54 protein-coding genes and 2 riboswitches (1 of these 56 running past the window's edge) are annotated in these 57,671 nt (G+C 39.4%); of the genes, 15 read left to right on the top strand and 39 right to left on the bottom strand.

Going from position 1 to position 57,671, the window contains the following annotated elements; genetic code table 11:
* Positions 1–44, bottom strand: partial view of a M14 family zinc carboxypeptidase gene (locus M3610_RS18680; RefSeq protein ID WP_251461324.1) — the beginning only. Its footprint begins 2,335 nt before the window's first position; 44 of the gene's 2,379 nt are visible here — the first part of the coding sequence; it begins with the start codon at positions 42–44; the stop codon falls past the left edge of the window.
* Between the two features lie 896 nt (positions 45–940).
* Here M3610_RS18680 and M3610_RS18675 point away from each other — a divergent pair.
* Positions 941–1,477, top strand: a complete 537-nt coding sequence (locus M3610_RS18675; RefSeq protein ID WP_251461322.1) for a ribonuclease H-like YkuK family protein — start codon at positions 941–943, stop codon at positions 1,475–1,477.
* Positions 1,478–1,533: 56 nt separating this feature from the next.
* On the opposite strand, the gene M3610_RS18670 is transcribed toward M3610_RS18675, so the two are convergent.
* From M3610_RS18670 to M3610_RS18650, 5 genes are all read right to left on the bottom strand, one after another.
* Positions 1,534–2,994, bottom strand: coding sequence for a PAS domain-containing sensor histidine kinase (locus M3610_RS18670; protein WP_098571014.1), 1,461 nt, complete (start codon positions 2,992–2,994; stop codon positions 1,534–1,536).
* 487 nt (positions 2,995–3,481) lie between these two features.
* Positions 3,482–4,432: a siderophore ABC transporter substrate-binding protein gene (locus tag M3610_RS18665; protein ID WP_251461320.1), complete on the bottom strand. Its 951-nt coding sequence runs from the start codon at positions 4,430–4,432 to the stop codon at positions 3,482–3,484.
* A gap of 16 nt (positions 4,433–4,448) precedes the next feature.
* A complete protein-coding gene (locus M3610_RS18660) occupies positions 4,449–5,210 on the bottom strand; it encodes an iron ABC transporter ATP-binding protein (protein WP_251461318.1) in 762 nt (253 codons plus the stop codon).
* A complete protein-coding gene (locus M3610_RS18655) occupies positions 5,207–6,157 on the bottom strand; it encodes an iron chelate uptake ABC transporter family permease subunit (protein ID WP_251461316.1) in 951 nt (316 codons plus the stop codon). Before M3610_RS18655 ends, M3610_RS18660 begins: the two co-directional genes overlap by 4 nt.
* A complete protein-coding gene (locus M3610_RS18650) occupies positions 6,150–7,100 on the bottom strand; it encodes an ABC transporter permease (protein WP_098571101.1) in 951 nt (316 codons plus the stop codon). Before M3610_RS18650 ends, M3610_RS18655 begins: the two co-directional genes overlap by 8 nt.
* Before the next feature lie 273 nt (positions 7,101–7,373).
* On the opposite strand from M3610_RS18650, the gene M3610_RS18645 reads away from it, so the two are divergent.
* Positions 7,374–7,856 carry a hypothetical protein gene (locus tag M3610_RS18645; protein ID WP_098571017.1) on the top strand — a complete coding sequence of 161 codons (483 nt, stop codon included), beginning with the start codon at positions 7,374–7,376 and terminating at the stop codon, positions 7,854–7,856.
* Positions 7,857–7,931: 75 nt separating this feature from the next.
* Here M3610_RS18645 and M3610_RS18640 read toward each other — a convergent pair whose 3' ends face one another.
* Positions 7,932–8,948 (bottom strand): DUF418 domain-containing protein, encoded by a 1,017-nt coding sequence (locus M3610_RS18640; protein WP_098571018.1) that lies wholly within the window; start codon positions 8,946–8,948, stop codon positions 7,932–7,934.
* A gap of 221 nt (positions 8,949–9,169) precedes the next feature.
* Here M3610_RS18640 and M3610_RS18635 point away from each other — a divergent pair, with 221 nt between their 5' ends.
* From M3610_RS18635 to M3610_RS18620, 4 genes are all read left to right on the top strand, one after another.
* Positions 9,170–9,538, top strand: a complete 369-nt coding sequence (locus M3610_RS18635) for an SET domain-containing protein (RefSeq protein WP_098571019.1) — start codon at positions 9,170–9,172, stop codon at positions 9,536–9,538.
* A gap of 171 nt (positions 9,539–9,709) precedes the next feature.
* Entirely contained in the window at positions 9,710–10,510 is an 801-nt protein-coding gene (locus tag M3610_RS18630; RefSeq protein WP_251461314.1) for an amino acid ABC transporter substrate-binding protein, read from the top strand.
* Between the two features lie 14 nt (positions 10,511–10,524).
* On the top strand, positions 10,525–11,211 hold the full coding sequence (locus M3610_RS18625; RefSeq protein ID WP_098571021.1) for an amino acid ABC transporter permease: 687 nt from the start codon (positions 10,525–10,527) through the stop codon (positions 11,209–11,211).
* 13 nt (positions 11,212–11,224) lie between these two features.
* Positions 11,225–11,974, top strand: coding sequence for an amino acid ABC transporter ATP-binding protein (locus M3610_RS18620; protein ID WP_251461312.1), 750 nt, complete (start codon positions 11,225–11,227; stop codon positions 11,972–11,974).
* A gap of 79 nt (positions 11,975–12,053) precedes the next feature.
* Here the strand turns inward: M3610_RS18620 and M3610_RS18615 are convergent, their stop codons facing one another.
* The 12 genes from M3610_RS18615 to M3610_RS18560 all read right to left on the bottom strand — a co-directional run bounded on the left by M3610_RS18615 (position 12,054) and on the right by M3610_RS18560 (position 28,036).
* The gene (locus M3610_RS18615; RefSeq protein WP_251461310.1) at positions 12,054–12,734 is read right to left on the bottom strand and encodes a Na-translocating system protein MpsC family protein; all 681 of its coding nucleotides are present in this window, start codon (positions 12,732–12,734) and stop codon (positions 12,054–12,056) included.
* Positions 12,735–12,852: 118 nt separating this feature from the next.
* Positions 12,853–13,548: a Na-translocating system protein MpsC family protein gene (locus tag M3610_RS18610; RefSeq protein WP_251461308.1), complete on the bottom strand. Its 696-nt coding sequence runs from the start codon at positions 13,546–13,548 to the stop codon at positions 12,853–12,855.
* A 214-nt stretch (positions 13,549–13,762) separates the two neighbouring features.
* A complete protein-coding gene (locus M3610_RS18605; RefSeq protein ID WP_180229933.1) occupies positions 13,763–14,839 on the bottom strand; it encodes an ATP-binding protein in 1,077 nt (358 codons plus the stop codon).
* Positions 14,840–15,094: 255 nt separating this feature from the next.
* Positions 15,095–16,114 carry a thiazole biosynthesis adenylyltransferase ThiF gene (locus M3610_RS18600; protein WP_251461305.1) on the bottom strand — a complete coding sequence of 340 codons (1,020 nt, stop codon included), beginning with the start codon at positions 16,112–16,114 and terminating at the stop codon, positions 15,095–15,097.
* On the bottom strand, positions 16,111–16,878 hold the full coding sequence (locus tag M3610_RS18595) for a thiazole synthase (protein ID WP_251461303.1): 768 nt from the start codon (positions 16,876–16,878) through the stop codon (positions 16,111–16,113). Before M3610_RS18595 ends, M3610_RS18600 begins: the two co-directional genes overlap by 4 nt.
* A 1-nt stretch (position 16,879) precedes the next feature.
* Positions 16,880–17,083, bottom strand: coding sequence for a sulfur carrier protein ThiS (gene thiS, locus M3610_RS18590; protein WP_098571028.1), 204 nt, complete (start codon positions 17,081–17,083; stop codon positions 16,880–16,882).
* 10 nt (positions 17,084–17,093) lie between these two features.
* Positions 17,094–18,224, bottom strand: a complete 1,131-nt coding sequence (gene thiO, locus M3610_RS18585) for a glycine oxidase ThiO (RefSeq protein WP_251461301.1) — start codon at positions 18,222–18,224, stop codon at positions 17,094–17,096.
* Positions 18,208–18,852 (bottom strand): thiazole tautomerase TenI, encoded by a 645-nt coding sequence (gene tenI / locus M3610_RS18580; protein WP_257148359.1) that lies wholly within the window; start codon positions 18,850–18,852, stop codon positions 18,208–18,210. Before tenI ends, thiO begins: the two co-directional genes overlap by 17 nt.
* A 110-nt stretch (positions 18,853–18,962) precedes the next feature.
* A riboswitch (TPP riboswitch) is annotated at positions 18,963–19,071 on the bottom strand.
* 122 nt (positions 19,072–19,193) lie between these two features.
* Positions 19,194–21,371, bottom strand: coding sequence for an outer membrane protein assembly factor BamB family protein (locus M3610_RS18575; protein ID WP_251461300.1), 2,178 nt, complete (start codon positions 21,369–21,371; stop codon positions 19,194–19,196).
* 120 nt (positions 21,372–21,491) lie between these two features.
* The gene (gene metE / locus M3610_RS18570; protein WP_251461299.1) at positions 21,492–23,783 is read right to left on the bottom strand and encodes a 5-methyltetrahydropteroyltriglutamate--homocysteine S-methyltransferase; all 2,292 of its coding nucleotides are present in this window, start codon (positions 23,781–23,783) and stop codon (positions 21,492–21,494) included.
* Positions 23,784–23,962: 179 nt separating this feature from the next.
* A riboswitch (cobalamin riboswitch) is annotated at positions 23,963–24,144 on the bottom strand.
* Between the two features lie 79 nt (positions 24,145–24,223).
* Positions 24,224–27,394: an ATP-binding cassette domain-containing protein gene (locus tag M3610_RS18565; protein WP_098571033.1), complete on the bottom strand. Its 3,171-nt coding sequence runs from the start codon at positions 27,392–27,394 to the stop codon at positions 24,224–24,226.
* A 324-nt stretch (positions 27,395–27,718) separates the two neighbouring features.
* Positions 27,719–28,036, bottom strand: coding sequence for a hypothetical protein (locus M3610_RS18560; protein WP_251461298.1), 318 nt, complete (start codon positions 28,034–28,036; stop codon positions 27,719–27,721).
* Between the two features lie 863 nt (positions 28,037–28,899).
* On the opposite strand from M3610_RS18560, the gene M3610_RS18555 reads away from it, so the two are divergent.
* Positions 28,900–29,442, top strand: coding sequence for an RNA polymerase sigma factor (locus M3610_RS18555; protein ID WP_098571034.1), 543 nt, complete (start codon positions 28,900–28,902; stop codon positions 29,440–29,442).
* Between the two features lie 70 nt (positions 29,443–29,512).
* Here the strand turns inward: M3610_RS18555 and M3610_RS18550 are convergent, their stop codons facing one another.
* The 4 genes from M3610_RS18550 to rlmD form a co-directional block, all read right to left on the bottom strand.
* Positions 29,513–29,776, bottom strand: a complete 264-nt coding sequence (locus M3610_RS18550) for a hypothetical protein (protein ID WP_098571035.1) — start codon at positions 29,774–29,776, stop codon at positions 29,513–29,515.
* 106 nt (positions 29,777–29,882) lie between these two features.
* Positions 29,883–31,301: a DUF4179 domain-containing protein gene (locus tag M3610_RS18545; protein ID WP_098571036.1), complete on the bottom strand. Its 1,419-nt coding sequence runs from the start codon at positions 31,299–31,301 to the stop codon at positions 29,883–29,885.
* Positions 31,294–31,833: a sigma-70 family RNA polymerase sigma factor gene (locus M3610_RS18540; RefSeq protein WP_098571037.1), complete on the bottom strand. Its 540-nt coding sequence runs from the start codon at positions 31,831–31,833 to the stop codon at positions 31,294–31,296. Before M3610_RS18540 ends, M3610_RS18545 begins: the two co-directional genes overlap by 8 nt.
* 181 nt (positions 31,834–32,014) lie before the next feature.
* Positions 32,015–33,394 (bottom strand): 23S rRNA (uracil(1939)-C(5))-methyltransferase RlmD, encoded by a 1,380-nt coding sequence (rlmD, locus tag M3610_RS18535; RefSeq protein WP_098571038.1) that lies wholly within the window; start codon positions 33,392–33,394, stop codon positions 32,015–32,017.
* 188 nt (positions 33,395–33,582) lie between these two features.
* Between rlmD and M3610_RS18530 the strand changes: the two genes are divergently transcribed.
* Complete coding sequence (locus M3610_RS18530) at positions 33,583–33,906, top strand: hypothetical protein (RefSeq protein WP_098571039.1); 324 nt, start codon at positions 33,583–33,585, stop codon at positions 33,904–33,906.
* A 203-nt stretch (positions 33,907–34,109) separates the two neighbouring features.
* Here the strand turns inward: M3610_RS18530 and M3610_RS18525 are convergent, their stop codons facing one another.
* The 7 genes from M3610_RS18525 to M3610_RS18495 form a co-directional block, all read right to left on the bottom strand.
* Positions 34,110–35,591 (bottom strand): nicotinate phosphoribosyltransferase, encoded by a 1,482-nt coding sequence (locus M3610_RS18525; RefSeq protein ID WP_098571040.1) that lies wholly within the window; start codon positions 35,589–35,591, stop codon positions 34,110–34,112.
* Positions 35,592–35,810: 219 nt separating this feature from the next.
* Complete coding sequence (locus M3610_RS18520; protein WP_098571041.1) at positions 35,811–37,313, bottom strand: alanine/glycine:cation symporter family protein; 1,503 nt, start codon at positions 37,311–37,313, stop codon at positions 35,811–35,813.
* A gap of 156 nt (positions 37,314–37,469) precedes the next feature.
* Positions 37,470–38,972, bottom strand: coding sequence for an aldehyde dehydrogenase family protein (locus tag M3610_RS18515; protein WP_098571042.1), 1,503 nt, complete (start codon positions 38,970–38,972; stop codon positions 37,470–37,472).
* A 24-nt stretch (positions 38,973–38,996) separates the two neighbouring features.
* Complete coding sequence (dapA, locus tag M3610_RS18510) at positions 38,997–39,890, bottom strand: 4-hydroxy-tetrahydrodipicolinate synthase (protein ID WP_098571043.1); 894 nt, start codon at positions 39,888–39,890, stop codon at positions 38,997–38,999.
* A 31-nt stretch (positions 39,891–39,921) separates the two neighbouring features.
* Positions 39,922–40,875: a proline racemase family protein gene (locus tag M3610_RS18505; protein ID WP_098571044.1), complete on the bottom strand. Its 954-nt coding sequence runs from the start codon at positions 40,873–40,875 to the stop codon at positions 39,922–39,924.
* A complete protein-coding gene (locus M3610_RS18500; protein ID WP_251461297.1) occupies positions 40,872–41,909 on the bottom strand; it encodes a proline racemase family protein in 1,038 nt (345 codons plus the stop codon). The genes M3610_RS18505 and M3610_RS18500 overlap by 4 nt, the downstream gene beginning before the upstream one ends.
* Positions 41,909–43,084 (bottom strand): NAD(P)/FAD-dependent oxidoreductase, encoded by a 1,176-nt coding sequence (locus M3610_RS18495; RefSeq protein WP_251461296.1) that lies wholly within the window; start codon positions 43,082–43,084, stop codon positions 41,909–41,911. Before M3610_RS18495 ends, M3610_RS18500 begins: the two co-directional genes overlap by 1 nt.
* A 214-nt stretch (positions 43,085–43,298) precedes the next feature.
* On the opposite strand from M3610_RS18495, the gene M3610_RS18490 reads away from it, so the two are divergent.
* From M3610_RS18490 to M3610_RS18475, 4 genes are all read left to right on the top strand, one after another.
* The gene (locus M3610_RS18490; protein WP_251461295.1) at positions 43,299–44,912 is read left to right on the top strand and encodes a sigma-54 interaction domain-containing protein; all 1,614 of its coding nucleotides are present in this window, start codon (positions 43,299–43,301) and stop codon (positions 44,910–44,912) included.
* A 77-nt stretch (positions 44,913–44,989) separates the two neighbouring features.
* A complete protein-coding gene (locus M3610_RS18485; protein ID WP_251461294.1) occupies positions 44,990–45,265 on the top strand; it encodes a (2Fe-2S)-binding protein in 276 nt (91 codons plus the stop codon).
* Positions 45,258–45,590, top strand: a complete 333-nt coding sequence (locus M3610_RS18480; RefSeq protein ID WP_251461293.1) for a (2Fe-2S)-binding protein — start codon at positions 45,258–45,260, stop codon at positions 45,588–45,590. Before M3610_RS18485 ends, M3610_RS18480 begins: the two co-directional genes overlap by 8 nt.
* Complete coding sequence (locus M3610_RS18475) at positions 45,587–46,825, top strand: NAD(P)/FAD-dependent oxidoreductase (RefSeq protein WP_251461292.1); 1,239 nt, start codon at positions 45,587–45,589, stop codon at positions 46,823–46,825. The genes M3610_RS18480 and M3610_RS18475 overlap by 4 nt, the downstream gene beginning before the upstream one ends.
* A 173-nt stretch (positions 46,826–46,998) precedes the next feature.
* Here M3610_RS18475 and M3610_RS18470 read toward each other — a convergent pair whose 3' ends face one another.
* The 7 genes from M3610_RS18470 to M3610_RS18440 all read right to left on the bottom strand — a co-directional run bounded on the left by M3610_RS18470 (position 46,999) and on the right by M3610_RS18440 (position 53,180).
* Entirely contained in the window at positions 46,999–47,886 is an 888-nt protein-coding gene (locus tag M3610_RS18470; protein ID WP_098571051.1) for a cysteine hydrolase family protein, read from the bottom strand.
* Positions 47,887–48,090: 204 nt separating this feature from the next.
* Positions 48,091–49,032 carry a diacylglycerol kinase gene (locus M3610_RS18465; protein WP_098571052.1) on the bottom strand — a complete coding sequence of 314 codons (942 nt, stop codon included), beginning with the start codon at positions 49,030–49,032 and terminating at the stop codon, positions 48,091–48,093.
* 183 nt (positions 49,033–49,215) lie between these two features.
* Complete coding sequence (locus M3610_RS18460; protein WP_251461291.1) at positions 49,216–50,136, bottom strand: hypothetical protein; 921 nt, start codon at positions 50,134–50,136, stop codon at positions 49,216–49,218.
* A gap of 84 nt (positions 50,137–50,220) precedes the next feature.
* Positions 50,221–51,300: a DUF6677 family protein gene (locus M3610_RS18455; RefSeq protein WP_098571054.1), complete on the bottom strand. Its 1,080-nt coding sequence runs from the start codon at positions 51,298–51,300 to the stop codon at positions 50,221–50,223.
* Positions 51,297–51,818 (bottom strand): anti-sigma factor, encoded by a 522-nt coding sequence (locus M3610_RS18450; RefSeq protein ID WP_251461290.1) that lies wholly within the window; start codon positions 51,816–51,818, stop codon positions 51,297–51,299. Before M3610_RS18450 ends, M3610_RS18455 begins: the two co-directional genes overlap by 4 nt.
* Entirely contained in the window at positions 51,815–52,465 is a 651-nt protein-coding gene (locus M3610_RS18445) for an RNA polymerase sigma factor (protein ID WP_257148360.1), read from the bottom strand. Before M3610_RS18445 ends, M3610_RS18450 begins: the two co-directional genes overlap by 4 nt.
* A 67-nt stretch (positions 52,466–52,532) precedes the next feature.
* A complete protein-coding gene (locus M3610_RS18440; protein ID WP_098571104.1) occupies positions 52,533–53,180 on the bottom strand; it encodes a pentapeptide repeat-containing protein in 648 nt (215 codons plus the stop codon).
* A 248-nt stretch (positions 53,181–53,428) separates the two neighbouring features.
* Between M3610_RS18440 and plsY the strand changes: the two genes are divergently transcribed.
* Positions 53,429–54,055, top strand: a complete 627-nt coding sequence (gene plsY, locus M3610_RS18435) for a glycerol-3-phosphate 1-O-acyltransferase PlsY (RefSeq protein ID WP_251461289.1) — start codon at positions 53,429–53,431, stop codon at positions 54,053–54,055.
* 50 nt (positions 54,056–54,105) lie between these two features.
* On the opposite strand, the gene M3610_RS18430 is transcribed toward plsY, so the two are convergent.
* A complete protein-coding gene (locus M3610_RS18430) occupies positions 54,106–54,660 on the bottom strand; it encodes a thioredoxin family protein (RefSeq protein WP_098571057.1) in 555 nt (184 codons plus the stop codon).
* Positions 54,661–54,886: 226 nt separating this feature from the next.
* Here M3610_RS18430 and putP point away from each other — a divergent pair, with 226 nt between their 5' ends.
* Entirely contained in the window at positions 54,887–56,368 is a 1,482-nt protein-coding gene (gene putP, locus M3610_RS18425; RefSeq protein ID WP_251461288.1) for a sodium/proline symporter PutP, read from the top strand.
* 224 nt (positions 56,369–56,592) lie between these two features.
* Positions 56,593–57,024 (top strand): VOC family protein, encoded by a 432-nt coding sequence (locus M3610_RS18420; RefSeq protein WP_098571059.1) that lies wholly within the window; start codon positions 56,593–56,595, stop codon positions 57,022–57,024.
* A gap of 513 nt (positions 57,025–57,537) precedes the next feature.
* On the opposite strand, the gene M3610_RS18415 is transcribed toward M3610_RS18420, so the two are convergent.
* Positions 57,538–57,671, bottom strand: a 134-nt coding sequence (locus M3610_RS18415; RefSeq protein ID WP_251461406.1) for a transposase, incomplete at its 5' end; no start/stop codon positions are given.

Raw genomic sequence — 57,671 nt, 5'->3', positions numbered from 1 at the left:
AAGCCTAACGCCAATAGGCCAGCAACTGTTTTCTTCTTCTTCATTTGTAAACCTCCGCTTATGTATTATTATTAGTTTTTGTGTATTTTTATTATGTAGCATTAATTTTATTACGAAAACTGAAATAATTCTATCCTACCAACCTACTAAACAGAAGGAACCATACATTACCAATTATGGGTAAAAAGCCCTGTTTTGGTGTCAGGCACCGCAAAAAGACACTCTCGATAATTTGTCCATTCCACGCGGACTCGGTTTGTCAGTTTAAGGAACAAAAGGCACCTCTATTTTATAAGGGTGCCTTTGTTTTCTCATTATAAATTTGTGTTTAACGCTCCACTTGAAAAAGACAAATGTCCACGAGTGGTGCCTGACACCATTAGTTTATTAATATTTTTTATCACGGCAAAATTTGCAAACTTTGATGGTTTGGTTTGTTTCTGTTTGATGTGGATATAGTAGTTTGATTCTAGTTCTTTCACATATCGGGCATGTTCCGCGCCCATTTGAAGGCAGGTAGCTTATTGTTTTTCCTCTGTTTCTCTTTGCCATCTCCATCCATCCCTATTCTTAATAGATTCTTTTCTTTATCTAATGATGGACTGGCATAAATATTGTTAGGCATATAATTGTTTTTAGAAAAAAGATTGTTCGAATATTCTTTTTGGTAAAAGTAAGGCTTTTGTCCACGAGCGATGCCTGACACCCTTACATGACACCCCTACATCACTAAAAGGAACCACCAAATTGAGTCATTCTATATCATTGCTCACTGACGCCTTAGACAACCATTAGGCATTTTTACTTGCCTTTCTACATACATTTCTAAGAAGATCATTTATTTCAATGGCTGCACGACTATGTAACACTTTCCATAAGATAGGAATAAGAGGCGGGACTAAACTTTTTCAAATGGAAAGGAAAGATGTGGTGCTTCAATATGAAAAAAAACGGAGCTTATCACGATTCGTTTCAAAATCTCCAAGAAAATGGGATGTCATTCGAGCAGGTTTTTGAACGAATTGTATCATTCATGAAGGTAGATCCTAATGGAAACTATAAACTAATGGTCGGCACAGATTCTCAAGTCCATAGATCTACGACTGTCTTTATTACCGGGATTGTCATTCAGAATAAGGGGAAAGGTGTTTGGGCGTGCATAAGGAAGGTAGTCATCCCAAGAAAAATGACACACTTGCATGAGCGAATATCTCTTGAACTATCGTTAACCGAGGAAATTGTTACAATGTTTACCGATGAAAGGAAAAATGAGTTAATCAATCTTGTCCTTCCCTATATATACCAAGGAGCAACCTTCACCATGGAGGGGCATATTGATATTGGTGAAGGAAAGCGGAACAAGACGAGTGAGTTTGTGAAAGAAATGGTCACCAGAATCGAATCGATGGGCGTTGAACCAAAAATCAAACCAAACGCCTTTGTTGCTTCCAGCTACGCAAATCGATACACAAAATAAGGGTATCAGACATCACAAAACAATGTGGTGCCTGACACCCTTTTTTATTTGTATTTTTAATAACACTCCAGTTCTACTTTCACTGTCGTGCCTTTGCCTATTTTACTTTCGATATTCATGGTACCATTATGTTCCTGGATGATTTTATTGCTAACGGTTAGGCCCAGTCCGATTCCCTTGTCCTTTGTGGTATAGAACGGTGTTCCCAAAAAGCGCATAAGTTCGTTATCAATTCCAATCCCTTCATCTGAAAAGCGTATCTGCACACGATTGTCTGCAACTCTTTGGACTTGGATATTAACATTGCCTCCAAATGGCATCGATTCAATCGCATTCTTTAAAAAATTAACAAAAACCTGTTTTAATTGATTGGGATTACAATTTAAAAAAATATCCTTTTTCAGGTAATGGTTTTTTATCTGAACATTATGCAACAATGCTTGTGGATGTAAAATATTTACGGTACTCTCTAAGATCGTATGTAGACATTCTTTTTCAAACTGAATCGCCTGTGGCTTCGCCAACGACATAAATTCATTAACGATGATATCAATACGATCTAGTTCGTTCATGATGATTGATAAATATTCATCTTGTTTAGTTTTTGTGATGGTCTCTTTCAACAGCTTTGAAAATCCCTTTAATGAAGTCAAAGGATTCCGGATCTCATGAGCAACTCCTGCAGCTAATTGGCCGATAATTGAAAGCCGATCTAAATTTCGAAGGGCATCATCATTTTTAACTCGGTCCGTAATATTTCTTCCAACCGTGACATACGAGTCAACTTCTCCTTCTTCATTAAAGATGGGAGAAATCATTGTCTCTGAATAGATCACGTCATTATCACCAGTTCGGACCTGCGTTTGGAGCAATTGAGGTTCCTTTGTTTCTATCAGGCGCTGACACACTTTTGCAAAATGGTCAATTTCCTCTGGTACGATAAGGTCATAGACGTTTTTACCTAATAATTGGTCAGGAGTGTACCCAATCCCTTTTTCATGGGATGGAGAGGCATATATGACCTTTCCTTCTATTGTATACACCTTTATCATATCCGTAGTATTTTCAGTAATTAACTTGTACAACTCACGTGTTCTTTTTAATTGTCTTTCAATATTAATATGCTCCGTAATATCCCGAAAGATTGCCAGGACGGCAATAATTTCCCCACAACGATTTCGAAAGGGAGAATACGAAACGGCGATATCAAGAATGGTTCCGTCTTTATGGTATTGTTGAGTAACCATATCGGAAAATGCTTCACCACGCTTAACTAGCTCTATCGTTTCATTCACTATGTCCGGATTAGGAAATTCATCAATTTTCCTACCTATTACGTCATCCTCTGTATAGCCAAATATTTTCGTATATACATGGTTCACACGAATAAACCGATTCTCCATATCAACCATACAAATCCCGTCTGCCGTACACTCTAAAAATAAGTCAATTAAATCATCCGGATTATACACCACAGAATCCTTCTCATTCCTAAAAATCGGGAAAAACTTTGACATAGAGATCTCTCCAAACACATCAATTATACTCTTAATCTCCATTTTACAGAGTTTTTCAATAAAGAAAAGAAGAATTTTTTGGTGTCATTTATGGTGTCAGGCACCATCAAAAGACACTTTGTTCATTTCGTCCTCCAGACATGGACAACTACAAGGAGGTGGTGATACACAAAAGAACGCTTGGCCCACTGGGGGGTGGTAGTGTCTTTTTCTTTTTATGAAAGACTGTTTTGAATTGGATTAATCGACTGGGCGGTCCCCAAATTCATAGTCAAATACTTAAACAACCTGGTCTTGCATGCCGACAATTCGCTTATTTCCGAGGAAACTATACATATTTCGCATTACTCTTTCCAAAGATCGGATAAATCCTCATTATTTTACGTAAAATGACAAAATCCTAACAAAGAATAAGCACACAGTTTAGACAGATTTTTCTATCTATCAAACTGCGTGCTTACATTCTATTAGCTTTCTTTCAAAACAATTATAAGGCACTCTCGATTTCTTTAGCCATAGATTTGATAGATTTTAAGCCTCCACCGCTTAGGTACCAGGTGTCTGCATCAAGATAGACAATCTTATCATTCTTAAAGGCCGTTGTTTTTTTAACTAATTCATTTTCAATAATTTGTTTTGCACCAATTTCACCGCCAACTGCTGTCGCACGGTCGATCACAAATAATACGTCAGGATTCTTCTCCATAATGTACTCAAATGTAATGCTCTGTCCATGTGTGGATACTTCGATATCTTTATCGGCTGCTCCAAACCCAAAGACGTCGTGGACTACGCCGAAACGGGAACTTGGTCCGTATGCACTGACTTTTCCTTCATTTGCTAGCAGAATAAGACCTTTCTTATTAGAAGCCGAAGCTTGTTGATTTAACTTCTCAATACTAGCATTAATATCTTTTAATTCGCTTGCTACCTTGTCTTCTTTCCCAAATAGCCCACCAATAAGATTCATGTTTTTCTCAAAGGATTCCATGTAATTTGCATAATCGATGCCAACATAGACTGTTGGTGCAATCTCAGCAAACTGATCGTATAATTCTGCTTGGCGTCCTGAAATAAAAATGACATCTGGCTGCGTCTCATGAATAGCTTCGAAGTCCGGCTCTTTTAAACTGCCGACATTCGTATATTTCTTATCCTCATATTTTTTCAAATACCCTGGAATCGCAGTTTGTGGTACTCCTGTGACATCGATACCTAACTCATCTAGAGTATCTAGGACACCAAAATCAAACACGACTACTTTTTCAGGGTTCTTCTTCACTTCTGCCTCTCCATATTGATGCTTAATCGTGATTTTCTCTGCTGGTCCCTTGCTGGCAGATGCCGTTTCAGTTTGCCCCTTTTCCTTTGAACCACCACATGCTGCTAACACAAGAATCATTGCAAACACTAGCGTAAATAAACTCCATTTGTTCATTTAAAACTCTCCTTTATTATGAATTAAAATAAACACAGATTCTGCAGTTATTCATTTCCTGGATTGGAATTTCCATATCGTAAATCTCACTTAATGCCTGTGATTGAATAATCTCCTCGGTTGGCCCATCCTTCACGACCATACCATCCTTCATGGCGACAATCCGGTCAGAATAGACCGATGCAAAGTTTATATCATGGAGAACAATAACGACGGTCTTGCCAAGTTCATCGACCAATCTCCGTAAGATTTTCATTATCTGAACAGAGTGCTTCATATCCAAATTATTTAACGGCTCATCGAGAAGAATATACTCTGTATCTTGGGCAATCACCATCGCAATAAAAGCACGCTGGCGCTGACCACCAGATAATTCATCTAAAAAGCTATCCTGCATTTCAGTTAAATGCATATACTCAAGCGATTGGTTGACAATTCGTTCATCGTCCTCCGTTAACCTCCCCTTTGAATAAGGGAACCTCCCAAAGGAAACAAGTTCTCGGATCGTGAGGCGGACGTTCATGTAATTCGACTGCTTTAAAATTGAGACCCGCTTGGCAAAATCACTCGATTTCATCCGGCGAACATCCGATTGATCAATCAGCACTTCACCCGTATCGGCATCGAGCAAACGGCTGACCATTGACAAGAGTGTGGATTTCCCCGCGCCATTAGGACCAATAAAGGATGTTATTTTTCCAGGTTGAATATGGATCGTGACATCTTTTACCACCGGTTTCTTGCCGTAAAACTTTGACAATGACCTCACTGTTATCATGCAGTTTTCCTCTCCTTTAGCAGTAAATAGATAAAATAGACACCACCGATAAAGTTGATAATGACACTTAACGTCGTCGAAAAAGTAAAGACCCGTTCAACAAACCACTGTCCCCCGACAAGTGCGATGATACTCATGAGAACCGCACCGCTTATCAAAGTTTTGTGCTTGTATGTATGAAAAAGTTGATAGGACAAGTTGGCAACAATTAATCCAAAAAATGTTATCGGTCCCACTAATGCGGTCGAGATTGAAATAAAGATGGCAACAATCACAAGCATTTGTTTCACAAGGGAATCATAGGGAACCCCTAGATTAATTGCCGTCTCCCGCCCCAGTGATAAAACATCGAGATACTTCATATACCGCCATGCATAAATCAGCACAAGTACTACGATAACAATCGCCAGCCACACTAAGTCTGAGTTGATATTATTGAAACTAGCAAACATCCGATCTTGGACAATCTGAAACTCATTCGGATCAATCAGCACTTGTAAAAATGTGGAGATACTCGAAAAGAATGTCCCAACAATAATTCCAATCAGCAATAAAAAGTAGATTGGCTGGCTGCCCTTTTTAAACAAGAAACGATATAAGAAAAGGGCAAACACAATCATCACGGCAACGGAAAGTAAAAAGTTTATTTGTTTATTGACGACAATCAGATGGGATGAACCAAGGAAGAAAATAATCACCGTTTGTAATAATAGGTACAAGGCATCTAGTCCCATGATGCTCGGTGTTAAAATTCGGTTATGTGTAATTGTTTGAAAAACCACGGTGGCATAGGCGATGGTAAAGCCCGTTAACAGCATTGCAAGAACTTTTGTTACCCTCCTTGGCAGCGCATAATCAAAACTTCCATTTAAATCATGAATTAGGTATATGGCACAGCATCCCGCAGCAATCAATACGAGACAGGCCATTCTCAACGGATTACGCATAGGCCTTCCTCCGAGATAGCAGATATAAGAATGTGCCGCTGCCGATCACACCAACCATGAGACTGATTGAAATCTCATATGGATAAATGAGCAACCGGCCTAAAATATCACAAACTAGAAGGAAAATCGCCCCTAGAATGGCTGTATGCGGCAGCGTTTTTTGTAAATGGTCTCCTTTAAAAATAGAGATGATATTAGGAATAATTAAGCCGAGAAATGGAATGATCCCAACGGTCAGGACAACGGAAGTTGTAATTAGAGCAACGAGTATCAGCCCGATATTTACTACACTTCGGTAGGCAAGGCCTAGATTTTTCGAAAAGTCTTCACCCATACCGGCCACGGTAAAGCGGTTGGCATAAAAATAGGCAATGACTAAAATTGGGATACTTATGTAGAGGAGCTCATATCGACCTTTCATAATCATTGAAAAATCCCCTTGGAGCCAGGCCGACATATTTTGAATAACGTCTGCTCGGTAAGCAAAAAATGTGGTAACCGAAGACAAAATATTACCGAACATTAAGCCAATCAGCGGAATATAAATCGCATCTTTAAACTTGATTCGGTCGAGAATCTGCATAAATAAAAAGGTTCCCCCAAGTGCAAAGACAAAGGCTACTGCCATTTTTTCCAGCATAGTAGCATTTGCAAATAACAACATAGAGACAAGAATTCCAAGTCGAGTTGCATCCAAGGTTCCAGCTGTGGTCGGTGAAACAAATTTGTTTCGACTCAACTGGTGCATAATTAATCCAGCTATACTCATTCCTGCCCCCGCGAGTAGGATTGCAGCGAGTCTCGGCACCCTGCTCACCAAGAAAATTTGCGTCTCCTCTGTTTGAAAGTCCAGCAGGTCTAATGGCGATAGACTGCTCACACCAACAAATAGCGAGATTGCGGATAAGATTATTAATGCTAATAATAAATATCGTTTCTTCATAACTATCCCCATCATTTCTATCATTCTAGCGATCTCTCGTTAACTACAATGATAATGAAAATCATTATCACCTATTTTTGAAGTTGATTATAACATTCAGAAATTTTAAGTCAATACTAATTGAGAACTTTTTTCAATTAAAATGCCAAAATCATACATTGTCCCAGATTTTAATTCCTAAACCTTCATACCTACCGAATAATAAAATTATCGGTTCCATACTCATATTGGACTTCCTGACCCTCATAAATTGGGCATTAGGAGGTGAGTGAAGTGAAAAAATGGCTGGTGGCAATATTTTTGCCCATTTTGATTCTTTTGTCTGGATGTTCCAGCGATCCTGTTCAGGATGATTTACTTAATTATGTAAATAAAGAAATGAAGGAAGCGGCGAAATTAGAAAAAACTGCCGTTTCGGCCTATGAAGGGGTTTCGGGTACAAACTATCAGGATGACCAGACCATGTACGATGTCTTAAATCGTGATGTCATTCCCAATTACAACGAATTTATTAAAGAATTAGAGTCTGTTAAGATTGAGACCGATGAGGTAAGAGAAATTCATGAAATATATATTGAAGGGGCAGATATACAATTTAATGCCTTTGCTATCATTAAACAGGCGATAGAAGAACAGGATGCTAACCTGATTCAAAAAGCTAATGACATGTTGGCGGATGCACGAAAACATCTTCGAGAATATCAAACTAAATTGAATAAATTAGCTAAGGAGCATGATGTAGAAATTGGAAAATAACCATCCTCTCCGATATATTCCATAAACAAAAATAAGGGCAGTCCTTTAGCTTTTATTCAACACTAGAGGACTGACCTATTCTGATGACGGAACTTTTCGCATGAGAGGTAATTCGAAATAAGTTAACAAGCGCCATACCCATTCCAATGGCCCGAATCTAAAGAACCGAAGCCACATTGTACTAAAAATAAGCTGGACGACATAAATCGCCACACATAGATAAAGAGATTGGATATACGTCAATTGATTGGATAACTCAAAAACTTCACCTGCGAGCAGGATTAATGCTGTTTGTGATACATAATTGGTCAGTGCCATCCGTCCGTAACTTTTTAAGGGTGAGAGAATCGACTGGATGACGGGAAAGTTCAGAAGAACAAGCAACAGTCCAACATAAAAGGCAGATACAATCGGACCGATCATGATTCCAATCCTTAAGAACTGCTGCGTTTCTTGTGACTCACCACCTGTTCCGACGGGATGCGGTGCAAGCTGATATTGATAAATAAGCACTGCCACACTTAAAACAAACATCACTCCTGTAAAAAAAGTGGTCGCTTTCCAGTGATTTGTCATCCGTTCAAATAAACGAAACTGCCCGGCAGCAATTCCCAACATCATCAACGGAACTACCATAAATATTTTTTCACCATACAAACTTATGACGAGCAACATAGCCAGTCCAAAAACAAGGTTCACAACCTTGTTCACTCTATAAAAAGGTAAAATAATCAGTCCGCACACAGCATAGATCGCTAATGCTTCCCCAGGCTGGAAATGCAAATGGACGGCACCTAGTAAAAATAACACGACCATTCTTCGCAAAAACAACACATACCCATTTTTCCCCTTCGCCATTGCTCTCGAGATAAAAATATAGAACCCCACACCAAACAAAAAAGTAAAAATCGTATAAAAGCGCCCCTCCACAAATAAGTATAAAAACCTCCAATACGTTGCATCGCTGGTACTGGAAAGGGGTAGTCTCACTGATAATAATGGAATAATATTAACCAACATAATTCCCATGAGGGCAAAGCCACGTAAATAATCAAGTACATCAATCCGCTGGTTGATTTCCTTCGAATTCATCTATATCAACTCCACCATCATTATAACTGTTTATCCTCCTTTCACCTATTGAAATTAGATAAAGGCTGACACAAAACAATGTGTCAGCCTTACTATTTTTCGCATGTTGACTTTATTTTATTTTACTCCCACCCAAATAACCTATACCAAACATATTCCTTTTTCATACCTTAATAAATAAGCAGAAAATGTTAGAAAGGAAACTGGAGGTATACAGAGTTATGTTGGAGCTAAGGCAATCTCAACATGGGCGAGGGATTTTTGCTACACGTGATATCAAGAAAGATGAGTTATTAGAGGTATCACCTGTTATCATTTTCCCGAAGGAAGAGTTTAAGTATTTGGAGAAAACAACTTTAATCGACTATGTCTTCTGGTGGGGGAAAGATTTTGATGAATGTGCATTAGCACTTGGAATTGGTTCGCTTTTTAACCATTCCAGCCAACCGAACGCGATCTTTAAAAGAAAGCTAAAAAAAAGCACCATTAACTTTTATGCCTACACCGACATAGCAGCTGGCGAGGAGATTCGCATTAATTACAATGGTGACCCTGAAGACAAAACGCGATTATGGTTTGAGGAAAAATAAAACACACTTTTCAGATATCGAGAGCGAGTCCAGTTCCTAATTAAAAAAGGGATTGGACTCATTTATTTAGGACATATTTCCCCCTTTTAAATTGACATTCATTTTGAATTATATTATTCTAGTAAAGCTATTTATATAAAACCTATAAAAATACTAGGAGATGTAAGAAACATGAAGAAATTCGCACTACTTTTTTTAGCCCTCCTTCTTACCGTTGCTTTAGGCGCTTGTAGCAGCAAAGAGGAAAAGGTAAGTTCTGCTAAGAGTAAAAACCTTTATGAGCAGATTAAAGCAAAAGGTGAAATTACGATTGGCACAGAAGGTACGTATGCTCCTTTTACTTATCATGATGACTCTCAAAAGCTAACAGGCTTTGATATAGAAATTGCTGAAGAAGTATTTAAAAGATTAGATATTAAACCCGTTTTCGTTGAGACAAAGTGGGATGGCATGATCGCTGGTCTTGATGCTAAGCGTTATGACATGGTTGCAAATGAAGTGGCTGTTCGTCCTGACCGTTTAGAGAAATACGATATGTCAGAACCGTATATTGTCTCAAAAGCTGTTCTTGTTGTTCATGAGAACAATAACGATATTAAGACACTTGATGACTTAAAGGGTAAAAAAGTTGGACAATCATTAGACAGTAACTACCGTAAAATTGCTGAAGCACATGGTGCAACCAATACAGTTGTTGAAGGATTTAATCAATCCATCGACCTAATCACTTCAAAACGTATTGATGCAACAATTAACGATAGCCTTTCATACCTAGACTTAAAGAAACAGCGTCCAGATCTTCCTATTAAAAAGGTTTATGAAGAAGCTGACGCAACAAGCAATGCCTTTCTTTTCCGTAAAGGAAATAAAGAACTAGTTGATGCGATAAATGGCGCTCTTGCAGATATGAAAAAAGATGGTACGTACCTAGCAATCTCTAAAAAATGGTTTAATGAGGACGTATCTAAGTAAAGGAATGGAACAATATGTTTGCAGACCAAGAACGAATAGATCGAATTATAGGAATCCTTAGTGATTCCTTTTTTCCTATTTTAAAAGCGGGAATTCAGTTTACGATACCATTAACAATTATCACCTTTATTCTAGGGCTGATTTTAGCCTTTTTTATTGCACTTGCACGGCTATCCAATCTAAAAGGCTTAAACGCTGTCGCCAAATTTTATGTTTGGATCTTTCGCGGTACTCCTTTACTCGTACAAATCTTTATTCTATTTTACGGATTACCTAGTATGGGAATAACACTTGATCCATTTCCGGCTGCAGTCATTGCTTTTACGTTAAATAAAGGTGCTTACAGTTCAGAAATTATCCGGGCAGCGATACTTTCCATTCCAAAGGGGCAATGGGAAGCCGCTTTTTCAATTGGAATGACCAAATCTCAGGCGATGAGACGAATTATTATTCCTCAGGCCATTCGTGTATCATTGCCGCCGCTCGGTAACTCTTTTATTAGTTTAGTAAAAGACACCTCCTTAGCAGCAACCATTACGGTTACTGAACTATTCCAAAAGGGTCAACAAATCGCGGCTGCTACCTATGAACCACTGTGGATTTACATTGAAGTTGCCTTTATCTATTTGATCTTCAGTACCGTTCTTTCTTATTTCCAGACTAAGATGGAGATTAGATTTGAGCGAAGTGTCGCTAAATAATGGAGGTGTTCCAATGATTCACATAGACAATTTGCATAAAAGTTTTGGTCTGCTTGAGGTATTAAAAGGGATTGATTTGACCATCCCAACAGGAAAAACAGCCGTGATTATTGGTCCTTCCGGTTCTGGAAAAACAACGTTACTGCGTTGCCTTAACCTGTTGGAAGTGCCTAATCAAGGTTCGATTAAACTTGGGGAACAATCGATAAATTTTGAGCAAAACCACAAAATGAAGGCAAAGGAACTTGTTTCTTTTCGTAAAAATACGGGTATGGTCTTTCAAAACTACAATCTTTTTCCACATTTGACCGCTCTTGAAAATGTAATGGAAGGTCAGACCACTGTTCTTAAAAGGTCAAAAGCAGAAGCAGAAACGAAAGCAAGAACCCTTCTAGATAAAGTTGGTCTGAAAGAACGTGCCGAGATGTATCCTCATCAATTATCTGGCGGACAGCAACAACGTGTGGGGATCGCCAGAGCTATGGCTATGGAACCTAAAGTTCTGCTTTTTGATGAACCTACTTCTGCATTAGATCCAGAGTTAGTTGGCGAAGTTTTAAAGGTTATGAAAGATTTATCCAAGGAAAATATGACAATGGTCATTGTAACCCATGAAATGAACTTTGCTAAAGATGTGGCCGACCAAGTCATTTTCATGGACCAGGGAGTTATCGTAGAAAAAGGAACTCCTGAAGAGGTATTTGAGAACACCCAAAATCAACGGACTTTACAGTTCTTGAATAAGGTCGCTTCACGATCATAGCAGAAATACGGTTGCTAATCCTTCACACAAGAGGCTCTCCCTAATGAAAATTAGGTAGAGCCTTTTTATTTACATGTCCTTATGATCCAAGCATAAAGGCTATTAATGATTTATCTTCTTTAAAATTCCAATCAATAAAGATGTCTCGTACTGATTTTTTAAAAATGTCCTCAAATCTGCCTTCACGGTGGAAATATACTTTTTCTAACTCATCTTTTGTGAATCTAAGTTCTTTTTCAAACCCTTTTTCAATTAATGCCTTTTCAATAGGGATAAGTATACCGTTTCTTTCAACTAAATAAACGGATGGTGAAATGGGATAGGTATGGATATGATCAGGTACTTTTTCAACTAAGTAACTGAGCCGCCCAACCTCCGATTCTAACCTTTGCATATCTATATCCGCTTGACTAACCTGACCTATCATTTCTTCTAATACAAAAATAAGAATGCCCGTATTATTTGGGAAGTTCCAATCATGATAGTACTCTTCTACCTCGACTCCCAGAGTCACTTTTACTACCCCTGTTAATTCATCCAAAACGTGGTTAATGATAACGGCTCTAATATCGTCAACATATCTATTCTGTCCTTGCTGTAACAAGATTTCTTCCATTGGGGTTAAAAACCCGCGAATATACGTGACGAGGTGATTTTTAGACAGGGTGGTCCGACACGTCTGCGGGCCTTTTCCAAAATTTTTTCTTAACAACTTACTAATATAACTACTAATAAATTCTTCCTTGTTTTGATTAATCATCCATTTCTACTCCTTAAGCAGATACAAATCAATTCATCATTTATTATGTACCAAGTCTCAACTTGTTAAAAAAAAACATGCGGCAAGCAGGAAAATCCTTTTGCCACATGTTTTCGATTCATTGGTATTCTTTGTAAAAAACAAAAATGAGATAGTTTCGGTTCTTTTCATAATCCCAAACAATGAATATATCTTCAATGATGCGATTAAATAGATCCTCAAATATACTCTTATTTTTCAAATAACCGCTTTTGATTTCCCTTGCTTGATGAAGCAGCAGGTCGAGATTTCCTTGTTCATATGCTAAACTCTCTAGTTGCAAGAGGACATCTCTCGCTTCAATCGCACAAATATTTTGTGTAAACTTTACTACCTTTAAACCAACCGGTCGTTTATGATAACGGGTCCCTACAAAATCAATCAAGTTAAACAGAGTCTTCTCAAAGTCTTCTTCCATTTTAACTTCATCACTAGATGGAACATTTTCTAACAGAATAATTCCTGTATTCGAATCATAATTCCAATCATGGAAAAAATGATCAATTCCCCCTCCAAATACTTTCGAAACTTCATGTTTAAACTCATTGATGACCGCATTGATTACGGCTGAACGAAAATTATGGACCAACATCAACTGATCATTTTCCAACAAGACTTCCTCTGCCGGCGTAATAAAGTTTCGCATGTATATATATAATCTGTTTCCTTTTGACATCATCGTACAAGTTTCTGGACCCTTACCAAATCTGCGCTTGAGGAGCTTACTAAATGTACTGCTAAGATATAGCAAATTCTCTTGTGTAGATTTACTCATTAACTTCTCCTTTCAGGAAAATAAAAAGACCTAACTTCTAGGAAAAGAAGTTAGGTCACGGCTAAGACGACTATTTTTATAGTTTCTTCCATTTACCATACAAGTGATTAGGATATATTTGTGCTGGTTATATATAACTGCCATAACTAATGACTGCAAGACATTAGACCCTAACATTTTAACACGATATTTCCCCAACTAGCAATCATTTAATTTAAGACAACATTGGTAAACTTACTTCGATACAGGTTCCCTTATTGCTGCTGGTAATATGAATTTTCCCCTTATGCTCCTCAATAATTTGAAAACTTACCGGCATTCCGAGCCCCGTCCCATGTTCCTTCGTTGTATAAAATGGTTCATTTATTCGGTTAATCATTTCGGGAGGGATGCCGCATCCTTGGTCGATGATTCGAATCTGAACACGCTTCCCCTTGGTAATGGACCCTTCTATTAAAATCCTGCCGCCATCTGGCATAGCCTCAATTGCATTCTTAATATAATTGATAAATACTTGTTTTAATTGATTTCCATCCCCTAAAATGGATTCTTCGAGGAAGCAGAACTTTTTTTCAACTTGAATATTATTTAATAACATTTGTGATTCCATTAATGATAGGACTTGATCCAATAAGGACTTAATCGGCAATTTTTCATACTTTTTTTTAATCGGTGTTGCCAGTACCATTAGTTCCTTGAGAATTACTTCAATACGCGTAACCTCTGACTCTACAATATCAAAATACATAGACTCCCCATGATAATCCCTAGCCATTAAATGTAAAAATCCTTTTATCGCTGTGATCGGATTTCGTATCTCGTGGGCAATTCCTGCCGCTAATTGGCCTGCAACCGCTTGCTTTTCCGATAGTAATTGTCTTTCTTTTTTAATTAGAGTGATATCTTTTAAAACCACATAAGACCCCACCACTTCCTTATTAAAGAGGATTGGAAATGTAGTAACATTTACATCCATTAATAATTCGGGTCTCATATTAATCTTTGCATCAAAATTTGTTAGTTTTTCCCGGCTCTTTTCGAAGAAGAACGTTTGTGATTCATTCAAACATTTGGAGAGGAATATATGACTCAACCTCATCTGTAATAATTCAGGTATGGAGCAACCTAAGAGAGTTTCGCAAACATCATTCACATACACCAATCGCCCATCCATATTTAGTATAAAGAATGGGTCTGCATTTTTTGATAAAACAGAGAAATCCTTATCCACATTGACATCGATATATATTTGAAGCAGAAAGTTTAGACGTTTTATCTCATCCCTCTCCATTTTCCCCCACCTCTCTTTAATTCTCATATAAAAAATCAAAAAGCCAAAATAAGCGTATAGTTTCTACGGCTTATTTTGGCTTAAATTCTAGCATCAATAGGTCTAGAGATTCATTGCCTATAAAAAGAGTTCACTGACCTTTTTCTAACACTCACAAGTAGACTAGAGCATATATCCCTATATCCACCTTTAATACTATACCCATTTGTAAAAATATTCAATTAATTTTTTCTGTTTAGTCTATTTGCTTTTTTATTAACCCAAATATTTATGGTATAGAGCCTTTGCTTTGGAAATATCCTTCGTTCCGTGCACTAAAACCCTTCCGTCTCTAAAAACTACTAATCGGTGAGGATTCACAGTATACGATAAAAGGTAGGGATTTCGCTCCACGGCTCCCCCTCGAATCGCAAATAATTTTTCTAAAGCTTCCAAATCACGAACCATTGGAATCGCAGGACGTATCTGAACTGAATCTCTTCCACATAGGACGGCTGTCTTGGTTTGATTTTCGAATGATAAATAAGGGTAAGTACGTTCTTCCCCGCATGAAGGACAATCCCTCTTTTTCAACTTATCTACTTGTATGGAACTATATTGGTTTTTCCATAAATCAAAAGAAACAAGTTTATTTCGCAATGAATCCAAGTCACCCACCAAGATTTTCAATGCTTCACTTATTTGAAAAGAAACGACCATGTTCACAGCTGGACTAATAATTCCAGCTGTATCACAGGTTAATCCTCCTAGAGGAACGGTTTCTACTAAACAAGAAAGGCAAGGTGTTTTCTCAGGAATGATCGTGTAGGAGATTCCATAACTTCCAACGCAAGCACCGTAAATCCAGGGGACACCATACATTTGGGATACATCGTTAATGATCATTCTTGTTTCGAAATTATCCGTTGCATCCATAATAAGATCAACGTTTTTGGCCCAGTCTTCCAGCTCTGACACAGAGGCATCCGCAATGATTACCTCTATTTTCACAGAAGAGTTTATCGCTGTTAAGCGGTTTTTGGCCGCTATTACTTTAGGAACTCGATTTTTGGCATCTTCCTCTGTATATAACTGCTGCCGCTGTAAATTGGACCATTCTACATAATCACGATCAACAATGGTTAGTTTACCAATCCCAGCGCGGGCAAGTGCTTCGGCACATGCTGATCCGAGTGCTCCCATTCCAATTATGAGTACATGTTTATCGGAAATTCGCTGCTGCCCGTCTTTTCCAATGGGTGAAAAAAGTTCTTGTCGTGAGTACCGATTAATCACCCGATACTCATTCCTTCCTTTGGACTGCTTGCTGAAGCATATCTCTTTTTCTCGATTCGGCCAGCCTCATAGCCTAAACGTCCAGCTTCAATCGCTAGTCTCATTGCTTTTGCCATTTTTACCGGATCCTTAGCCGCTGACACAGCCGTATTTAATAAGACGCCGTCGGCTCCTAATTCCATCGCTAAAGCCGCATCGGCTGGTGAGCCAATCCCAGCATCCACAATAACAGGAACGACAGCCTGTTCGATAATAAAGCTAAGGTTTACGGGATTGATGATACCTTGACCAGATCCAATTGGCGAGGCCCCTGGCATGACAGCATGACAGCCTGCTTCTTGAAGTTTCCTAGCTAAAACAACATCATCTGAGGTATAAGGGAGGACAATAAATCCTTCCTTTACTAATTCTTCTGTCGCCTTTAGGGTTTCAATCGGGTCAGGAAGTAATGTTTGATTACAGCCAATCACTTCCACCTTAATCATATCGCAGAGGCCAGATGCTTTTGCTAATTTTGCGATACGGACGGCCTCTGCCGCTGTTTTCGCACCTGCTGTATTTGGCAGCAGCGTATATTTATTGGTGTCTAGCTGTTCTAAAAAATTGGGCTGACTTGATTCAAAAATATTCATTCGTCTTACCGCGAACGTGAGGATTTCTGCTTTGGAAACTTCCACTGCTTCCTTTTGGATGTCGTAGCTTGGATACTTTCCTGTTCCTAGAAACAAACGAGATTGAAAGGATAATGAACCTATTTTTAACATGTCAACCGCCTCCTACAAAATGGACTATTTCAATTCGATCTTTATCTGCTAATCTAGTACTTTGGTGATCTATTTTGGTTAAGATTTCACCATTTACTTCCACAACAATGACCTTATCCTGGATTTCATAATGCCTGAGAACATCTGAAACAAATACAACATGCTCTGGTAATTGGATATACTCGCCATTTAATATTACTTCCATTTTTAATCTCCTAACCAACTGTCTCTTTGTGTCTTTCAAGGTGAAAAGCTGCGAGAAGTGCCTCATCTTGCTGTCTACCTGCTAATAGGTCAGCTACTATTTTCCCTGTAATAGGGCTTAATAAAATCCCATTTCGAAAATGCCCTGCTGCAACGAACAATCCCTTACAGCTTGGATGCTCGCCAATATAAGGGATTCCATCGCCTGTCTGCGGTCTGAATCCTGACCACACTCGCTCCCATGCTGCTTCCTTAATCTGAGGGACTAGTTGAGTCGCTCTTTCTATTAATGAAGCAATCCCTTCGGGGGTAACCTTGTTATCAAAGGTATTTTCAATCATGGTAGCACCAATATAAATTTCCCCATTGCGTTTTGGTACCAGATAACAGCGTTTGTCGGAAAAAATAGTCGTGTTAATAATCGGCTCCTCCGTTCGAACGGAAAAGCATTCTCCTTTAACAGGATACACGCTAATGTCCAGCCCCGATTCACGCATTAATTTCGCTGCCCAAGCTCCGGTGGCCACGACAACTTGTTCACTATGTATGACACCATTGGTCGTTTTAACCCCTTTAACCTGACCGTTTTCAAAAATAAATGAAAGAACCTCCGTATTTTGACGAATTTCCGCTCCGAAATAAACAGCCGCATTTGCAAACGCTTTTGTTAACTTTGCTGGCTGCACATGTCCATCGTTAGGGAGATACATACCTCCAACAACACTTGGTGCCAAAGACGGTTCCATTTCTAGTAATTCCGTTGAATCCAGCCATTTTATCATTGGATCCCAATTCCTTTGATAGTTGACCTGTTTTTTTACTTCTATTGCTATTTCTTCCGTTTCTGCAATCTTCAGCATTCCTTTATTCACAAACTCGATATCAATTCCTGTATATTCATATAACTCACTTGATAGTGTAGAAAACATTGCTTGACTCTTTAATGCCAATTGGAATAAAGGACCATCTTGTTCAATCTCCGCTTGTGCTGCCAGCATACCAGCCGCCGCACTGGAAGCTTGGCAAGCCAATCTATCCTTCTCAATTATGATTACTTTTTTGCCCATTTTTGATAGTTGATAGGCAATAGAGGATCCGTTAATCCCCCCTCCGATAATGGCAACATCAAATGAATTTCCCACTTGTTCCATCTCCATCTCTTAATACATTTAAATAAGCCTTTACTGCTACTAATGGATCGCGAGCTTCTAATACTCCTGACATGACAGCGATTCCTTTTGCCCCAGCATCTAGTACCCGCCCTGTATTCTCGGGAGTTATGCCTCCAATGGCAATAACCGGAACCTCTAATTGTGTAATCCTTGATAATTCATCAAGACCTCTAGGGGGCATTCCTGGTTTTGATTGCGAAGGGAAGACATGACCGAAAAGGACGTAATCAGCACCCTTTTCTTTTGCTTTTTGTCCCTCCACGTAGGAATGGATGGAACTTCCTACCCTAAGCTGAGGAAAATTCCCTTTGACAATGGCTGCATCTAAACTATGAAAAGCTAATTGAACCCCGCCAGCCTTTGTAACTAAGGCAACATCCACACGATCATTGATGATAATCTTTAATAACGGCAGGTTTGTCATTGTTAGAAGTTCCACTGCTTGAAAAAGTTCCCTCGCTGTTTTTTGTTTTTCGCGTAAGTGAATCGCGGTTACATACGGATGAATATCCATGACAATTTCACATAGCTGCTCGATCGGCATTTGACCATTGGATATAATATGTAACTCTTTAACACTAGTTAAAATACAAGTCACCCCCTATAATCCAGAATCTGAAGCTCAATGAAATAAAGTGAAAAACAAAAAACCACTTCCTTTTGATAAGAAAGTGGTTGATAATTTGAAATATAAACATGATCCTTCAAATATCCATGTTTCCACTTCCCTACGCTGGTATAACCCAGATCAGGTTCATAGAGTCCCGAAGTATCACTTCAATCTCAGCCCTTTAAAAAGGCACCTCTAGCGGATTGTTATCTATTCATTTTTAAAAATTCCCTTGCATGGATAATGTTAACACGTCGATTAGAAATGTCAAATAAATTCTTTTTATACCTTTCATATATTCTGATCTCTCACCTATGCATGGAAAAGGATTATTTTACTATGGTTAGTTTTTGGCCAATGTAGATTGGTTGATTAGGATCGAGGTTATTGGCTTTAACGATGGAGTCAATCGTAACCCCATTCTTCTGGGCAATTTTCCAGAGAGAATCGCCCGCAACAACGGTGTAAACAACAGTTGATACCGTTGGGAGGGTTACAGTAAATTTTGCTACATACCCAGAATCCAAAGTACTGCTGTCTTTCTTGTATTCGATTGAATACCAGTCTCCGATTGCGGAATAAATTTTTATATCTGTATTCATCGGAAGCACAATCTTTGTATCATACTGAGTTCCAGGATTGGTTCTAACATTGACGTTTGTCCTTGTCCTCGCCTTTTCGATTGCTTGAATCTCCTGATTGGATGGAACTTTAATTAATGGTTTGGAGACATATCCTTTCAGAACCGCACTGATAATCCTGTACTCAATTTGATACCAATCACCCGTTTCTCCAGTTATCACCACTTCTGAACCAGCAGGGATTGTTGTTAGGATGGTGCTTTGAGTGGTGGCTGCCGAGCGTAAGTTGGAATTTTTCAAGGTTAAACCGAAACCTTCTGTAATCAGAATGGATTTGTCACGTGCTGTATATTCATTCTTATTCCCAGCAAGATCGGTGAGTTTTACAATTGGATAGTAATTTCCACGGATTACATTAAAGCCACGGCTGTTTTTTCCATCCCAATAAAAATTCGCTGTCCCCTTCAAGTAGCGTCCTAACCAAGTCTGAACTACCCAGCCGCTTTCATCAACAATGGTTACCTCCATATCTGCCGTTTCACTTATGGTGATGGGAATTTTAATTTGGTTCTTTCCATCCTGCATAGAAAGCTGACTGACTGCTGGCAAATCGATCGTTGCCGTTGGCTTTTCTGTATCTAACTGGGATGTTTTTGGCACAGCGTACGTATATAGAAATTGATTCGTCTCTGTTACAAAAATGGTGTCCTTGATGACGCCGATTGGGCGCAAGCCAGACGCGCCTGTAGTAGGTGTTAGTTGAAGAGTGGAATAAATAAGCTGACCATTTGCGCTATTAAAGAATTTAATTTTGTTGTAATTTCCCAAAATAATTCTATCGGAGGCTACGACCATTCCACTTGCCCCTTTAATGGTCTGAAGTCCACCAGCAACAAATTGTTCTGCATACAAGGTCTTCCATTTCTGTACTCCGGTATTTTTGTCTACCGCGATAATATTGGCCTCATCAAGAACAATTAAGGAATCACTCACTACAGAAAGAGGCTGTGTAAACATACCCGTAGGGCTAAACTTCCATAATGTTCTTCCACTTGCAGCATCTAATGCCCAAATATTTCTTGTTGCCGCCGGTTTCGTTTCGAAGTAAAGCTTTCCATCTTTATAGACTGGTGCCCCATAAATAGGGAGGCTTGAATCCAGATCAAATGTCCAAAGCACCGTGCCCGTCGATGCATCGAATGCATACATTTTGGATGTCATTTGAACTGGATTCCGTATATTTGCAAACAGTCGATTATCACCAGCAGCGAAAACCCCTTCCAACCGCTCTTGGAATTTAAGGGGATAACTCCATCTCTTTTTACCCGTAGTTACATCTACCGTACCAATTGCATCGAAACCTTCGGTAGTTCTCGTTAAATAATATAAGGTATTCTGGTCAATTAAGAGACGATTCGCAAAGCTATCAACGGTCCAAAGTGTCTGTGGAGAGGTACCGTTATCCTGTATCGCATAAATTTTAGTCATCGTTGAAGTGTAAATCACTCCGTCTCTTGCTATCAAGTCAAGAAACCCATTCTGCTCTTCTATTGAAAAATTCCATCTCTCTTTATAGGTATCTAAGTCAGTGGCAGAGAGTACTTTTTTTGAAATCCGTTCCGCCGAATACAGCTGATTGCGATTTACACTAAACAACGCAGAAGCGTTATTAAAGGGATCTTTCTTTAACGTCAATAACGTCAATAACGTCAAATCAGCAGGCAAGGCGGCACTAGAATAATTGGTATTTCCTTGGTCAGCTAAATGCATTTCCCAGTTTTGGTCATCTGCCCTTAGGTTCTGATTCCTTAGAAGTCCCTTTAATTCTTTTATTCTTTTTCTTAATTGTTCATTTTGAGCCTGTAATTGCTTGTATTGTCTATAAATATCTGAAGAATTATTTCTATAATCATGATGGAACATCATTTGGGAACATCACACCTCCATTATTGTGCTTGCATCATTTTATGCACATTTGCCTAGGTGGTGATGTTTAATTAAACAACCCAAAGAGCCTTTCCCAAAAATGGAAAAGGCTCTTACAGTTTAAATCGTTTGATGCTGCTGTTGGCGGAGTTTCCGGGCTGCTGTCACCAAATTTTTAAGCGATGCAATGGTTTCTTCTTCATGACGTGTTTTTAAACCACAATCAGGATTCACCCAGAACTGTTCTTTCGGAATAACCTCGACACTATCTTTTAATATCGCACTAATCTCTTCTACACTGGGCACTCGTGGACTATGAATATCGTACACTCCTAAACCAATCCCAAGTTCGTATGGATTATGCTTAAGAGATTGAATCAACTCTCCATGACTTCTAGACGTTTCGATGGAAATAACATCTGCATCAAGGGCACGAATAGGCTCAATAAAGTCATTAAACTCGCAATAACACATATGGGTATGAATTTGCGTTTCATTTTTCACACTGGAGGTGGCTAACTTAAAGGCATTAACCGCCCACGCCAAATATTCCGACCATTTTTCTTTACGTAATGGCAATCCTTCACGCAATGCAGGTTCATCTACTTGAATTATCGCAATGCCTGCATCTTCTAACGCTTGAATCTCTTCTCTCAGCGCTAAGGCGAGTTGGCTGGCTACTTGTTCACGTGAAATATCATCACGGACAAAAGACCAATTTAAGATGGTGACAGGACCTGTTAACATCCCTTTCACATACTTAGACGTTAATTGCTGGGCCGCTTCTACCTCCTTCACGGTCATTGGAGCGACCCACTCGACATCACCAAAAATAATTGGTGGTTTTACGCAGCGTGAACCATAGGATACCACCCATGCCTTTTCTGTAAAAGCAAACCCTTCTAGTTTTTCTCCAAAATATTCAACCATATCCGTTCGCTCAAATTCACCATGGACGAAAACATCCAGTCCAATCTCTTCTTGAATTTGAATCCAACGAGCTGTTTCACCCTTCAAGAACGCTGCGTATTCAGCGTCGGTGAGTTCCTTTTTCCGCCAGGTTGTGCGTGTACGTTTTACTTGATCCGACTGAGGGAAACTGCCAATCGTTGTGGTTGGAAAATCTGGTAAATTTAATGCCACCTTCTGTAGAGGCTGGCGTTCATTAAATGTCAATGGACGGGCAAAATGTTCGGGTTTTACTTGTAATTCAAGCCCCTTCACCCGTGCATTTTTCCTCGCCTCATGCTGCGCTAATGCTTGGGTTGCTTTCATACTTTGTGACACACTCTTATTTCCTGCCCACGCCTCGTCACACACATAGGCTGTTAACTGTGTCAGCTCTACAATTTTCTCATCAGCAAATGATAGAGCATTTTTTAAAGTGGCATCTAAGCGAGTTTCTGCCTTCGTTGTCACAGGTACATGCTGTAAACTACATGAAGACTGAATCCAAGCTTCTTTTACACCGCTTAATAATAAAATAGCTTTTATATTAAATGCTTTTTCAGCCAAATTCGCCCGCCAAATATCCCGTCCATTTACGATGCCAATTCCTAATACTTTGTCTTGTGGGAAGCCGTGTTTTCGAAGTGAAGCCATATTCTCTTCAGAACCATGGATGAAATCAAGTCCAATCCCCGCAACCGGTAAATGAGATAGCTCTTCATACACTGATAGTCCTTCAAAATAGGTTTGTAACATGATTCGGGCAGCTGGTACTTGTTCTGCTAATTGTTTGTAAATCTCCTGGACTAGTTTTACATCATCTGCTGTAAGTGAAAGGACCAAAGCGGGTTCTTCCACTTGAATCCACTGAGCACCTGCATTTACAAGTTGCTGCAATACTTGTGCATAGAGCGGTAGAAGTTTTAAAATAAACAATGCTTTCGATTTGGCATCGTATCCTTTCGCTAATTTCACAAAAGTAAAAGGACCGATTAAAGTAGGCTTTGTCATTAGACCTAATTCCTGTTTGGCTTCTAAGAAATAATCTAAGATGTAATTCTTCGTTAATCTTAATGACTGGCCTTCATACTCAGGAACGATGTAGTGATAGTTGGTGTTAAACCACTTTGTCATTTCACATGCTACTACATTCTTTCCCCCGCGTGCCATTGCGTAATAGGTTGATAGATTTACTTCATTGCCTGTCCACTGATAACGATTTGGAACCATTCCGAACATTGCCGCATGGTCTAGCATCCGGTCATAAAAGGTAAAATCACCAACTGTTAGTAAATCCAAGCCTAATGATTGTTGGCGTTTCAAATTATTTAATCGAATCGTTTTCATCTCTAAACTAAATTGCTCCTCTGATATCGCGGACTTCCAATAAGATTCTACACACCGTTTCCACTCCCGGTTATCACCAATGTACGGGTAACCAATCGCTGTACTTACTAAATTCATTCTTCATTCCTCCTTATTATTTTTACAAAATTCCCAAATACAAAAAAGCCATCTCCGCAAAATGGAAATGGCTCTACAATCAAGTTAAAGTTATGTTTAAATGACATGCAAAAACATTGATACTCATAACTCGTTTGTCGTACAAATGAATGTCACCACCTATTTCCACGTAGGTATTTGGTGTGTACTGGAATTTGGCAGGTCTCCTGGCTCATCATCATAGTTCCTCACACCTTCCCGTCGAATAGACAGTGGTATTTGTGATTCACTCCGATTTACAGTTGCGGGACAGCGACGGAATTACACCGTTCTTCCCTTTTAAGCCAAGCCTTAGCTTGGCACCAATTCTTACACGATATGGAATTTTCACTAACTATAACATATTATAAATTTGGTGTACATAATTTTCTGAAAAAGGGTCAGATTAACATGCTTAGAATTTAATTATTTTGCTCTAGACATTGATAAACCGCCATCATTTCTCGCTTATTCAACTCACGAATACGATTAAAAATAGGAATATCTGCAACTGCCTCCGTACATAAACTTTCAGCAACAACATCACTTACGTTACCAGTTAGCCATGTTTGTACTTGTATGCCCTCGACTATTTCCTTTCGGCCCTCTTCATTGATGCCGCTCGCATGACAACTCACACATGGGATCGTTAATTTAAACACGCCATCATGGAGATTATCTTCAGAAATTACTTTCTTTCCTTTACAGAATGGACACGGATGACCTGCTTTAATCTTATTAATCTGGGTGACAATTTTTTTGTAACCAAACGCTTCATAGACATATGTTAGTTTTTTGTATTTTCCATTGGCAAAATACTTATCAATAATGGTTTCTCTAGTTTCGTCAATATTGGCAAAATCACAGATTGTGATCAGATTTTTGCTGCTTATTGCCTCGATATTGCCTTTAATTCTATCCCAGAATGGTAAAACATTTTGTAATACCATTTCATAACCGGCGAAGCTTGCTAGTTCTAATTCAAGCATTTTCAGCGATACTTGTGTTTCCCTAGGAAGTAAGGAGACATCTTCCGTAAGTGCCATATCGCCGCCAACAATTGCTTTTAGTTTTTCAAACTCTGGTAACTTCCCTACTGTTTTAATGACCTGATCAATAGGTTGATGAATAATCTCGCGAATATCCGTGTCACCAAACTTTAGTTTTTTATGGTGGTTTAGCACGGTTCCTTGACAGATTGGACAGGCAATCATCTCTTTTGATGCTTTCATATGCTCTTTAATAATGGATTTCGAAATGAACATATACCGCCCAATGATGATATTGAAGCCTTCCCATTTTCTCTGCGTCTTGCCTGCTTTATCATAAAATGACTTTTCCCAATAGCCGTATAAAAAAGTATGTCTTTCAGCTTCTGTCATCTCATTGTAGCTTTTACTAATATCATGACCAAGTTCATTCTTGATCTCATCAAAAAGGAATTGCAATTTCGGATATTGATAATATTTTAAAACTTCCATTACATCTGGATGTAATAAGCCTTCCCAAAATGGCACTGTTTTGTCTTGAATGACCACATCAAAATCAAACCTTTCGATTTCTAGGCGACCCGAACAGCTTGGACAGTGATTTTCTTGACTAAAGAAATCGAAGCTCCTTGTATCTTTAATGGTTGGATGTGCAGCCACAATATGGTTGATCAATCCACCGATTTCATAGAGAAAACTATATTGACTATACAAATGTCTTTCAAGGTCAATCGCGATAACGGGTGCGATTTTATCAGATTCATATTCACCATAAATCAAACGGGCCATTGATGATAAGCTTTTCAAGATACCGCCTTTATAGACGTTTTCTGCGTTTTTAAAATAGCTAATATGATTTTCTTTTAAGTAGTTAATGCCCTTCTTTGAATCTAGTGTTGAAGAAATATGCAAGGAAGAAACACTATTTGTCCAATTATGTTGACGAAAATAATCATCATGACTGATGACATCTAGATACCTGACAGGTTCCAGCTGTCTTTTCCCAAAATCAACGATAAAATCAGAGCTTTCTAGCATATAGGCATTATGTTCAATCATCATGATGGAGATAGATTCATCTTTTAGTATTCCCCTGATACTATCAATGAATTGGTTTAAAATATTTTGTGATAACCCCTTTGAAGGCTCGTCAAAAATAAACAGGGTATGTGGGTTTCTTGCGTTTGAAAACAGCTCAGAAACTAAATGAACACATTGAAATTCACCGGTCGATAAGGACTGTGTTTTCCTTTCTAGTGTCAAATACCCAAGTCCAAGTTTGATTAATAAGCTCAAGCGTTTATGAGCGATGTCTTCATTTGGAAGGTCCTCAATAATGTCTTCAATGGAGCGCTGAAAAATATCATCAATTTCGTCGCTGTATTTCGTGAGTTTCCTTTTAATATCAAGAAACGTCGCAACGGTTGACCGGCTGGTAATCGATTGATTTCGATCCTGCCCTACCATGACCAGTTTATCTTTTGGATATCGCTTTAGAAAATCCTTAGAGATACACTCATTGACAAGGGTCGATTTACCACATCCAGACTCACCCGTAAAGGTTACAAGTCTATTTTTCGGAATCTGAATTTCAGCCATTTGAATATTACGACAGTAAAGGTTTTGAAATTGATAGTAATCTATTGGCATTGCCTGATTTCGTTCCCAAAAAACAGGTTTGGGACGAGGTGATTCTTCGACTATTTTCCCGCCGTATTTACCACTGCCAGGTCCAAAGAACAATTGCTCATCAGCCGTATCTAGCACCGTATCAGAATGATCAATGAGCCAAATCTGATTCTTATAGCCCAATTGTTTAATCTGTTTTAAAATTTTCAAAAGGGTTTGATGATCAAGACCAACAGAAATTTCATCAATAATAATCACAGTATTTTCACTAGCTGCCATGAATTCAGCCAAGTAGAGCCGTGTTATTTCCCCACCTGACAAGGTACCCATGATCCGATTTAATGTTAAATATCCAATATTCATATTGATAATATTTTTAAGAATATGTTGTTTCGCTTCGCTAATATGTAATTCCTCTGAAAGGGAAAAAATCGATTCAATGCTTAAGTTGTTGATATCGGAAATACTATGTGGTTTATTCCATAATTCTATTCTTTTTTGCTCAACTTCCGGATTATAACGCCTGCCCTCACACTTTTTACATTCAACATTTTTCGTGGTACCGCGTCCTTTACACTCAGGACACCAGCCTAGTGCATTATTAAAGGAAAAAACTTCTGGCGAAAGATGAAATTTTTCAGCAAGCCTAACGCGAATATCTTTAAAAACGCCCGTATGTGTGCCAATCGTTGAACGCGGATTAGAAGAAATCGATGATTTCCCTAAAAAAAGAACTAAAGGCATGTCTTCCATCTTGATGGCACTAAAATTCGTTTCCATTATATTAGGAAATAAATACTGGTATTCAGCCTTAGGCAATAAGGACACGAGCCGCTTCTTAGATTCTTCACCAATGGTTTGACAAAAAGTGGTTTTACCAGATCCGGACAAACCAGCAATTCCGAGCGTCTGATCTTCCGGCAAGACAGCATCTAAACGGTTAATATTGTTGGCAATCAATTGATTTATCTTCATCGGATTTCCAACCCCCTTCTCTAAATCTAGTATTGCCATATTAGCACAACTTCAAATGAACATTCTATTCATTTTGTCGTTTATTATCCTCTTAAATTAATTTGGGGCATACAAAAAGACGCCTTCTTTCTTCAAGAAAAGCGCCCTTTGATTAGATGGGATGATCTTTAAATGTCTAAGTTTAGTAGGTGTTTTTTGTGGGATAAAAGAAATTCTGAAAATGGGCTGGAGATGCATGCATATTGTTAAATATGGAAGTAGTATTAGTCGCGAAATGGAGGAATTCAGAAAACAGGCTTAAAAAATTTTAGCCAAAATACACTCTTACATTCTTTTCTTTTCTTTTCGTGCTGTTGCTAAACAGTTTAGTATAAAGTTCTTGATTTGGTTTTGATCCCAATTGATCAAATCACTTTCTGATTTGGAATCGTCATTATTATATAATTTCTTGTAGGCATTCAGAGCCTTTTCAATTTGTTGTATTGAAAAAGTAGCACTGCCGCCAGACCCACTAACTCCTGCATAGTAATGATTTGCATCAAGTAAACTATACAGTATGGTTGCATTATAATTCCCCATGCTAAAACGTGCATAAGCAATTTCTTCTCCTGCTTTATTGTATCCTGATATATCGTGGCCCATTTATTTAGTCTCCTTTTAAATATTAATTTGTAAACATAGAAAGCTTATAAATGTAAATAAGAAGTTTACATTGCTTACCACTCCTTTCAAGTTTGTTTATAGATTGAGATATTTTGGCTGAAACATAAGGATGGAAAAAGAATGGTCAGGAAGAAAAATGTGAAGATGCGATTAAGAGGTGTGCAGAAACGTTGGATAATTAATTAGTTGTTATCATTCTTTAAGGATTTCAGGGGATCATTGTTTTGATGGGGAAAATTATGAAGGATTGAAGTAACAAAATTCATACCTCCATTTGCTACCTCCTACAGATAAAATAATATCACATTAGAATTCTCTTAATTTTAGTCTTTTCAAAAGGTTTTCTACAATTGTGTGAACGCTTTCTTAATTCAAGATCCTTAAGCTGCTGATTCCCGCATCTAGGATTAAGAGGGTCCTCACTTTTCGGTTGGGGATCAGGTTAAGCAACTGAACTGATAAATAGACGGAAATATTCCGCTTAATTAGAAATTATTATTAAAAAAAGCAATAATAGACGGAGAAATTCCGCCTATTTACTTGAAATACGTGAAAATGGGGGATTTTTCCTCGCATAAGCGGAAAACCTTCCCTTATTTACCCTGAAACGAGCTCCATTCTGCATATAGCCGGAAATTCTCCGCTTATTTTACCTTTGCTATCTGATTTTTTAATAGCTTCCTTTTATCATTCGCTAATAGAAATGAAAAGTAGTTACCTAGTTGAGCATTAAACCCATAATTGTAAAAATAATACATAAATTCCATTTGTTTTATGTTAGAATAGTTAAAGGGTAATAAACCACTTTAGACCTGTTTGCTCAGCAAGAAAGGGAATTTATTATGCAAGGAAATATTTTGATAGGAAATAACCTTAAAGATAAAGAGGAAATAGCAACTTGGCTTATTGAGAAATATGAAAATGATGTAAAAAGATTAGCCTATTATTATATGAAAGATATTGAGAGTGCAAAAGATATTTCGCAAGAAGTCTTTTTAACCTGTTATAAGCAACTACACACCTTAAGAGGTGATTCTATTAAACCTTGGATCTATCGAATTACTGCAAACAAATGCATAGATGTTCTAAGGAAAAGATCGTATAAACAGTCGTTAATTGCTTCTTCGTTAGTTGAAAATATGCCTTCAATGGAATTCACACCAGAATTTGTAGTATTGAATAAGAATTTAATACTGGAAATTATTACTGAAATCAACCAATTACCTGAAATCTATAAAGAAGTAATAACTCTTTATTATTTAGATGACTTAAGCTATAAGGAAATAAGCAATAGTTTAAAGGTAAATTATAGTACGATAAAAACAAGATTACATAGAGGGAAACTACTATTAAAAAACAACTTACATGCATTGCAATTTGAATAAGTTGAAAAATAAAATAAAGAGAAGCTACAATCATTGTAGGTTCTCCTATCTTGTTCTTGTATAAATTTGATTATTTTAACCCAACAATTTTCCCATAGGATATAATTGTTAATCCGCAAATCAATGCTACCACGATGAAGGTAAATAGGAAATACACCGGAGATCCTACTGCCCCGAAAGCCACCTCATTTTGAAGCGTTTCTATATTTTCCCACTTATTATCAATAACGGGCTTATAACTCCTTGTTTTAATATAGCCAACTACCAAGGTTCCAGCTATATAGATTAAATGAATTACAAAAGAAATAACTAATGATTGAATAATAGTCTTCAATTAAAAACACCCCTTCATATCCTTAATTTCCATAATAAACCATAAATGATATTTCAGTAAACAGCACTTTCAAGGAGAACTATATTCCAATCATTTATTGATAAGTTTATTCTTTTTCCCCGGGGAGTTCAACAGTGAACGGTTGTAATTCCTTAGCTGGGACAAAGCTTGAGAAATCGAATTGCAAGATTGTATTTTCAAGCTTGAAGCTCTTTATTTTTTCTTCCCCGTTTAAATAGAAGGTAGATTGGAAGTGTGCTGTCTTCTTATCAATGGTTTTAACTTTATTCAAACGGATACTATGATTTTCAGGCGGCACTGGATTTTTAGGATCAATTTTCCGGATATAATCCTTATCTACCAACAGCAACTCATACTGCAGGTTATTTTGAAACAACTCAAGCTGGTGCTTGCTTAATCCCTTTGAGATTGACAGCCCGGTGAATTGATAATCGATTATGAGTTTATTTTCTTTTTGTGTAATGTCATTTACCTGCATGCCTAAACCAAGTCGTTTACTATTTAATGTAAAAGATTTTTTATCCAATAGCTGTTGAACTTTAGGGTCCGCAATCGATAGTGTCGGATACAATGTTAGAGAAGAGATATCCTTATCCACAATCGTCATTCCTCTTCGGATAGTACTATGTAACCCATCCTTCTCTGTAGATTCGGAAAGCTTTGTTCCATTGTCAAACCGGTACACCTTTCCTTTATCATCCACGGCTTTATAAATATAGATGTCATCGTCCTGGTATTTCTTTACTATTTCATAAGTAAGAGCCGAGGACGCTTTTGCGGTTAGTATTTTTTCCAACTTGATTTTCACCCCATCATCGGGGTAGCCCTGTTCCTGTTCGATCGCCAGTGTAGTGTTTTTGTCCTGCTGAAATGGAATATCAAAGTTCCATTCACCCTTAATTCCGTTGATAGAATGTATGGTGACCGGGAGAGTAAACTGGTCTCGTATTTTTCCATATGGATATTCTGTTTTCCATTGAAAGTTGTATCCGTTTTTCACCTTTCTGATATCGTACGACATTCCCAGCCATGGATCGCGATCCCCTTTATTTCCCTCAAAGTTTACATCAAAGCTGACTTCCCCTTTTTCGTTATGTCCCCTTTCAACACCCTCATCGACAAATCCGGTAATGGAAATAATGTTGCCGTCAAAATAAGAACTGGTCAGTTTCACTGTTACTCCGTTCTTCGTTTGGGATTGATTTAATACAGTAACAGCATCCTGATTTGCCAGATTTACACCCGTTGAATCGTCAAATTCTTGAAAGAGGGCGCCTATTAAAGGTGCATTTGCTAATACTTTGTTCATAGTTGGGTTGATAAAGCCTGATGCAAGCGTAATCCCAAGAAGCGCAGCCGCAGTGGCCGAACCTGCCAGAACCTTCTTTTTCTTCGAATGTCTACCCTGGCTTGCTTTTGTGAGGCCCTTATCAATTGCTTCAAACACTTTTTCTTTTGGCACAGGTATTTGTTCAATTGCTGCCTTCATTTCCTTATTATCCATGGCACTTGCCCTCCTCCTCGTTATAAGACTTTTTTAATTCGGCTTTCCCTCTGCTTAAATATGTTTTTACGGTACTTTCAGGAATCTCCATGACACTGCTAATCGTTTTAATTGAGTAATCGTAATAGTAAAAAAGTATTATCGCTGTACGGTAATTCTCTTTCAGCTCCTTAATTGCATTTAGCAGATGTAAGGATTCTTCAATGTATACATTTGCTTGGCCAGGCAGATTCGACAATATTTCATCACTCAGCGGAACAACATTGTTCTTTCTCTTTAGAACCCTGCCTGAACAACGAATGACAATCCTGGTAAACCAGGTCGAAAAATACTCTGGATTTTTTAACGAATGAATAGATGTAAAGGCCTGATAGGTTGCCTCCTGGACAACATCCAACGCATCTTCTTCGTTATGTACATAAAGATATGCAGTCCGATAGATTCTTTCATAATGCTCTTGAACTAACTTTTCAAAGGCGCCCTTATTACCCTTGATTGCTTTTTTTACTAGCCGGTGGCTTTCCGTTTCCATCTTCTATGACCCCCTTTACTAATTAGTGGAATGTATACTCAAAAAAAGTTTCAAAAAGTTAAAGTTTTTTTAAAGAAAAGCATATCATGCAAATAGAATCCTAAGTTCAAAAAAATAACAGAAACCATACTTGGTTTCTGCCAATTTCAATCTATTTTAGAATGTCCCAACGCCCAAAGGGTTAGTTGCCTTCCTTTAAAATGAGTTGTGCGACACACTCCACATGCGTCGTCATCGGAAACAAATCAACCGGCTGCACTTCCACCGTTTTGTATCCTCCGTCCTCCAATATCCGCAAATCCCTCGCTAGGGTAGCTGGATTACAGGATACATAAACGACTTTTTTCGGCTTCATCTCGATGATTGTTTGAAGCAAAGCTTCATCGCAGCCTTTACGCGGTGGATCAACGACCAAGACATCCGCGGCATTTCCTTCTTTATACCACTTCGGAATCACAACCTCGGCTTCCCCTGCAGCAAACTCGGTATTTTCCATTCCGTTTAATGCGGCATTCCGCTTCGCATCCTCAATCGCCTCTGGAACTACCTCTACACCAAATACCTTCCGTGCTTTTTGTGCTAAAAATAAAGAAATCGTTCCGATCCCACAGTAGGCATCAATCACGCTTTCTTCTCCGCTAAGGTCCGCGTATTCAAGCGCCTTATCATATAAAACCTTTGTTTGAACAGGATTAACCTGATAAAAGGACAGGGCGGAAATTGCAAATTTCACATCGCCAATATAGTCATAAATGACTTCGTTGCCCCATAAAACGTTCGTTGTCGCCCCCATAATCACGTTCGTCCGTTTGGAATTCACATTATGGATAATCGACTTGATCTTTGGGAGCCGCGCAACGATTTGCTCCACTAGCTTGTCTTTTTGGGGAAGGTCTGTCGTCCTTGTGATAATGACCACCATGAGTTCGCCTGTTTGCTGACCATAACGGGCCATAATATGTCTGAGTACACCTTTATGTGATTCCTCATGATAGGCAGGAATCCCTAACTCACTGCAAATTTCCTTCACCGTCTGAACTGCTTCATTTATTTCAGGCAGTTGAATGACACTTTCGTTCGTATCAACAATTTCATGGCTCCTTGGTTTAAAAAAGCCCGCAATCAATTTACCATCCTTTTCCCCCACCGGCACCTGTGCCTTGTTGCGGTAATGAAAGGGCTGATCCATTCCTAATATGGGATGTACAACGACATCCTCTAATTTACCAATCCGTGTAAGTACCTGACGAACTTGGTTTACCTTATACCTTAGCTGACCTTCATAACTAAGGTGCTCGAGCTGACAGCCTCCATATTTATGGAAATCTCGGCTGTCAATCTCGACTCGATCAGGGCTTTTTTCATAAAACTCCACCAACCGACCAAAGCCATACCCTTTGCCCGTCTTAATAACCTTCACTTTTGCCTTTTCGCCCGGCAGTCCGTTGGGAACAAATAACGGGTACCCATCAACCTTGGCCACACCCGCCCCATCATGGGTTAGATCTTCAAACACTACATCTATAAAATCATTTTTATTAACCGGTAAGATTCTGCTCATTCGTTTCTTCCTTTTCACATTTTGACTGCTAAGATTGTAACACAAAGCATGGTTGATTGCGAAACTTGGCCGTGGCAAGCGCCTTTTTTTCAAAAAAACCAAGAAAATTGTCAGAATGTTTTTATTTTCAAATATAATAAAAGTGTATATGATTAAAACAATCTCATTATTGGAAGGAGTGGATATTGATGAAGATGAAAAATAACCTCACCATTCCGTTGCTCCTTGCCTTCCTTGCTTTCACCTTTCTTCACTTTTCATATTCACTTTCCCACTCTCATACCAATTTCAAGGCCATCATCAACCTAGATGATGCCAAGGTGAAAGGGCAATGGGACGATGACAAGAAGCTGCCCATGGACATACCCATTCTTTTTGTCCTGCCGGTCATCCTAGCTGCGGTTGCCGCTCCCCTTGTTTATCTATCCATCATTTTTATCAGAAGCTTTATTTTTCTGATACCGAAATTTCATCAATCCAACTATGTGATCGACGCTCCCGAATCATTCTGATAACAATCAATGATAAGGGAGGAAATTATAATGTGGATACGCTTTGTTATTATTGGCTTTTTTTCCATATCAGCCGCAAGCATGCTTACCTACCAGGGAATTGAAATCTTCCATGCCTTTACAGATTTCTTTAAGCATAAATAACCGAAGGGCAGCCTCCGGCGGGGATTAATTACTCCCCCTTAGGAGTCTGCCCTTTTTAATTAAAAGCTCTCTTCTTGATCGCCTTTCATGGCCGCAACTTTATCTTTGACCTCTTCAATATTCCTCATTTTGTTATCCCAGCATTTTTGACTTAAGTCAACCGGATACTCTGCCGGATTGGTAATCCGCTTATACTCATCCCAAAGGGCAACGAGGTTTTGCTTTAAATAATCACGGGATTCTTCCAAGCAAGGTACTTCATAAACAAGTTCCCCCTCAGAAAAAATTCTCACATGTAATTCTTTTGCAGTAAAGTTGGTCACCACTTTGTTCATGAACGTATGGGTTGGATGGAACATTCGCAGCCGTTTTTCAGGGAGCCTTTCATCGGCTAGTGCAATATAATCCCCTTCGGCGTGGTTGTTCGTATTATTGATAATTCGATAAATCCTCTTTAATCCTGGTGTTGTCACCTTTTCCGGATTGGATGAGATTTTAATCGTATCTTCCATTTTTCCGTTATTGTCCTCAATGGATACAATTTTATAAACCGCCCCAAGCGCAGCTTGATCGTAAGCTGTAATCAGTTTGGTCCCTACCCCCCAGCTGTCAATTTTGGCACCCTGTGATTTCAAACTCATAATCGTATACTCATCTAAATCACTGGAGGCAACAATCTTTGCATCAGTAAATCCAGCCTCATCGAGCAATTTGCGTGCTTCTTTCGAAAGGTAAGCAAGGTCACCGCTGTCAAGGCGGATTCCGATAAAATTAATATTATCTCCAAGCTCCTTAGCCACTTTGATTGCATTTGGAACACCGAGACGGAGTGTATCATATGTATCTACTAGAAAGACACAATCCTTATGTGTTTGGGCATATTTAATGAAGGCCGTATATTCATCTTTATATGCTTGGACCATCGAATGGGCATGCGTTCCCGATACAGGAATACCGAACAGCTTTCCCGCTCTGACATTACTTGTTGATTCAAAACCGGCAAGATAGGCTGCTCGGGTTCCCCAAATCGCCGCATCCATTTCCTGTGCCCGTCTTGTGCCAAATTCCATCGCTACTTCATCGCCTACCACTTGCTTGATACGCGATGCTTTGGTCGCAATTAATGTTTGGTAATTCACAATATTAAGCAAAGCTGTTTCAATCAATTGAGCTTCTGCAAGGGGGGCTTCCACCCTGATGATCGGCTCATTGCCGAAAACAAGCTCGCCTTCTTCCATGGCACATATAGTTCCTGTAAATCGGATATCTTTAAGATATTGAATGAAATCCTCCTGATAACCCACTTCATTTTTCAAATATTCAAGATCTTCCTCGCTAAAGCGGAAGCCTTTAATAAACTGAATCACTTTCTCCAATCCAGCAAATACAGCATAACCGTTCCCGAACGGAAGCTTACGGAAAAATAGTTCGAAGACCGCTCGTTTATTATGTATTCCATCTCTCCAATACGTTTCCACCATGTTGATCTGATATAGATCCGTATGCAGAGTTAAACTATCATCTTGGTAAAAGTGTTTCATCATCTGACCTCCGAAGTACTATTTCAGCTTTTTCATCATTATAACCAATAATGCACCTGGAAGTCTATTTAACTTGGGCTCCTAGCGATTGTTCAAAATGTCCAAGTGCCCATTCGTGACCTGCCTGATTTTTTTGGATTAGATTCACAATCCCATACGAGAAAAGGACCAGTAAATTTTTAATTTACTAGTCCCAACCGATATAAGGGAATTTTCGATTTATAGGTGGAAGGTATTTCCTGCCCCTACTTTCCTTTCCTCTATATTCCTCTTACCTTTTGAATTACTTTCTTTTAATTTCTCCTCCCAAAAATCAGCACCTTTAATGCCGAGTTTAACAGGATCGAAGACTGGTTCAATTCCCGCTTTCCTTTGTTGTTCATAATCTTTAAATACTTTTAAGGCCGTTTTCGTTAGCATTAAAATAGCCACTAGGTTTAGCCAAGCCATGCTTCCGAAGCCAAAGTCACCAAGTCCCCATAATAGGGATGCGTTTTCAACACTTCCAATATAGATCATTCCTAAGAAAAGAATCATTAAGCCTGCTTTAAACCCTTTTAAATTTCTATTTCTTCCAAGGTAAAAGAGGGTTGTTTCAGAAATATAGTAGTAAGCCATTAGCGTTGTAAAGGCAAAGAAGAAGATCGCAATCGCAACAAACAATCCACCAAATCCAGGGATAACGCTTTCTACAGCAGCTTGTGTCCACATCGGACCAGCCTCCACACCTGGGATGTTGTCAACAATCGAAGACTGTCCTTCTGGAGTAATGTTGTACATGCCGGTGATTAAAATCATAAGTGCTGTAGCTGTACAAACAACGATCGTATCAATATAAACAGAGAATGCTTGAACAAGGCCTTGTTTTGCCGGATGAGATACAGCAGCGGCGGCTGAACTATAAGTTCCTTCCCCTACACCAGCAACGTTGGAAAATACAGCTCTCTTAACACCCCAGGCAATCGCTGCACCGAACATACCGCCAAACATTTCATTTGCTCCAAATGCACTTGAAATGATTAATCCAAACATTGCTGGAATTTCTGATGCATTAGCAATTAAAAGAACGAACGTGACAATCACATATCCTAAAGCCATGAAAGGTACAACTTTATCTGCAACAGACGCGATTCGCTTAACACCGCCAAAAATAATGATGCCAAGTAATGCCACAAGAATGATACCAGTGATGCTTTTATTGAGACCGATTGTGTTCTCAAATCCAACAGCAATCGTGTTAGCCTGAATACCTGGAACTAATATTCCGTAACACAGTGTAACAACAATCGCAACCAACACCCCGAACCACTTCATTTTTAAACCTTTTTCAATAAAATAAGGAGTTCCGCCTCGGTATTGGTTACCATCTTTTACTTTATAGACCTGAGCAAGAGTAGATTCAACAAAAGCACTTGCTCCTCCCAATAAAGCCATGATCCACATCCAGAAAACTGCTCCCGGACCGCCAAATGCAATCGCAGTAGCAACTCCAGCGATATTTCCAATACCGACCCGACCAGCTAAAGCCATACAAAACGCCTGGAAAGAGGACACACCAGATTCCGGTTCACCCTTATCAAAAAGAAGCTTAATCATTTCCTTAAAATATCTAATTTGCACAAAACGCGTAATAATAGAAAAGAATAATCCAGCACCAAGTGCAAATGCTACCAACCCCAGACTCCAAACCATACCCGACGCTTTATTCACCAATTCTTCCATCTTACCCCTCCTATGTAAGCGATTCAAAAAAATAGTTGTATTACTTTTTAGTTTTTATAACATTAATAATTTTCAGACAGAAAAAGTTGTGGAAAGGGACATGGGACAGACTTGCTGTCCCGCTCCCATTCATTTATACACTTGTCCCATTGTTTCTTAAATTGATCCATCCTGTTTGATGCTAACAAATACACTTTTCACTTCTGTATAGTTTTGTAAGCCATACTCTCCACCCATTTCGCGGCCGATTCCTGATTGTTTGTAGCCACCGAAAGGCATAGTTTCCCATTCAAGACCAAAATCATTAATCCAGACTGTTCCTGATTGCAGCTTGTTTGCAATATAATGGCCCTTTTTCATACTTTCTGTCCAGACACTTGCAGCTAAGCCATAGTCACTATCGTTTGCCCGTTTAATTACCTCTTCAATCGTGTCGAAAACGAAAATTGACATGACTGGACCAAAGATTTCTTCACGAGCAATAACCATATGATCTTCCACATCAGCGAAAATGGTTGGCTGTACAAAATATCCTTTTTCAAATACTTTTTCACCGCCAGCCACAAGGCGCGCCCCTTCTTTTTTCCCTTGTTCAATATAATTAAGAACGGTCTTTTGCTGTTTAGCTGAAACGAGCGGCCCCATTTCTGTTTCAGGATCCATACCTGGTCCAACCTTCAGGGATTCTGCCCGCTCTGATAAAGCTTCTACGACACGATCATAAATGCTTCGCTGTACAAATACACGTGTACAAGCACTACAGTTTTGCCCATGATTGTACATCGTTCCGTTAAAGGCCCCTTCAATTGCTTCTTCAAGATTGGCATCTTCTAAAATAATGGCTGGTGATTTTCCGCCAAGCTCTAGCGTAACGCCTTTAATTTGATCTGCAGCCTTTTTCATGACTTCTTTTCCGACAGCTGTTGAACCAGTAAATGCTACTTTATCAACATCTTTATGAGTGATGATTGCTTCTCCCACAATTCTACCTGCTCCTGGCACAATATTCACAACACCATCTGGAAAACCAGCTTCTTTAAATAACTTTCCTACGTATAGAAGAGATAGCGGTGTTTCAGTTGCTGGCTTAATAACAACCGTACAGCCAACAGCAAGTGCGGATCCGAGCTTCCAAGCAGCCATGGCAAGTGGAAAGTTCCATGGAATAATTTGGCCAACAACCCCAACCGGCTCATGTACAGTATAGGTTACATAATCCTTTGAAATAGGAGTTGTCTTACCTAATAGTTTCGTTGCCCAGCCGGCATAATATCTAAAATGCTGGATCGTTCCGTCGACGTCATCTGACAGAGCGACTGTATATGGCTTTCCGTTATCCAATGATTCTAGCTGTGCAAGCTCTTCTCGGTTCTCTTCTAATAGATCGGAAAATTTATAGATTAGATGGGAGCGCTCAGCCGCATCCATTTTTGTCCATTCCCCTTCATCAAATGCCTTTCTTGCAGCAGCTACCGCAACATTAATATCTTCCTCTTGCGCCTCACATACTTCCGCAATGACCTCTTCATTTGCAGGATTAACGACGGAAAACGTTTTACCTCCAATCGCTGGAACATATTCACCATTTATATATAGTCCTTTTACACCTTCTAAAAATTCCTGCACTTTTGGTTTTAATTTGTAGTTTGTCGTTTGCATGTATGTTCTCTCTCCTTCACTATTTTAGTTATTTACTGTTTCTAAACTTGCAAGTAGGCTTTTTAGCTTTTGATCTTCCTCAGGCGATAGACCTAAACGAGGGTAACGCGCAGGTCCTCCAGCCTGACCAGCTAATTCCATGGCTCTCTTCACAATCTGCACATACTTTCCAGATCCTTCAAGGAACGCACAAAGCGGTAAAATTCGATCATTGATTGCCCATGCTTCTTTTAACTCATCGTTTTGGAAATGGTTATACATGTCTGTAACCAGCTTTGGCACGATATTTCCTGCAACAGAAATCCATCCAGTTGCTCCAACTAAGTAAGACTCCATTACAAGCTCTTCAGCGCCACAGAATACTTCAAAGTCTCCCTTGCCTTTTCTTGCAAGATCTCTTACCTTGCCAATTTCACCGCTTGATTCCTTAATGTGGGTCACATTCTCACAATCTCTACCGATCTGAAGCATTAAATCTGTGCTCATATTAACGCCAGAAGTAAATGGGTTGTTATAAAGCATGATTGGTAGATTAACAGCACTAGATACTTCTTTGAAATGATGGTAGATTTCATTTTCCTTTGGCTTCATGTAATAAGGGTTAATGATTAGAGCACCATCAGCTCCATGTGCTTCAGCCTGCTTTGTATTCTCGATTGTTTCTTTTGTTGTTTCAGCAGCAGTACCCACAATAACAGAGATGCGGCCGTTGACTTCCTTCATAACAGTTTCTACCATTTGGTATTTTTCTTCTTTTGATAGACTGACAAATTCACCAGTACTCCCATTGATGACGATACCTGCCACACCTTGATTCACGAAGTAATTAACATTATTCTTTACTCCGCCCCAATCGATTTCTTGCTCCTGTGTCATTGGTGTAATTAATACTGGATAAGCTCCTCTAATTGTAGTCATTTTAATTTCCTCCTGATTAGTTAATAGTTTTTTATTTTAGTAAAAACCCTGCTGATAATGGATCTGTCGGGTCTAATACATATGTCTGCATACCCGTAATAAATCCACGGGCTGAAAACCTAAACTTGTAACCGGTTTCAATTTGTTCTGAAAGTTCTGCTGTCAATTTCCCATTAAAAATGCTTTCATTTTCAATTGGGTTATCTGCAGATATATCGCCATTTCCTAATAAATAGGTACTGCAGGCAGCTACAGTTCCAAATCCTGGAGAACGCACAATATAACGATCCGGACGGAATGTTACCGTTTTGATTTTGCCTTCACTTTTTTGCGAATGATCCAGCAGGATCACTCGGCTGACAGCATGTTGGCCTTCTAAGGCTTTAATCGCTTTTTGTCCCCATTGATTAATGTCAGTAAGGTTCTCCATTTCAATCTCAAAAGGCAGCTCTACTTTATCAAAAATCGCATAAAGCTGATCGGCTTGAACAAGAGCAACGTCTGTCTGTAAATCTAAATAAGACACTGCCACATGGGTCTGTACAACCTGGTATGGCTCGCTTTTTAACTCAACTAATTTCACTTCATCGTCTTCCAAAACAGCAGTAACAGTAACAACACCACAGACTGTTTCAATACTGTATTCATTTGAAGGCTTTGCCTTTAATTGGCCGCACTCCAGCAATGCGGTTATGACAGCAACAATTCCACCATATTGCATTGGAACGGTTCCGTTATGATCGAAAAAGACAACAGCTACATCGGCGCCGCTTTTAAAAGGCGGAACGACCAAACAGCCATTCAGTCCGGCAAATCCGCGGGGCTCATTTAATAGAAGTTTAATTTCCTCCTCATAGACAAGCGGAAATTGCTCATTCAGCTCTTTTAAACTTTGATAATGAACAAATGGCGCATCCTTAATCATACGATAAGCCTCGCCCGCTACGTGTACATCGGTTGCTGTATAAGTCTTTTGAATTTTCATTTCACATCCTCCATTTCATGTTCCATTGGGGGAATAAGTAAAAAGCCTTCTTTAAGCGGATCCTCCTCGTTATAAAAGAACCGGTGCATACCCATTAGCCATGCTGAACCAGCGATTCTTGTAATAACAGCCTCCACACCCTGAACGTGTGTTGTTTCAAGGACTCGTCCACGGAATAAAGAGCCTACAATACTCTCATGCACAAATTCTTCGTCCATACCTATCTCCTTTTTGGAATAGAGGACAGATAATTTGGCCGATGTACCTGTACCGCATGGTGAACGATCAATCCCGCCTGGAGGGACAATAACCGTATTTTTCACATCTGCTTCTTCATGGGTTGGCTCAGTAAAAAACTCAATATGGGTCAAACCGCGAATAAATGGATATTGCGGATGAACAATATCCGTTGTTTCGTTAATCGTATTTCTAATTTTAATACCTTTTTCAATGATTTTTGATGCATTCTCCGGAATCAGCTCTAATCCAACAGATGCGGCATCAATGATTCCATAGAAATTACCGCCATAGGCAATGTCTGCATCCACGATTCCAATTCCCTCAACTTCAACAGAAACACTCTTTAACAGGAAGGCAGGGACATTACAGAAGGAAACCTCTTTTGCCTTTCCGTTCTCCACCTTAATCTCAGCCTCCACAAGGCCTGCTGGTGTATCAAGTTTGATTGAAGTAACTGGTTCTTGAACAGGGATTAGCCCTGCTTCCACTAATGCTGTACAAACACCGATTGTGTCATGACCGCACATGGGCAAATATCCGCCGGTTTCGATATAGATCACACCGATATCTGCTTCCGGATGGCATGGATCTGTCAACAACGCACCTGACATCACATCATGTCCTCTTGGTTCATTCATCAGCACCTTACGAATCCAGTCATATTCCTTTTGCATATGTAACATTTTTTCGGACATTGTTGCTCCTTTTAGCTCTGGGAGTCCACTAATCAATGTCCTTGTCGGATTTCCACCCGTGTGTGTATCAATCGTTGTAAAAACTCGTTTTGCTTTCATCAGCTCAGCACCCTTTCCTTAAATTGGGAAAATTTTAGCGGTTCAATTGGGATGCAAGTCTCCTTTTTATTCAGCATTTCCTCTATGACTTTACCAGTTACAGCAGCAAGACTAATTCCGTCTCCTTCATGACCGGCTGCAATATAATAATTTGGAACCCCTTCAACTTCTGACACAATCGGTAAATGATCCTCCGTCCAGGGGCGTAAACCTGCATAGGACCGTATAACCATCATGTCAGCCATTTTCGGATAAAATCGTATGGCACGATTGGCAATGCATTTAATAATTTCATTGTTGACTTTTGTATTAAATCCAACAAATTCACGGCTGCTTCCAATCAAGAAGTTTTGACTTTCTGTTGGTTCGAAAACAAGGGCCACGCCATATTTTTCAGTAATCGGATCCACCTGGCGCTTACCGCCAAATTTTGATATTAAATAGCCAAATTCCATCACTTTTCTTGGCCCGACAAATTCCTGGCGTGATGCGACAATGATGTGGCCTTTTCTTGGTTTAATTGGAATGGACAGATCCAGCATTTCGCCAATATATGGAGCCCATACACCTGCAGCATTAATAACATGGTTAGCGGTAAAAACTCCATTAGATGTTTCGACAGTAAATGTACCGTCCGGCTCCCTTCTCATTCCAGTAACCTCAGTTTGTTTATGGGCTTTAGCACCCATTTTCTTTGCACCATCTAGAAGGTTAAAGGCAAGAAGATATGGGTTAACTGTTGAATCTGTTGCACACTCTAAACCGCCTAATAAATCATCAGCAAAATACTTTGAATCTTGGCGGATGTCCTGACGATCCAACATCCTGAACGGCAAACCGGCCTCTTTCTGACGGTCAACCCATTTTTGCGCGGCTTCCATTTCTTCTTCTGTTTCACAGACAAGGATGCTTCCAGGCGCGCGGTAATCAAAAGGTTGTTTCAATTCTCTGCTTAATTCATCTACTAATTTCTGGCTGACAAGTGACATTTGACTGTCAAACCCAGGATCTTTATCAATTGCTAAAATATTTCCATCACAGCGGGATGAAGTCCCACTGACAAATTCTCCTTTTTCTATAACGGTTACATCTCGTCCAGATTTAGAAGTATAATAGGCAATTGCACAGCCAATGATTCCCCCGCCTATAACCAGAACATCACAATGATGTCTCACAATACCAACCTCCCTTCGTCTCTATACATGATTTTATTAATGCAAATTGCGTGCCAACTTTTGTAAATGTTTAAAAACAACAAAACCCAAGCTGTTTTTACAATTATTCGGAATATTTACTTTGTATCCGTTTGCAAATGTCAAATTTATTGATAAACTAGTGTATAAAATATTAAACAGTGTAAAAATATTTTTACACTTCAAGGAGACTGCTATGTTTGAATTACCGTCAGTCAAAGAAATAATTGAAAATCATTTTATCCATCTAAACCAAGCAGATAATGAAGACGCCTTAGCGGCGGTTTATTTAAATGATCCCTTCGCTGTATTAGTTGAGGCATTCAAGCAATATCCGGCTGTTGCCGTCAAGGACTCATACGGTCAAACGCTTGGCTGTATCAAAAGTGAACAAATCATTGGTTTTTTGCATGATTCCTACAATCAATTAAAGGCTTTCTATGAAACGGTGATTGACACGATGGATGCTTCTGTCACAGTGGTTGATGCTGGTGAACGTGTCCGCACATGGACACAAGGAGCAGAAAAAATTTTCTCTGTTAAAAAAGATGAGATTATGGGCAAACCAATCATAGAATTCTTTGAACATAAAAATCTAGAAATCTTGGAATCCTTACACAAGGGGAAAAGAATTCGGGGAAAGTACCACCAGGCAAGATCTAATCTATTTGTTCTTATAAATGCAAACCCTGTTTACTTTAATGAAAGTATTATTGGGGCAGTTGTTTCCGAAACCGATGTGACAAGCCAAGTTGTTCTAAATGAAAAATTGTTTAATATGTCAACAGAAGTTCGCCGATTAGAACAGGAGATGGCGAAATACAAGCCTTCAGATCCCTTTAATAGCATTAAAGGGAAAAGTACTGTGATGGAGAAAACGGTGCAACTGGCGAAAAAGGTGTGCACAGTTCGGTCAACTGTATTGATCTTAGGAGAAAGCGGGGTCGGTAAGGAGGTCTTTGCTAAAGCTATTCATGAGACAACCGAAGGGGCTAACGCACCATTTATTTCTATCAACTGCGGAGCTATTCCTGAAACGTTATTTGAAAGCGAATTATTCGGCTATGAACGCGGTGCCTTTTCCGGTGCTGATCATAGAGGAAAAAAAGGAAAAATTGAACTCGCAAAAGGCGGCACTCTATTTCTTGATGAAGTTGGCGAAATGCCTTTAGACATGCAGGTCAAAATGCTTCGAGTGCTTCAGGAAAGAAAGTATTACAAAGTTGGCGGCGAAAAGGAACTGGAAGCTGATTTCCGGGTCATTGCCGCAACCAATAGGGATTTAAAGGAATCAATAAAAGAAGGTCAATTTCGCGAGGATTTATATTATCGGCTCAATGTTGTCAGCTTAAAGCTTCCTCCATTAAGAGAACGCAACGAGGATATCGTTGAACTGATTCATTATTTTTTAAAAGATTTTTCACTGCGCTATCAGCGCCCTATCCATCAGTTTCCACAGGAAGTGATGAAGGAATTGTTTCAATATGATTGGCCAGGCAATGTCCGGGAGCTGCGTAATGTCGTAGAACGTCTTGTTGTTTTTGCTACAGATGGCGTCATTCGAAAAGAATATTTACCATTTCATTCGGGATTGATCCACTCGGCTGGGGCTGATAAGGACACTCAGGAAAACTCTATGGAAATGGACACAGAGATTTTGCCGCTTCAGGAGGAAATGGACCAGTATGAGAAGCAGGTGCTTGAAAAAGCATTGACATTAACCCATGGCAACAAATTAGAATGCGCGAAAAAACTGAGAATCACCCGAGCGACCCTCTACAATCGTCTAAAACGCCTCGGCTTAGGCTAATTTTAAATAAGAGCTTCAAAGTTGGTACGATTCTTGCATTATATTTTTACATATAATTAAAGAGGGGGATTTTCCAAATGACTAACAAAGAAGCACTTGTGATCTGTCGTTGTGAAGAAGTTACCTATGGTCAGCTTTTCGCAACAGCGGATGAATATCAATGCACAGCCAGGGAACTAAAGCTTAGAACAAGAGCAGGAATGGGTTTCTGCGGAGGACGTACTTGCCGAGTAACGGTCGATCGGATCATTGATAGTGTCGTACCGGATAAAAAAGAAGCCGAAATCCCACTTAAATATCAGCCTCCAATTCGCCCTGTAACTTTTGGAACAGTAGGTGAAAATAATGACTAGAATTATAGATCATCCTATTTTAGGAAAATTAGACGATAGAAAAAAGATTCCTTTCTCATTTGATGGAAAAGAATATGAAGCACATGAAAATGAAACAATCGCAGCAGCCATGCTGGCAAACGGTGTGAGAACACTGCGTGTTCATGAGGAAGGCGGAACACCAAGAGGGTTCTACTGCAATATCGGTCATTGCATGGAATGCCGTGTAAATGTAAACGGTCAGGCCAATGTAAGAGCTTGTTTAACTGTTGTGAAGGAAAATATGGTTATTAACAGTGGGAAACAGCATCCTAATATTGTTAAAAGGATGGTGGAGAAGCAATGATAGATGTAATCGTAATTGGAGCTGGACCAGCTGGTTTAGCTGGTGCCATATCCTGTGCTGAAAATGGCTTAAAAGTAACCGTCATTGATGAATTTGTTAGACCAGGTGGCAGATTACTCGGCCAATTACACCAGGAACCGTCTGGTGAATGGTGGAATGGAATAAAAGAATCAGAGCGTCTGCACAATGAAGCTCAAAAACTATCAGTAGATATCCGCTGCGGCGTTTCTGTATACAACCTAGAAAAAGATGAGGTTTCATGGAATGTTCATACCAATATAGGAACACTAACAGCTCCTTATGTGCTAGTGGCAACTGGTGCAGCTGAGTTTCCAATTCCTGTGCCAGGTTGGACTCTGCCAGGCGTTATGTCCATTGGCGCTGCACAGGTCATGACCAATGTACATCGTGTCGAGGTCGGAAAAAAAGGCATCATCATTGGTGCAAACATTCTAGCATTTGCGATTTTAAACGAGCTGCAATTAGCTGGAATTAATGTGGAACGCATTGTTTTACCTGAAAAGAGCCCGCTAAGCAAAAATGCCGGAGAACCAGAGGAAGTCATGAAGTCGCTTCTAAATGCAGCCCATCTTGCTCCGTCAGCAATGTTGCGTTTTGGCAGCGGCTTTATGAAGAATGAAGGATTCCGCAAATTAGCAATGAAGTTTTTCCCTAAGAGCGGTGTTAAGGTAAATGGCACACCATTGCAACTTAGAAAAGCAGCTCTTGAAATTCTTGGCAATGAGCACGTAGAAGGCGTCCTCACTGCAGATATTGATGAGAATGGAAATGTAATCAAAGGTACAGAAAAAGTATATGAAGCCGATTTCGTATGTATCGCAGGCGGCTTGTACCCATTAGCAGAGCTTACAGCGGTTGCGGGTTGCCCATTCGAATACATTCCGGAACTAGGTGGACATGTTCCGCATCATTCTGAAAAAATGGAAACTCCACTCGAAGGATTATTTGTTGCTGGAAATATCACTGGTATCGAAAGCGGGAAAATCGCCATGGCCCAAGGAACAACAGCCGGCATTTCGATTGCTAAACACGCTGGAAAAGGTAGCACTGTTATCAACGAAAAGCTTGAACAGGCAATGAAGAACGTTCATACTGTCCGTCAAAACGCTGCCATCCAATTTAATCCTGAAATTGCAAAAGGACGCAGGAAAATCTATGAGCTTTGGGACGATCTTTATAGGAATGAACAGGATTCCTTACAGGAGATCGGATGAATAAAGTGATTCTGGAATTACGAGCATATACTTACCATTGCTTCTCTCCTGCCCGCTGACAAAACAATCTAACCGACATAGTTAAAATTAACAGAACCCACCACGCCTCTTAACAATGCGGACAAAGGTGGGTCATTTTGTTTTTAGAAGAATGTACAAGAGGATGTCTTTCTCTAATAAAACTTAAGTTCTTTTGTAGTTGTTAGTTTGATTGGGTATCTTACAGCTAATTTTTTGTATTCATCTTCTGTAACTTCTTCAAAACCTGCTATGGACGATGTACAATCTTCTAAAACATAAATTATATAATCATTGTGATTGACCTTCTCAAACTCTTCTACAATCTGTTTAACCGTCTCTAGAACACAGTGAGACTTTGCCTCCCCACCAATAACTATCCTTTTATAATTCTGCAATTGACTTAGCAAATTTTTGTCTGTTAAATCTGTTTTTGAATATTCGGGTTTCACTATTCCATACATTTCGGATATAGGATTTAACCCTTTTGTCACGTAGTGTACATCCCTCTCTTTGTACAAAGAAAAAGCAAATAACAAATTAGATAATTGCGTTTCAATTGCAGCACCAAATGTACCTTGGAGACAATGGTAACTCCAAATGATTAAGGATTTCTTTCCAGTTGCCTCAAGTTCACGTAGATACTCTATACTTTCTTTTTCTTGGTAAAGGGGGCTCCAATTACCTTCCAACACATCTTGATAGGTAATAACAGTAAAGGGCTCTGGGTTCTGTCCTTTATCATTCACCCACCAAGCAGGATGAAATATTTGCTTCGGCTGATGAATATCTAAGCTCATAAATATGTCATCAATCACATCAATATATTCATAAACAAACTTGGCAAAGTTTCTTACGTCTTGATAAGAGTTTGCAACACCTAAATTCCCTTCTTCCAAGAAATCATTTTGAAAATCAATACCTATTACAGCCACTTCTTTATTAATTGTTGGATGAGACTTTAAACGTGCTAAATTCGGTTTATTTGTATTCGCTTTCCCTACTAGGTTAACATCAAATATTTCTTCAAATAAAATATTCAATTAGTTCACTCTCCTTAAAAACCCAATGTTATTAACTTCTTCACTTTGCGCCGCCCTTCAACAAATTTTTTGCCCATGATACAAAATATTCTAGGGCTCTTACACTTTTTCCTTTTTTAAAAAGCTTTGTTATAACTGTTTGTTGATTGCAATATTATAGCGTCCTTTTAAAAGAAAAAGCCCGTCCCAATGGAACGAACTTTCTTAACTATATCTTTTCCCTGCTTCCCAATCTGTTGGGCGGTCATTCGGGCGAATATCTTCAAGTGGCACAAACACCTCTAGGTGGCGATAGAGGTTTTCAAACTCAGCCGGTAACAATCCGCCAAATTCCCCATCCAAGTTTAACTGAACTTTTTCCGTCGCATGAACTTTAATCCGGTTTGCCTGTGTATAAATGACATTTGGATCATGAATATGCTCCCCTCGAAGAGCTAAGGTAGCTATCCGAATAAATTCAGCAAGATTTGTCTTCTTCAAGATCAGAAGCGAAAATAATCCATCGTTAATGGAGGCATCGGGTGCTAGTTTTTCAAAGCCGCCAATGGAATTGGTCAGCCCGACAAGAAACAGCATCGCTTCGCCTTCAAATAACTTCCCATCATACTCAATCGACACCTTCGACGGTTTAATGGAAGGAAGCATTTCCATCCCTTTTAAATAATAAGCCAATTGACCGAGCATTGTTTTTAATTTACTTGGTACTTCGTATGTAATCTCGGTGATTCTACCGCCGCCAGCAATATTAATAAAATACCGATCATTGATGCGCCCAATATCGACTGGAATCATTTCCCCTTTAGTAATGATATCTACTGCCGCTCCAATTTCTCTTGGAATTTGCAGAGCACGGGCAAAATCATTCGTCGTTCCTGCAGGAATAATCCCTAATTTTGGACGATATTCCTGCTCAGCGAGACCGTTAACCACTTCATGAATAGTTCCGTCACCGCCAGCTGCAATAACAATATCATACTTTCGCTCAACAGCTATCCGTGCTGCTTCCGTCGCATCCCCTGCACCTGTAGTCGCGTGACATGATGCTTCATATCCAGCCATTTCTAGCTTTTGAAGAATCTCTGGAAGATTCCGCTTTAGAATTTCACGTCCTGAGGTAGGATTGTAAATCAGTCTTGCTCTTTTCATCGTTTCATCATCCTATTTTTGAAATCAACATCGGTAATAGCTATCCGCTCACTTCAATATTCTACCAATTATTATTCTTACTTACAAACTTCAAGACATGCGTATATACTAAATTACCTTCAAACATCCATCTTATATCATAACGTTTTTTTATAAATTTGCAAAAATAGACTCAAGATTTTTTTACTGATTCGTTTGCAGACTAATATCATAGGCATCCGTAATACTGATGTGGTACTTTCCTTCGCCAGACTGATAAACAGCATCTTTCCGGCCGTTATCTATTCCATCAGCCGTCTTCACCTCTGACACTTTCCAGTCTCCATCTTTCCCTCTTACCTCACCCACACCCACTGCAGCAATCTTTAAATTACTTTTTGCGGGTACATCAATCGCAAGGGATGAAGCTCTCTCGATACTCCAATCGTTCACAAGAGAGCGTGGTTTTAAGATAAGTGAATTATCACTGCCGATCACTTCAAGCTTCACATCATTTGGAATCAACAGCGTCGCCGCAACCTCTCCATTTGCATGGAATGGACCAATTTCGTTAGGAAGTGACTTCATGCTTAAATAAAGTGTATCCCCCTTTTGATTAGCGGAAACCATATCCTCTGCATTTTTTAAAAGTTCTCCTTTTTTGGAGGTTTGCACCCGATAGGTGCCGAACATCGAAACCTGTTTTTCATTAGTGGACTCGACCGTCATCTGATGGTCAACCGTCCTAACCACCACTCGTTTGATACTATCATTCATTTGATAGGAAAAAGCAGGCAATTCAAACGAGCGCTCTTCCCTTGCCATCACTTCTTCCGCTTTATCCAAGATGCCTGTCGTACTGACGATAGCAAATGCAATTCCCGCCATTCCGATGACACCTACAAAGAAGATACTAAGGAAATCATACTTTAGCATCGGCTTTTCCTGTCGCGACAAAAATAGGTAAAGGAGAATCTCTATCCCGAGCACGACCAATAATAGCGGCCACCAAGCCGTCATCACTTGGACAAGTTCTAACCCCAAAAACTTTGAAAAGAAGAGAAAGAGGCCAAGAAATACAAGCGAGGCCCCCATTGAAAATGTCCCAACACGCCAAGTTCTCATGCTTCAATCCCACCCTTTCTTTTTCTAAAAAGGAACCCAATCCCCAATCCGATGATTGCTGCGCCAGCAATGGCTTTTCCCCACTTACTCATGCTTTTTTGCCTCCCGTTTTTGTTTGCTCCCAGATAAAAGCTTAATTCCCCCGCCAATCAACAAGATACAAACAAGCCCTGTTTGAAGATATCCTTGTACCCAATACATTACATCGATTTTTACCAGCCTGTTAAGGAAGGATGAAAAGGCAGGCAGCAAGACGTTCATCACTAGATAGTAAAGCCCCATTAAGACTAGGCCAATCCCAACCCATTTTTGATGATTAATGAAATACGCAATAATTGGGACATCTTCAATCGTTTCTTCGCCGTACCTTGATACCTTTTGCATCGCATCAAAAAAACTATAAAACCAGATAATCGGAATTAAAAATAAGAAGATCCCAAGTCGTAACGTATCTAAAATATAAATAGAAAACAGAAACGCGGCCATTAATTGGATTCCGCGGCGCTGTAAGCCAAGATACAAATGTCCTGCTCCTGGAAAAATGGCAAGAAAGGTGGCAATCGATTTGCTCTTTTTACCATCTTCACGGCGCATCTCAAAGTCTTCAAATATTGTACGGTCAACAAGTTCCTCTCCGCGTTGTTTTTTGTTTACCTGCTGGACGGCATCAAAAAATCCATACACCCAGATAATTGGGAGAGCGGCCAGAAAGACCATAAATTCAGCTCGGTTGGATAAGGCTGTCACAAATATGACCATGACTCCTAATCCTAGGAATGTCGCCAAAAGCGTTAATCCCCTGGTCATTAATCCAATTTGGAAGTGGCCTAAGCCCGGTATAAATGATAGAACAATCGTATAAAACCGTTCTGAATCTTGGGTAGCCTGGTTCGGCTGCCCTTCTAGATTAACTGACTTCAGAGCCTTCTTATGCTTGGAAACCTGCACCCCCATATCAATAAAACTGACAAGATAAAGGAATATTCCTAACATAAAGGTCACGATAGCAACTTCCTCGTTATTTGTTAATAACCCAATAACAGTGACGAACGCCAAGCCAATCACAGTCAATAGATAAAGTACGCCGCGAAACATATTACCGAAATAAATATGGCCTAGACCCGGAAATAGGGACAAGGTCAATGCCTTTGTCGGATTTTTCATTTCTTATTTGCCTCCTTTTTTTCTAGTGAATCCATCCATGCAAAAGTTTTATTAATAACGCCCTCCGTCACCGAAGGCTTCTTTTCCTGAATTTGCGGCTTATCAATCGAATTCGCATACGCCGCTAGCGACTGAAAGACCCCTGAAAAAGTTAATAATAATGTCGCAGCCGCGGCCAATAAATAATGAAACACCGCTTGCTGATAAAAAGGTTTTTCCTTCATTTTGGTGTCAATTTTGGTGTCAGGCACCGAAGGAACTATTGAGATAGTGTTTAGGTTTCTAACGGTGTCAGGCACCATAGTTTTCTGCTTCGAAACCTCTGCCATGACCAATTCGGTAAAGCCACTGCTGTCTGAGAGAGTTGGAAGGGATGGTTCACCGGCTTCTACAGCTAGTAAATATTGGGTAAGGCATTGATCACACGTGTATAAATGGTTTTCTAAGTCCTCTTTGGTCTTCTCATTGACTTCGTCATTAACGTATTGCAACCACTCTTCAAAACTGTAATGCTTCATGAAAAATCATCCTCCTTCCAATTCTTTCTCATCCAATGACGGGCCCGGTACAGCTTCGTTTCAATTGTTTTCACCTGTACATTTTGTTCGTCAGCCATTTGCTGATAGCTCTTTTCAGCGATGTAAAATCCGTATATCACATCACGGTAATTTTCGGGCAGTTCATCAAGCTTTTTCCTAACGAGCCTTCTCCGGTCTAGTTCGAAAATCTCTTTCTCCACACTGTCTTTCGGCGACCCTGCTGACTGCTGCTCGAGGTCTTCTGCCACTTCCTCTCGTCTTCTCACCTGTTTTCGTTTTACATCTATCGCATGATTAACCGCAATTCGCGTTATCCACGTTTTAAATCCTTGATTTTGGTATTGGGGGAGAGAAGTATAGATTTTCATAAATACTTCCTGTGCAGCATCTTCTGCTTCCTTTTGGTCACGAAGCACAGCAAAGATGGTCCGGAACACATCGTTGCTGTATTTCTCAACCAAAAGTCGAAAAGCCTGGTCACTGCCGTCCAGCACATTTTCTATTAAGGCTGTATCATTAATCGTTCTCTCCCCCTTTCTTTTTTTTGTTTCTACATAATAGACGAGAGGATCGAAACCTACCCCTACACTATTTTTAAAAAAATTTTTTTCAATTCTCTTCATCATACCATGAGATTGAACCTAAAAACCGTGCGGGCAGCGCCCGCACGGTGTTATCATATATAAAAGGAGATTACTCTTTAATTTCCAATCCTAACAGCCTCGCAAATCCTATCGCCTGATCGGCAGAAACCTTGCAACCGGCCACACTATCCAGTGATAGATTTAAACGGTTAAACGTACAAGTACTCAGGTCCACACCAGACAATGTCGTTCCAGTAAAGTTCACATCATCTAGATCGCAATCTTTAAAGTCAAGTTTATTAAATTTAGCTTCGTAAAAATCTGCACTGCGAAGGGAGCAATTCTCAAACTTCATTTCCTTCAAGTCGGCATAACCAAACGAACCCATATTCAGATTGCAGTTTTCAAACAAGACATTTCTAAGGGTAGCATCTGCAAGATTTAATCCTAATAGTTTGCAGTCACGAAACTCGACCCGATGGATGATTCCATCCGTAAAATCCACATTGGATAGATCGCATCGTTCAAAAATCACATCGGTTAATTGAACAAAGCGAAACGATCCATCGAGGAAGGTCACATTTTTAAATACCACCTCTTCGAATCTCACTTTTTCAACCTCCTCTTGGGAGATCGAACAGTCGCTAATGATCGCCATGTTAATATATGAATCTTCTCTATCGTTATAATCAAATGGAGTTAAATTGGAGGGCATTTTCGGTTTTTGAATTTTTAGCTTCTGACTCAAATCGATCATCCTTTTCATGGGTATTAAAGGTATTTCATCTCAATAGAAGAACTAGACGGCCCATTAAGGCCACCGGAATATCTGCTCAAGAACTTGCATAAGTATTAGCAACTTGGCCGAAATAAATCTATACCATCTCTCAAATGCTCCCTTTTCTTTACAGAAACTGAGAATTCAACAAAATACTACCACTGATATATGATAAAATCTATTAATAATGCAATTTTACTAAAATAATAGCCAAGGGAATGATGCATATGTTGTGGTTGTTGCTTTTGGCTTCCTATTTAATCGGAAGCGTTCCCACAGCTTTGATTGTGGGCAAGTTGATCTTTGGAGTGGATATCCGCGAACATGGCAGTAAAAATCCAGGGGCCACCAATACCCTAAGGGTTCTTGGTAAGAAGTCTGCCATTTTCGTCCTGATTATTGATATTGCAAAAGGGGCTTTGGCAGCATCCCTTCCTATGTACTTTAACTTAGACGCAAATCCCCTTTATTTTGGCCTCACAGCTGTTGTTGGTCATTGCTTTCCAATTTTTGCGGGCTTCAAAGGCGGAAAGGCAATCGCAACCACCGCCGGGGCTTTGTTAATCGCCAATGTCTATCTCCTGATCATCGCGTATGTTGCTTTCTTTTTAGTTATCTTTATAACTAAGTATGTATTCTTTGGCTCCATTACGGTTGGCATTAGTCTTCTCATCTATTCTTTAGTATCTTCTAAGCTCGAAATGGAACTTATCTTTATATTTTTCTCGCTATTCTTGATTTATTTGCATCGCTCCAACATCCGAAATTTTATTTTGGGCATCGAGCCCAAAATAAATGATAAAAATTTGATCAATGACCGCATCCCGCCAAAGGGCGGCGGCTTTAAAATGTAATTAAAAAGATCCCCTCGAGTCAAGATACAATGACCAGGGGATCCTCTTTTTTATTTTAAAAGTGTCGCCAGGATACTATTGGCAACGGTTTGCCAAATGGAGGCATCTCTTTGATAGGTTGCTCTAAGGCTCTTAAACAATTCTGTTTGTTTCGCTTGAAAATCCTCTGCGTCCTTTTCTGGCAAGGCAGCACGCTTTTCCATTACGAAAGCCTGCAACTCAGGTGCTCTTGGCCCCCAGACACCAACCTCATTTCCTTCTTCATTAATAAAAATAAAAATAGGAATGGCTCTCGACGTGCCATTGGTTAAGTATTGGTCCATTAACTCCAAATTCGAGTCGCGGAGCACAAAACGAACTTCTATCCCAGCCGCTTCAGCTATTTTCAGCAAAATGGGGTTATTCAGCATCGCATCGCCGCACCAATCTTCTGATAGAACAATCGCACGTAAGTTTTGCGGCCTTAATGCCTCGAGCCGATTCTTATCCTCTTCCGTTAAGGTGAAGCCCTCATAGATCGTAAGCATTTCCTCTTTATTGGTAGTCATAGCATTTATGTACCCATCAACAGTCAATCCTTTTTGAAACCATTGGTTTAAATCCATTTTTTCTGCACCTCTCTCATTTTCTCCTATGATAGTCGTTTTAAGAACTTGTTACAATAGAACTGCTTATGGAAAACACCATTGTTATACTACAAGCATTTTTTCCTATTTCAAAAAAACTATATTTTTACACTAGTAATAGAAATTTATAGTTGATAGAATATTTTATATATAGAAAATATTATTATAAATATTTTCTACGATAAGACAATCAAGGAGGAAACCTATGTCTAATGAATCACTACAACTACTTTCGATTGGAATCTATATTGCCGCTATGCTTTTTATCGGTTGGTACTCTTATCGAAAGACTAGCAATCTTACAGACTACATGCTTGGAGGGCGGTCTTTAGGACCCGCTGTAACTGCTTTAAGTGCAGGGGCAGCTGATATGAGCGGATGGCTTCTAATGGGATTACCCGGCGGAATTTATGTAACCGGTTTAGCAGATGCGTGGATTGCCGTTGGCTTAACAATTGGAGCTTATCTTAACTGGCTATTGGTGGCACCTCGCTTGCGTTCTTACACACAAGTGGCCAATGATTCAATCACGATTCCAAGCTACCTAGAGAACCGTTTTAAAGACAACACAAAACTACTCCGTATTGTTTCAGGTATTGTTATTCTTATTTTCTTTACTTTCTATGTTTCATCAGGAATGGTTTCTGGAGCTGTCTTTTTTGAAAGTTCATTTGGCACAAGCTACCATACCGGACTTCTTATTGTTGGCGGTGTTACGGTTGCCTACACCTTATTTGGTGGATTCTTGGCGGTAAGCTATACAGACTTTATTCAAGGTTTAATGATGTTGATCGCCCTTGCTCTTGTTCCAGCAATTGGTATCTTCCACACAGGAGGCCCTGCTGAAACGATGGAAACGATTCGCGCGATAGACCCAACAAAACTTGATTTATTAAAAGGGACAACCTTTTTAGGCATTATTTCAGCAATGGCCTGGGGGCTTGGCTATTTTGGACAGCCTCACATCATTGTCCGCTTTATGGCAATCAAAACAATTAAAGAAACAAAAAGCGCACGCCGGATTGGAATGGGCTGGATGATTATCTCGCTTATTGGTACGATCTTTACAGGATTTATTGGTATTGCCTTTTTCCATAATAATCCGGAGCATATCTTAAAGAATCCAGAAGCAGTTTTCATTGAATTGAGCCAAATTTTATTCCACCCCCTATTCGCAGGATTTGCTTTAGCTGCCATTCTCGCAGCGATTATGAGTACGATTTCTTCCCAATTAATCGTTACTTCTAGTGCACTTGTTGAAGATTTATACAAAATGGTCATGAACAAAAATGCAAAGGACAAGCAACTGGTCTTCCTAGGGAGAATGGCGGTTCTTCTCGTTTCTGTCATTGCGGCTGCACTAGCATTCAAGCAAAATAGCACCATTTTAGACCTCGTTGCATATGCTTGGGCAGGCTTCGGTGCATCATTCGGACCAGTAATCTTGCTAAGCTTATTCTGGAAAAAGATTACGAATTGGGGCGCCCTTTTCGGGATGATCGTCGGAGCGCTTACCGTTATCATTTGGAAGAATGTCGGCCTTGGTGACACGCTTTATGAAATTGTCCCTGGCTTTGTTTTCAACCTTATTGTCGCTTACATTGTGAGTTTACTGACGTATCGAAAAAATGATGAGATTGAAAAGGAATTTACGGAAAGTGTTCGCTTGTTAAAAAGCGAAAAATAATAATACGCTCGGATCCCATTGATCCGAGCGTATTTAATTAATACCTCGCAGCAGTGCAATATACATGGTCATCCGTGTACCTCACTTTTTTAGATATTCACCTTCCTAAAATCTTACCATTTATTCGTTGCTTTAAACTATCAACTATTCCCCGGTTTGAAGGATAATATGAGTCATTGGGAGAAAATTAGATAGATAATCATTTTTTATGGAGGGATTTGCTCATGGTTCCACAAAGAGTTAGTTTGCTTACAATTGGCGCATATGATTTGCCTGTACTTAGGAAATTTTATCAAACGTTAGGATGGGAGGAAACGGAAATAAGCTCGGACCAATTTGCTGTCTTTAAAACGGCGGGCGTCTTGCTTTCGTTATACCCGATTGCCGAGTTAGCAAAGGATGCCGGCATTGAATTCACACGCTCTCCTGAGAGCTTTCATGGGGTGACCTATTCCATAAACGTAGATCAACAGGAACAAGTTGATACAACGATAGAAACCATTCGTTCAGCAGGGGCAAAAATACTGCGGGAGCCAAGTGATGTCTTCTGGGGCGGACGGATTGCCTATTTCGCTGACCCCGAAAATAACCTCTGGGAAGTTGCTTGGAACCCTACAGCCACTTTTGATGAGCGCGGTGCGATGATATCTTTTTAATTTCTATCATTCTACAAACTTTTCAGCGTTTATTTTGAAAAAACCCCATTATACCGGGGTTAATAGCAAAGTTAATCAAACGTTTGATTAGTAACATTCTAAACTAACCAAACGTTTGATTAGTTAGCCGCGAAGACATATAACTAAAGAGTTTCAGCCCATTATTGTGAAAAACCTTTGTCGAACCAGTTATCATTTTTCACACCAAAAATAAAAAACTTGTCGATACTAAGATTTCCTTAGGGAAATTCTTTTGTTTCGACACCATTCCTGATAATTCCCTACTAACCAAACGTTTGATTAGATACAGGATAAACCCTTTTAAGATATAGGCTTTTTCCCGGGAAATCGAGAAAAGAATGTCGAATTCTGCTCACCAAAATAAAAAGCTGGCAGACTGTATTCTGCCAGCTTCAGATTGTAGACAAAAGGCATTCGATGAGCTTAATCGAATGCCTTTTTATGGTTTTTTTGCTCGTAAGAGCAAAATTTTGACCTTTCCTATACCTTTATCTAGGCCATTTCTGGACTTTTCCATGTCCAGTTGGCCATCTTTTTCAAATTCATGGCAGCAAAAGTAAGCATCGCTTGCATGGACAATTTTTTTAGGCCTCTTAAGGTTGTCCAACGCATACCATGCTTTTCTT

It is taken from the genome of Neobacillus sp. MER 74 (assembly GCF_023714155.1).
The sequence above is the reverse complement of the archived record's forward strand: the minus strand, read 5'-3'. Positions and strand labels throughout refer to the sequence as shown.

What these genes read in the sequence shown, in the direction of transcription:
- M3610_RS18485 (WP_251461294.1), top strand. Translation starts at nt 44,990, where the DNA reads ATGACTAACAAAGAAGCACTTGTGATCTGTCGTTGTGAAGAAGTTACC.
- putP (WP_251461288.1), top strand. Translation starts at nt 54,887, where the DNA reads ATGTCTAATGAATCACTACAACTACTTTCGATTGGAATCTATATTGCC.
- M3610_RS18465 (WP_098571052.1), bottom strand. Translation starts at nt 49,032, where the DNA reads ATGAAAAGAGCAAGACTGATTTACAATCCTACCTCAGGACGTGAAATT.
- M3610_RS18475 (WP_251461292.1), top strand. Translation starts at nt 45,587, where the DNA reads ATGATAGATGTAATCGTAATTGGAGCTGGACCAGCTGGTTTAGCTGGT.
- M3610_RS18670 (WP_098571014.1), bottom strand. Translation starts at nt 2,994, where the DNA reads ATGTCAAAGTTTTTCCCGATTTTTAGGAATGAGAAGGATTCTGTGGTG.
- M3610_RS18640 (WP_098571018.1), bottom strand. Translation starts at nt 8,948, where the DNA reads ATGAATTCGAAGGAAATCAACCAGCGGATTGATGTACTTGATTATTTA.
- M3610_RS18635 (WP_098571019.1), top strand. Translation starts at nt 9,170, where the DNA reads ATGTTGGAGCTAAGGCAATCTCAACATGGGCGAGGGATTTTTGCTACA.
- dapA (WP_098571043.1), bottom strand. Translation starts at nt 39,890, where the DNA reads ATGACTACAATTAGAGGAGCTTATCCAGTATTAATTACACCAATGACA.
- M3610_RS18455 (WP_098571054.1), bottom strand. Translation starts at nt 51,300, where the DNA reads ATGAAAAATCCGACAAAGGCATTGACCTTGTCCCTATTTCCGGGTCTA.
- rlmD (WP_098571038.1), bottom strand. Translation starts at nt 33,394, where the DNA reads ATGAGCAGAATCTTACCGGTTAATAAAAATGATTTTATAGATGTAGTG.
- M3610_RS18610 (WP_251461308.1), bottom strand. Translation starts at nt 13,548, where the DNA reads ATGAGTAAATCTACACAAGAGAATTTGCTATATCTTAGCAGTACATTT.
- thiS (WP_098571028.1), bottom strand. Translation starts at nt 17,083, where the DNA reads ATGGAAGTAATATTAAATGGCGAGTATATCCAATTACCAGAGCATGTT.
- M3610_RS18620 (WP_251461312.1), top strand. Translation starts at nt 11,225, where the DNA reads ATGATTCACATAGACAATTTGCATAAAAGTTTTGGTCTGCTTGAGGTA.
- M3610_RS18530 (WP_098571039.1), top strand. Translation starts at nt 33,583, where the DNA reads ATGAAGATGAAAAATAACCTCACCATTCCGTTGCTCCTTGCCTTCCTT.
- M3610_RS18565 (WP_098571033.1), bottom strand. Translation starts at nt 27,394, where the DNA reads ATGAAGATAAATCAATTGATTGCCAACAATATTAACCGTTTAGATGCT.
- M3610_RS18505 (WP_098571044.1), bottom strand. Translation starts at nt 40,875, where the DNA reads ATGAAAATTCAAAAGACTTATACAGCAACCGATGTACACGTAGCGGGC.
- M3610_RS18655 (WP_251461316.1), bottom strand. Translation starts at nt 6,157, where the DNA reads ATGCGTAATCCGTTGAGAATGGCCTGTCTCGTATTGATTGCTGCGGGA.
- M3610_RS18525 (WP_098571040.1), bottom strand. Translation starts at nt 35,591, where the DNA reads ATGAAACACTTTTACCAAGATGATAGTTTAACTCTGCATACGGATCTA.
- M3610_RS18420 (WP_098571059.1), top strand. Translation starts at nt 56,593, where the DNA reads ATGGTTCCACAAAGAGTTAGTTTGCTTACAATTGGCGCATATGATTTG.
- M3610_RS18450 (WP_251461290.1), bottom strand. Translation starts at nt 51,818, where the DNA reads ATGAAGCATTACAGTTTTGAAGAGTGGTTGCAATACGTTAATGACGAA.
- M3610_RS18540 (WP_098571037.1), bottom strand. Translation starts at nt 31,833, where the DNA reads ATGGAAACGGAAAGCCACCGGCTAGTAAAAAAAGCAATCAAGGGTAAT.
- M3610_RS18460 (WP_251461291.1), bottom strand. Translation starts at nt 50,136, where the DNA reads ATGAGAACTTGGCGTGTTGGGACATTTTCAATGGGGGCCTCGCTTGTA.
- M3610_RS18595 (WP_251461303.1), bottom strand. Translation starts at nt 16,878, where the DNA reads ATGTTAAAAATAGGTTCATTATCCTTTCAATCTCGTTTGTTTCTAGGA.
- M3610_RS18615 (WP_251461310.1), bottom strand. Translation starts at nt 12,734, where the DNA reads ATGATTAATCAAAACAAGGAAGAATTTATTAGTAGTTATATTAGTAAG.
- M3610_RS18650 (WP_098571101.1), bottom strand. Translation starts at nt 7,100, where the DNA reads ATGAAGAAACGATATTTATTATTAGCATTAATAATCTTATCCGCAATC.
- M3610_RS18660 (WP_251461318.1), bottom strand. Translation starts at nt 5,210, where the DNA reads ATGATAACAGTGAGGTCATTGTCAAAGTTTTACGGCAAGAAACCGGTG.
- M3610_RS18665 (WP_251461320.1), bottom strand. Translation starts at nt 4,432, where the DNA reads ATGAACAAATGGAGTTTATTTACGCTAGTGTTTGCAATGATTCTTGTG.
- M3610_RS18515 (WP_098571042.1), bottom strand. Translation starts at nt 38,972, where the DNA reads ATGCAAACGACAAACTACAAATTAAAACCAAAAGTGCAGGAATTTTTA.
- M3610_RS18490 (WP_251461295.1), top strand. Translation starts at nt 43,299, where the DNA reads ATGTTTGAATTACCGTCAGTCAAAGAAATAATTGAAAATCATTTTATC.
- M3610_RS18520 (WP_098571041.1), bottom strand. Translation starts at nt 37,313, where the DNA reads ATGGAAGAATTGGTGAATAAAGCGTCGGGTATGGTTTGGAGTCTGGGG.
- M3610_RS18630 (WP_251461314.1), top strand. Translation starts at nt 9,710, where the DNA reads ATGAAGAAATTCGCACTACTTTTTTTAGCCCTCCTTCTTACCGTTGCT.
- metE (WP_251461299.1), bottom strand. Translation starts at nt 23,783, where the DNA reads ATGAATTTAGTAAGTACAGCGATTGGTTACCCGTACATTGGTGATAAC.
- M3610_RS18675 (WP_251461322.1), top strand. Translation starts at nt 941, where the DNA reads ATGAAAAAAAACGGAGCTTATCACGATTCGTTTCAAAATCTCCAAGAA.
- M3610_RS18545 (WP_098571036.1), bottom strand. Translation starts at nt 31,301, where the DNA reads ATGGATAATAAGGAAATGAAGGCAGCAATTGAACAAATACCTGTGCCA.
- plsY (WP_251461289.1), top strand. Translation starts at nt 53,429, where the DNA reads ATGTTGTGGTTGTTGCTTTTGGCTTCCTATTTAATCGGAAGCGTTCCC.
- M3610_RS18625 (WP_098571021.1), top strand. Translation starts at nt 10,525, where the DNA reads ATGTTTGCAGACCAAGAACGAATAGATCGAATTATAGGAATCCTTAGT.
- M3610_RS18500 (WP_251461297.1), bottom strand. Translation starts at nt 41,909, where the DNA reads ATGAAAGCAAAACGAGTTTTTACAACGATTGATACACACACGGGTGGA.
- M3610_RS18560 (WP_251461298.1), bottom strand. Translation starts at nt 28,036, where the DNA reads ATGGGCCACGATATATCAGGATACAATAAAGCAGGAGAAGAAATTGCT.
- M3610_RS18605 (WP_180229933.1), bottom strand. Translation starts at nt 14,839, where the DNA reads ATGGAGAGGGATGAGATAAAACGTCTAAACTTTCTGCTTCAAATATAT.
- M3610_RS18430 (WP_098571057.1), bottom strand. Translation starts at nt 54,660, where the DNA reads ATGGATTTAAACCAATGGTTTCAAAAAGGATTGACTGTTGATGGGTAC.
- M3610_RS18445 (WP_257148360.1), bottom strand. Translation starts at nt 52,465, where the DNA reads ATGATGAAGAGAATTGAAAAAAATTTTTTTAAAAATAGTGTAGGGGTA.
- M3610_RS18575 (WP_251461300.1), bottom strand. Translation starts at nt 21,371, where the DNA reads ATGATGTTCCATCATGATTATAGAAATAATTCTTCAGATATTTATAGA.
- M3610_RS18440 (WP_098571104.1), bottom strand. Translation starts at nt 53,180, where the DNA reads ATGATCGATTTGAGTCAGAAGCTAAAAATTCAAAAACCGAAAATGCCC.
- M3610_RS18555 (WP_098571034.1), top strand. Translation starts at nt 28,900, where the DNA reads ATGCAAGGAAATATTTTGATAGGAAATAACCTTAAAGATAAAGAGGAA.
- M3610_RS18480 (WP_251461293.1), top strand. Translation starts at nt 45,258, where the DNA reads ATGACTAGAATTATAGATCATCCTATTTTAGGAAAATTAGACGATAGA.